General features: G+C 43.6%; 48 protein-coding genes (2 of these 48 only partly in view). 46 read left to right on the top strand and 2 right to left on the bottom strand.

Features of this window, described 5'->3' with window-relative positions:
• From NQ541_RS06805 to NQ541_RS06770, 9 genes are all read left to right on the top strand, one after another.
• Positions 1-425: the end of a bifunctional riboflavin kinase/FAD synthetase gene (locus NQ541_RS06805; RefSeq protein WP_005611852.1), read on the top strand. 484 nt of this gene lie to the left of the window's left edge; the window shows 425 of its 909 coding nt (coding positions 485-909); its start codon lies beyond the left edge, outside the window; it ends in the stop codon at positions 423-425.
• A gap of 214 nt (positions 426-639) precedes the next feature.
• Positions 640-906, top strand: a complete 267-nt coding sequence (rpsO, locus tag NQ541_RS06800; protein ID WP_023923306.1) for a 30S ribosomal protein S15 — start codon at positions 640-642, stop codon at positions 904-906.
• Positions 907-1,151: 245 nt separating this feature from the next.
• Entirely contained in the window at positions 1,152-5,627 is a 4,476-nt protein-coding gene (locus NQ541_RS06795) for a family 20 glycosylhydrolase (RefSeq protein ID WP_005611855.1), read from the top strand.
• Between the two features lie 128 nt (positions 5,628-5,755).
• Positions 5,756-6,433 carry a helix-turn-helix domain-containing protein gene (locus NQ541_RS06790; protein ID WP_005611856.1) on the top strand — a complete coding sequence of 226 codons (678 nt, stop codon included), beginning with the start codon at positions 5,756-5,758 and terminating at the stop codon, positions 6,431-6,433.
• Positions 6,388-6,915: an IS3 family transposase gene (locus NQ541_RS13335; protein WP_181973211.1), complete on the top strand. Its 528-nt coding sequence runs from the start codon at positions 6,388-6,390 to the stop codon at positions 6,913-6,915. The genes NQ541_RS06790 and NQ541_RS13335 overlap by 46 nt, the downstream gene beginning before the upstream one ends.
• A 161-nt stretch (positions 6,916-7,076) precedes the next feature.
• Positions 7,077-8,489 (top strand): IS3 family transposase, encoded by a 1,413-nt coding sequence (locus tag NQ541_RS06785; protein ID WP_005611858.1) that lies wholly within the window; start codon positions 7,077-7,079, stop codon positions 8,487-8,489.
• Between the two features lie 100 nt (positions 8,490-8,589).
• Entirely contained in the window at positions 8,590-9,405 is an 816-nt protein-coding gene (locus NQ541_RS06780; RefSeq protein ID WP_005611859.1) for an IS3 family transposase, read from the top strand.
• A gap of 260 nt (positions 9,406-9,665) precedes the next feature.
• Entirely contained in the window at positions 9,666-10,322 is a 657-nt protein-coding gene (locus NQ541_RS06775; protein WP_023923310.1) for a GntR family transcriptional regulator, read from the top strand.
• A 101-nt stretch (positions 10,323-10,423) separates the two neighbouring features.
• Positions 10,424-11,620 (top strand): NADP-dependent isocitrate dehydrogenase, encoded by a 1,197-nt coding sequence (locus NQ541_RS06770; protein ID WP_023923312.1) that lies wholly within the window; start codon positions 10,424-10,426, stop codon positions 11,618-11,620.
• A 760-nt stretch (positions 11,621-12,380) separates the two neighbouring features.
• Here the strand turns inward: NQ541_RS06770 and NQ541_RS06765 are convergent.
• Complete coding sequence (locus NQ541_RS06765) at positions 12,381-13,667, bottom strand: tRNA(Met) cytidine acetate ligase (protein WP_005611863.1); 1,287 nt, start codon at positions 13,665-13,667, stop codon at positions 12,381-12,383.
• A gap of 116 nt (positions 13,668-13,783) precedes the next feature.
• Between NQ541_RS06765 and mgtE the strand changes: the two genes are divergently transcribed.
• From mgtE to NQ541_RS06705, 12 genes are all read left to right on the top strand, one after another.
• Positions 13,784-15,136 (top strand): magnesium transporter, encoded by a 1,353-nt coding sequence (mgtE, locus tag NQ541_RS06760; RefSeq protein WP_005611864.1) that lies wholly within the window; start codon positions 13,784-13,786, stop codon positions 15,134-15,136.
• Between the two features lie 199 nt (positions 15,137-15,335).
• The gene (gene pta, locus NQ541_RS06755; RefSeq protein ID WP_005611867.1) at positions 15,336-16,331 is read left to right on the top strand and encodes a phosphate acetyltransferase; all 996 of its coding nucleotides are present in this window, start codon (positions 15,336-15,338) and stop codon (positions 16,329-16,331) included.
• A 41-nt stretch (positions 16,332-16,372) separates the two neighbouring features.
• On the top strand, positions 16,373-17,569 hold the full coding sequence (locus NQ541_RS06750; protein ID WP_005611869.1) for an acetate kinase: 1,197 nt from the start codon (positions 16,373-16,375) through the stop codon (positions 17,567-17,569).
• 389 nt (positions 17,570-17,958) lie between these two features.
• Positions 17,959-18,486, top strand: coding sequence for a YceD family protein (locus NQ541_RS06745; protein WP_005611872.1), 528 nt, complete (start codon positions 17,959-17,961; stop codon positions 18,484-18,486).
• A gap of 3 nt (positions 18,487-18,489) precedes the next feature.
• Positions 18,490-18,669 carry a 50S ribosomal protein L32 gene (gene rpmF, locus NQ541_RS06740; protein ID WP_005611874.1) on the top strand — a complete coding sequence of 60 codons (180 nt, stop codon included), beginning with the start codon at positions 18,490-18,492 and terminating at the stop codon, positions 18,667-18,669.
• Between the two features lie 149 nt (positions 18,670-18,818).
• Positions 18,819-19,850: a phosphate acyltransferase PlsX gene (gene plsX / locus NQ541_RS06735; RefSeq protein WP_023923321.1), complete on the top strand. Its 1,032-nt coding sequence runs from the start codon at positions 18,819-18,821 to the stop codon at positions 19,848-19,850.
• A gap of 17 nt (positions 19,851-19,867) precedes the next feature.
• Entirely contained in the window at positions 19,868-20,098 is a 231-nt protein-coding gene (gene acpP, locus NQ541_RS06730) for an acyl carrier protein (protein WP_005611878.1), read from the top strand.
• Positions 20,099-20,176: 78 nt separating this feature from the next.
• On the top strand, positions 20,177-20,866 hold the full coding sequence (rnc, locus tag NQ541_RS06725; RefSeq protein ID WP_005611880.1) for a ribonuclease III: 690 nt from the start codon (positions 20,177-20,179) through the stop codon (positions 20,864-20,866).
• An 11-nt stretch (positions 20,867-20,877) separates the two neighbouring features.
• Positions 20,878-24,438: a chromosome segregation protein SMC gene (gene smc, locus NQ541_RS06720; RefSeq protein ID WP_005611882.1), complete on the top strand. Its 3,561-nt coding sequence runs from the start codon at positions 20,878-20,880 to the stop codon at positions 24,436-24,438.
• Between the two features lie 9 nt (positions 24,439-24,447).
• Positions 24,448-25,407: a signal recognition particle-docking protein FtsY gene (gene ftsY, locus NQ541_RS06715; RefSeq protein WP_005611883.1), complete on the top strand. Its 960-nt coding sequence runs from the start codon at positions 24,448-24,450 to the stop codon at positions 25,405-25,407.
• A complete protein-coding gene (gene ilvA, locus NQ541_RS06710; RefSeq protein WP_005611885.1) occupies positions 25,385-26,599 on the top strand; it encodes a threonine ammonia-lyase in 1,215 nt (404 codons plus the stop codon). Before ftsY ends, ilvA begins: the two co-directional genes overlap by 23 nt.
• A 106-nt stretch (positions 26,600-26,705) precedes the next feature.
• Positions 26,706-27,197, top strand: a complete 492-nt coding sequence (locus NQ541_RS06705) for a DUF1653 domain-containing protein (RefSeq protein WP_005611888.1) — start codon at positions 26,706-26,708, stop codon at positions 27,195-27,197.
• 952 nt (positions 27,198-28,149) lie between these two features.
• Here NQ541_RS06705 and abc-f read toward each other — a convergent pair.
• On the bottom strand, positions 28,150-30,087 hold the full coding sequence (gene abc-f / locus NQ541_RS06700; RefSeq protein WP_005612208.1) for a ribosomal protection-like ABC-F family protein: 1,938 nt from the start codon (positions 30,085-30,087) through the stop codon (positions 28,150-28,152).
• 180 nt (positions 30,088-30,267) lie between these two features.
• Here abc-f and NQ541_RS06695 point away from each other — a divergent pair, with 180 nt between their 5' ends.
• The 25 genes from NQ541_RS06695 to NQ541_RS06575 all read left to right on the top strand — a co-directional run.
• Positions 30,268-30,909, top strand: a complete 642-nt coding sequence (locus NQ541_RS06695; protein WP_023923327.1) for a redox-sensing transcriptional repressor Rex — start codon at positions 30,268-30,270, stop codon at positions 30,907-30,909.
• A gap of 75 nt (positions 30,910-30,984) precedes the next feature.
• A complete protein-coding gene (locus NQ541_RS06690) occupies positions 30,985-32,484 on the top strand; it encodes a bifunctional ADP-dependent NAD(P)H-hydrate dehydratase/NAD(P)H-hydrate epimerase (RefSeq protein ID WP_044905741.1) in 1,500 nt (499 codons plus the stop codon).
• Positions 32,485-33,648, top strand: a complete 1,164-nt coding sequence (gene alr / locus NQ541_RS06685) for an alanine racemase (RefSeq protein ID WP_005612214.1) — start codon at positions 32,485-32,487, stop codon at positions 33,646-33,648.
• A gap of 94 nt (positions 33,649-33,742) precedes the next feature.
• Entirely contained in the window at positions 33,743-34,087 is a 345-nt protein-coding gene (locus tag NQ541_RS06680) for a type II toxin-antitoxin system PemK/MazF family toxin (protein ID WP_005612216.1), read from the top strand.
• Between the two features lie 130 nt (positions 34,088-34,217).
• Positions 34,218-34,949: a YebC/PmpR family DNA-binding transcriptional regulator gene (locus NQ541_RS06675; protein ID WP_005612218.1), complete on the top strand. Its 732-nt coding sequence runs from the start codon at positions 34,218-34,220 to the stop codon at positions 34,947-34,949.
• A gap of 82 nt (positions 34,950-35,031) precedes the next feature.
• Positions 35,032-36,309 carry an O-acetylhomoserine aminocarboxypropyltransferase/cysteine synthase family protein gene (locus tag NQ541_RS06670; protein ID WP_005612220.1) on the top strand — a complete coding sequence of 426 codons (1,278 nt, stop codon included), beginning with the start codon at positions 35,032-35,034 and terminating at the stop codon, positions 36,307-36,309.
• Positions 36,310-36,504: 195 nt separating this feature from the next.
• Positions 36,505-37,254, top strand: a complete 750-nt coding sequence (locus tag NQ541_RS06665) for a ClpP family protease (protein ID WP_187115601.1) — start codon at positions 36,505-36,507, stop codon at positions 37,252-37,254.
• A gap of 41 nt (positions 37,255-37,295) precedes the next feature.
• Complete coding sequence (locus tag NQ541_RS06660; RefSeq protein ID WP_005612224.1) at positions 37,296-39,878, top strand: FtsK/SpoIIIE family DNA translocase; 2,583 nt, start codon at positions 37,296-37,298, stop codon at positions 39,876-39,878.
• A 79-nt stretch (positions 39,879-39,957) separates the two neighbouring features.
• Entirely contained in the window at positions 39,958-41,628 is a 1,671-nt protein-coding gene (locus tag NQ541_RS06655) for a formate--tetrahydrofolate ligase (protein ID WP_023923337.1), read from the top strand.
• A 147-nt stretch (positions 41,629-41,775) separates the two neighbouring features.
• Positions 41,776-42,615, top strand: a complete 840-nt coding sequence (gene folD, locus NQ541_RS06650) for a bifunctional methylenetetrahydrofolate dehydrogenase/methenyltetrahydrofolate cyclohydrolase FolD (RefSeq protein WP_005612227.1) — start codon at positions 41,776-41,778, stop codon at positions 42,613-42,615.
• A gap of 13 nt (positions 42,616-42,628) precedes the next feature.
• A complete protein-coding gene (locus NQ541_RS06645) occupies positions 42,629-43,942 on the top strand; it encodes a chitobiase/beta-hexosaminidase C-terminal domain-containing protein (RefSeq protein ID WP_005612229.1) in 1,314 nt (437 codons plus the stop codon).
• 164 nt (positions 43,943-44,106) lie between these two features.
• A complete protein-coding gene (locus NQ541_RS06640; protein WP_044940986.1) occupies positions 44,107-45,288 on the top strand; it encodes an iron-containing alcohol dehydrogenase in 1,182 nt (393 codons plus the stop codon).
• A gap of 141 nt (positions 45,289-45,429) precedes the next feature.
• Positions 45,430-46,317: a sulfide/dihydroorotate dehydrogenase-like FAD/NAD-binding protein gene (locus NQ541_RS06635; RefSeq protein ID WP_005612231.1), complete on the top strand. Its 888-nt coding sequence runs from the start codon at positions 45,430-45,432 to the stop codon at positions 46,315-46,317.
• Positions 46,317-47,705, top strand: coding sequence for an NADPH-dependent glutamate synthase (gene gltA / locus NQ541_RS06630; protein ID WP_005612232.1), 1,389 nt, complete (start codon positions 46,317-46,319; stop codon positions 47,703-47,705). The genes NQ541_RS06635 and gltA overlap by 1 nt, the downstream gene beginning before the upstream one ends.
• A gap of 228 nt (positions 47,706-47,933) precedes the next feature.
• Positions 47,934-49,982 carry a HelD family protein gene (locus tag NQ541_RS06625; protein ID WP_005612234.1) on the top strand — a complete coding sequence of 683 codons (2,049 nt, stop codon included), beginning with the start codon at positions 47,934-47,936 and terminating at the stop codon, positions 49,980-49,982.
• 27 nt (positions 49,983-50,009) lie between these two features.
• Positions 50,010-50,972, top strand: a complete 963-nt coding sequence (locus NQ541_RS06620; protein WP_005612235.1) for a TAXI family TRAP transporter solute-binding subunit — start codon at positions 50,010-50,012, stop codon at positions 50,970-50,972.
• A gap of 21 nt (positions 50,973-50,993) precedes the next feature.
• Positions 50,994-52,181, top strand: coding sequence for a sodium/glutamate symporter (gene gltS, locus NQ541_RS06615; protein WP_005612236.1), 1,188 nt, complete (start codon positions 50,994-50,996; stop codon positions 52,179-52,181).
• Between the two features lie 22 nt (positions 52,182-52,203).
• Positions 52,204-52,383: a hypothetical protein gene (locus NQ541_RS06610; RefSeq protein WP_005612237.1), complete on the top strand. Its 180-nt coding sequence runs from the start codon at positions 52,204-52,206 to the stop codon at positions 52,381-52,383.
• A gap of 12 nt (positions 52,384-52,395) precedes the next feature.
• Positions 52,396-52,875, top strand: coding sequence for a 23S rRNA (pseudouridine(1915)-N(3))-methyltransferase RlmH (gene rlmH, locus NQ541_RS06605; RefSeq protein WP_005612238.1), 480 nt, complete (start codon positions 52,396-52,398; stop codon positions 52,873-52,875).
• Positions 52,876-52,890: 15 nt separating this feature from the next.
• Positions 52,891-53,379: a VanZ family protein gene (locus tag NQ541_RS06600; RefSeq protein WP_005612240.1), complete on the top strand. Its 489-nt coding sequence runs from the start codon at positions 52,891-52,893 to the stop codon at positions 53,377-53,379.
• Positions 53,376-53,873 carry a pyridoxamine 5'-phosphate oxidase family protein gene (locus NQ541_RS06595; protein ID WP_005612242.1) on the top strand — a complete coding sequence of 166 codons (498 nt, stop codon included), beginning with the start codon at positions 53,376-53,378 and terminating at the stop codon, positions 53,871-53,873. Before NQ541_RS06600 ends, NQ541_RS06595 begins: the two co-directional genes overlap by 4 nt.
• Before the next feature lie 74 nt (positions 53,874-53,947).
• Entirely contained in the window at positions 53,948-55,267 is a 1,320-nt protein-coding gene (locus tag NQ541_RS06590; protein ID WP_005612245.1) for a pyrimidine-nucleoside phosphorylase, read from the top strand.
• Positions 55,268-55,304: 37 nt separating this feature from the next.
• Complete coding sequence (locus NQ541_RS06585) at positions 55,305-55,607, top strand: YabP/YqfC family sporulation protein (RefSeq protein WP_005612247.1); 303 nt, start codon at positions 55,305-55,307, stop codon at positions 55,605-55,607.
• Positions 55,604-56,863: a sporulation protein YqfD gene (locus NQ541_RS06580; protein ID WP_005612249.1), complete on the top strand. Its 1,260-nt coding sequence runs from the start codon at positions 55,604-55,606 to the stop codon at positions 56,861-56,863. The genes NQ541_RS06585 and NQ541_RS06580 overlap by 4 nt, the downstream gene beginning before the upstream one ends.
• A protein-coding gene (locus NQ541_RS06575; protein WP_023923360.1) for a PhoH family protein crosses the window boundary here: on the top strand, positions 56,838-57,671 show its 5' portion. 156 nt of this gene lie beyond the right edge of the window; 834 of the gene's 990 nt are visible here — the first part of the coding sequence; the start codon lies at positions 56,838-56,840; its stop codon lies beyond the right edge, outside the window. Before NQ541_RS06580 ends, NQ541_RS06575 begins: the two co-directional genes overlap by 26 nt.

Raw genomic sequence — 57,671 nt, 5'->3', positions numbered from 1 at the left:
GAAATATCCGGCTGGCACAGGAACTTTTGGGCTATCCTTATGAAATGACGGGAATTGTAGAACATGGACGGGAACTGGGGCGTACTTTAGGATTTCCGACGATGAATGTCGCACCACAGGATGGGAAGATTCTTCCGCGGTACGGAGTTTATGCCTGCCGGGTCCTGATTGACGGAAAATGGTATGGTGGTGTGGGAAATGCAGGAGTGAAGCCGACAGTAACGCAGGAACAGAGAGAATTATTTGAAGTTTATGTTTATGATTATGAAGGGGATGCATATGGGAAGTACATTACGATCCGGTTCCTGGAATTTGAGCGTCCAGAGACAAGATTTGATTCTGTGAAAGAACTGAGGGCGTGTGTGATGCAGGATATGCGATATGGTGAGGAATATTTCCGGGAACATCCACTGAAAAAAAGCTGATGGATCAGGATAGAGCTGTGGGGACAGGGTTCAGAGATCATTCATCAGGGAAGGTTACATTCAGAAATGATTCGGGAAAATAGTTCTTTACAAGAATGTTCCACTGTGCTATACTAGCAAAGGTTATGAATCAGCCGGTGTTCGGTAATCGGATCACTCCGACCATTGCTTAATGCCAGGCGGTTATATCAAGAATTTTAAGGAGGAAAAGAACATGATCGCAAAAGAAAAGAAGCAGGCTATCATCAAAGAATTTGGAAGAACAGAGGGAGATACAGGATCACCGGAAGTACAGGTTGCTATCCTGACAGCAAGAATTAACGAGCTGACAGATCACTTCAAGGCTAATCCGAAGGATCACCACTCAAGAAGAGGACTTCTGAAGATGGTAGGACAGAGAAGAGGACTTCTTGCATACCTTAAAAAGATTGATATCGAAAGATATCGTGCTTTGATCGAGAAACTTGGTCTTAGAAAATAATTGCAGAGCGGATGTTATTAAAAGCATCATCCTGTGTGGAGATTACACAGGATGATGCTTTTTTATATACGGATTCAGTCTCTTTAAAATATTTACGCAGCGTATAAGTATTTTGAATAGAGTATCTGACCTGCTTTATGGAAAAAATGTATAAATTAATTGGATTTTTACAAAAAAATATAGTATAATTTTGCACAAATGAGTTATATGAGAGTTATATAAATAGAAGGAAGAGAGGAATTTATATGAAAGAGAAGAGACTGCTTTCTCTTATTGCAGCATTTTCACTTGTATTTACAGGTGCAGCCACATATGTTCCGACAGGAGTTTATGCGGAAGAAAATGTGCAGATGGAGAATCTTGTCCAGGGCAAGACGACGATCGCCTCGTCTACAGCGAACGGTTATGGACCGGAATACGCTGTGGATGGAGTTACTTCAGAGGCAGTTCAGTGGAATTCGGCAGATATGAAGAACTGGGGAGCAGCATCAGGAAGCAGCAAGGATTCTGAAGAACAGACTGCTCAGTGGATTCAGATCGACCGCGGAGAAGATGCGGAGGAAGAGGATATTTCATCGATCAGGCTTTGGTACAACATGAAAGTATGGCCGATGGAATATGAGCTTTATACAGCAGATGAGTCAACACTGACAGCGGGAAGCACGGATGTTGACCTGAACAACTGGACAAGTCTTGTCAGTGTCAGCAGACCTTCAGCAAATGGTCTGGTTGCCAATGGTGAAGGACAGAATATCGCTGATACAAGTGCAAATACGGATACAATTACTACAACGAGCAGTCCGGCACTGGCAGTGGATGCAAAGCTGAAGAGATATGTCTTAATGTATATCAGGAAAGTAAATGCACAGGCAGTCGGAAATAATGTCAATCTTCGGGAAATTCAGGTCTTTTCCCAGAATGAAAGTGCAGATGTGAATGGAACGCTGTCTGGCATCACGGCAGATTCATTACAGATTGAGGATGGTCAGATCACTGTAAATACAGGAACTGCCAGAGGTGTGAATGCGTATGTAAGAGGCAGCAGCCTGGAGAATGTAGTCAGCAATGATGGTCAGATCAGTGATTATAATATCGGTGACCGTAATGTGACACTGCTTGTCAGAGTAGAGAATAAAAAGAATCCGGAAGAGTATGCGGAGAAGAATATAGAAGTAACGATCCAGGATCACAGCGGCAATTATCCGGATGGAAACTTCCCGGAAGTATCAGCTCCGAATGAAAAGCCAGAAGTGATACCAAGTCTCCAGGAGTGGTATGGATATGAGGGGGATTTTGAACTGACAGAAAGTTCAAAGATTATTTATAACGATACTGCAGATGTAGGAATCCGCGAAGCAGCCTGGAATATGCAGGAAGATTTAAAGGAAATTTCAGGACTGGATCTTACTGTAGAAGAGGGAAATGCACCATCTTCCTCCAATGATATTTATATTGAGTCACAGACGGATGATACATATGGAGTCGGGGATGAGGGATATCTGTTAAAGACCGATGATGAGGGTGTCCATATTTGTGCTTCAACCTATACAGGATGCCTGTACGGAACGATCACGGTGGAGCAGATTCTGGATCAGGCAGAGGATAACAGAACAGTTCCAAAAGGTATTACGAGAGATTATCCGGCTTACGAGGTGCGGGGAATCATGCTGGATGTGGCACGTACATCATACAGACTGTCACAGCTTCAGGATTATGCCAGGGTCATGCTGTGGTATAAGATGAACGAATATCATCTCCACATTAATGATAATGATAACTGTAATACAGCGTTTGCAAGCAATGAGACACATGCCGGATTCCATCGGCTGGAGAGTGATGAATTTCCGTCACTGACATCTGAAGTGAAGCACGCGGGAATCCCGTCCAATTTTGTGAATGAGGATTATTATCTGAATAATGCAGATTATCAGGGCAATCCGACCTACACGAAGGAAGAGTGGAAGGAATTGCAGCAGACATGTTCAGGTCTCGGGATTCATATGATGACTGAGATCGATCTTCCGGGACATTCACTTTTATATAATAAGTATGCAGATGAAAATCCGGATGGCATTGACTGGCTGCAGGGAGGAATCCGCAGCACAAGTACCAATGTAACTACAAAGGGAGGTCTGGAGCTTCTGGATCTGCAGGGGGCAAATGCTGAAAGAGCACTCCGCTTTGCAAAGACTTTATGGAATGAGTATACAGAGGGCAATTCTCCGACAATTTCAGGAGATGTAGTACATATTGGAGCGGATGAATACTGGGATCATACCCCGAAAGACCAGTTCGCACAGTTTGCGGATCAGCTCAGACAGACGATTCAGGGCAATTTGGGATCTGATACAAAGATCAGAATGTGGGGTGCGGGAACAGGAATGTTCTCAACAGCATCTACCGTACTTTCTGATGTGGATCTTACGTCCAACTATCAGTTGGATATCTGGGCAACAAATTATGAGAATGCAAAGGCACGTGCAGCAGAGGGATATGGAATTGTAAACTGCCGTGATGCATATTTATATGGAAATCCGGGCAGAACAAACCGTGATGTACCAAATGCAGAATATTTGTTCAATGACTGGAATCCAACGATTTTTGGAGCAAATAATGTACTTTTAGGTGAGCCAAATCTTCTTGGAGCAAAGGCTGCTATCTGGGGAGATCAGAGCCAGGAAGGTATGACAGAAAAGGATGTTCACCAGAGAGTCCTCAGAGCAACAGCGATTGTAAGCGAAAAGACCTGGGGAGGAACGGATGATTCAGATACATTTGAGCAGTATGAGATGAGAGCTGCAAAACTTGCAGAAGGACCGGGGACAGACATTGCAATGCAGGCGGATTCAGACTCCTCCCTGGTACTGGATTATGATTTCAAGAATGTATCTTCTGATGGAAAGACAGTTTATGATACAAGCGGTAACGGCTATAACGGAACACTTGGAAATGGAGCAGAGATCAGTGAAGACGGATATTTGTCTTTTGACGGTACAGCACTGACAACTCCGCTTAAGACACTTTCTTATCCATATACAGTAGCATTTGACCTGAAAGTAGATTCGGAAGAAGCTGCAAAAAATACAACCGCATCTTCCCTGTTTTCAGGTTATGATGGACAGATTCAGATTGCAGGAACAGAGAGCGGTCATTTATCAGCCAATGTAAATTACTTTACACGAGATTTCAACTATACAGTACCGACCGATGATTCTACAGTAAAGATCATGCTCGTAGGAACATTCCAGGGAACGAAACTTTATGTAAATGGACAGTTGCAGACCTTCCTTTCACAGAAGTCAGATGCAGACGGACTGGCAAGCGGTGCAATAACAACACTTAATTCTTCGGTTCTTCTTCCGCTGGAAAAGATTGGAGAAAACCTGCATGGAAAGATGGCAAATCTTCAGGTTTACAATCAGGCTCTGTCAGCAGAAGAGGCGGCAGAATACTATACAGATGACTGGAGTGAAACTACAGTTAAGACGAATGTTGCACAGAATAAAGCAGCAGGCGGTACTTCTTACAAATCAGGAGATGCAGTTGACAATGCAGAACGAAGAATCAACGTCGCTTTTAAGGCATTTGACGGAGATGCATTTACTGAAAAAGAAGATACAACAGCGAAGCCGGATACAAGTACTTCAGAGATGAATTCATTCTGGAAAGGCTATCATGCAGACAGCTCTTTATGTGTGGATCTTGGAGAGACCAGAACAGTCAGCGAAGTTGAGATTCAGTGGAGATACGGTGGAAAAGGAAAAGATTTTAATATTCTTGTATCGGATGACGGAGAGAACTGGACAACTGCAAAAGAAGTACGCGGAAATGGTGATTTCTTCAATACAGTAAGCCTTGATGAACCAACTGAGGCAAGATATGTAAAAATGCAGGGAATTGCATCTAATGCATCTGCAGGAATATACATGATCCAGGAATTTAAAGTATATGAGACAGTTGATAAAACTCAGTTAAATACACTGCTGAAGCAGGCAGAAGAGTTAATAAAAAAAGATGGACTCAATTTTGAGTCAACGGATTCATCCGAATCCAGTCTTGTAAAAGCAGCCGTATATGCTTCTTCATTGAAAAATAATAAACTTGCAACACTTGAGGAGACAGAGAATGCAAGAACAGAGCTGGCTGCAGCGTTGCAGAATTACAGTACAAAACCGGAGCCGGAAAAGACTTACTCTGTTACAGTGGTTCAGCCGGAAAACGGAAGTCTGACGGTTTCTGAAGATAAGGCAAAAGAGGGGGACAAGATCACCATTATAGTATCCGCAGATGACGGATATAAACTTAAGGGTGTAAAGGCAGTAATGGAAGATGATTCCGTGGTAGAGCTTACGGAGGAAGCAGATCACAGCTATTCATTCGTAATGCCGGCAGGAGCAGTAAGTGTTTCAGCAGAATTTGAGAAAAATGATGCAGGTACAGATAATCCTGACCAGCCGTCCAAACCGGATCAGCCATCAAATCCCGACCAGCCATCGAAACCTGACCAGCCATCGAAACCGGATCAGCCATCAACATCTGATAAATCATCAAATGGAGATCAGGGATTAGGAAATAAGGATGCTTCAGTTTCAGGAAAAGATGATACAGCGGTTAAGACAGGCGATCCTCTGAATGCAGAAAGACCAGTTTTATTATTTGTTATTTCAGCGATGTTATTGCTTGCTGCATGGGAGTTAAAAAAGCACAAAGATAATATTTAAGAGGGGTTCACAGAGGAGAATCATCATTGAAAATAAAGGGGCTGTCGCTTTAACACGATTTAATATGCTCCCTTCTAGGTAGACAAGTGAAATAATAAAAACTTGTCACTTAGGAGGGAGCCTATTTTATGTCTAAAAGAAAAGTATCTGTTGAGGATAAAATATATGCTGTAAATCTATATCTGGATGGAAAAGAAAGCCAACAGCGAATTGCCCATATGTTTGATGTAAGTCTCGCTTCTGTCCAACAATGGATTAGAAACTATGAATCTATGGGCTCAAATGCATTCACATTGAAAGGGAATAAAAAATATTCCAAAGAATTGAAACAACAAGCAGTTTTAGATTATTTAGCAGGCTATGGTTCTCAAGATGATATCTGCAAAAAATATGGAATCCGTTCAAAAGGTAAGTTACAAACTTGGATAAAGAAGTATAATGGTCATGAAGAATTAAAATCTTCTGGAACAGGAGGAAACATTATCATGACCAAAGGAAGAAAAACCACTTTTGAAGAGCGGGTTGAAATAGTACAGTATTGTATCGCACATGATCATAATTATACCCAAACAGCAGAACTATACCAGGTGTCCTATCAACAGGCTCGCAATTATATAGTCAAATATGAAGCTGGTGGAGTGGAAGCTTTAAGAGATAACCGTGGCAAACGAAAACATCCCGATGAGATGAGTGAATTAGAAAAGCTGCGAGCTGAAGTTAAAATTTTAAAAGCAGAGAAAGAACGTGCTGAAATGGAGGCATCTTTTTTAAAAAAACTCGAAGAAATAGAGAGGAGGCGGGACTAAGCCTGATTCGTCATGAACATATATATCAGGCAATCAAAGAAGAACACAAAGAACATAATTATCCAATTGCTGCACTTTGTAAACTTGGTAATGTTTCTAGGGCAGCTTATTATAAATGGTTACACAGAGAAATTCCTAAAAGTGAACGAAAGAATAGGTTTATTGCCGACGAGATAGAAAAGATTCATACAGACTCACCGGATAAAGGCTATCGAAGGATCAGAGATGATCTGGAACGATATCATGGTATTGATGTAAACGATAAACGTGTGCTACGCATTTGTCGTAAACTTAATATAAAATCAACTATCAAGTATTCTAACAACGGGTGCACAAGACAGTCTGCAAACCCTCAGTATATAGCTGAAAACATACTTAATCGGGAGTTCACTGCCAAAGCACCAAATGAAAAATGGCTCACTGATGTGACAGAATTCCATTATTATATTGGGATGGAAAAGCATAAAGTTCCTCAATTGTAATCCAAGATTCCATCCCCGCTATCTTGGATAAGTGTAAAAGTTAATAGTTATCAGTGTAAAAGAAAGGTATGGATTTTCTTTTACAAATGAATTGAGACTGACTGGATAGTTGGTCTCTTTTCTGTTATGCTTTGATTTCTGGCGGCTGGAAAGGAGTCACCATGTCAAAGCTTTTATCTTATGAAGATCGAATGATTATTGCTCAACGCCTTCAGGAGAATGCCTCTTTTGGGGCAATTGGCACAGAGTTAGGAAAGGACCGTACAACCATTGCCAAGGAGATTAAAAAGTATTCCTATGACAAGAAAAGCGGTCGTCCTGGATATCCGTATAATCCTTGTAAATTCCGTGCTACGTGCAAAGCAAAAAGGATTTGCGGAACAAGCTGTACACACCAATCTGCTTACAAATGTAGCCTATGTTCTGAATGCACCTTACATTGTTCTGATTTTGTAGAAGATGTCTGTTCTGTTAAAAGTAAGCCACCTTATGTTTGTAATGGCTGCAGTCAGCTGCCGAAATGTACGTTACTAAAGCGTATTTATGATCCAGCAGATGCACATGAGAGAGCACATCATGCTGTTTCGGAAGCCAGAACCGGTATCATGTCCAACGAAGATGATATTGCAAGAATTAACGGGATCATCAGTCCTTTGGTTAAAAACGGGCAGTCGCTTCATCAGATCTATCTTGATCATGTAGATGAACTGATGTGCAGTGAGAAGACATTGTATAACTATGTGGATGCCCAGCTCTTTGATATCAGGAACATTGATCTACCCCGTAAAGTGAAATACCGTCCTCGTTATAAGAAGCCTGAATTTAAAGTTGACCGAGGCTGCCGTATTGACCGAAGTTACGCTGACTTTCAAAAATATCTGGGAGCACATCCAGAAACGACCATTGTACAAATGGATAGCGTTATTGGTCGTGTGGGAGGAAAATGTCTTCTTACCATACACTTTGTAGAAAGCAGTCTCATGCTGGCTTTTTTGCGGGATGCAAATACATCAGCTTCTGTAATAGAGATCATAAACTTATTGGATGAAGTTCTTGGGGCAAAAACATTTAACAGCTTGTTTCCGGTTATTCTGACAGATAACGGAAGTGAGTTTTCAAATCCAAAGGAAATAGAAAAACGTAGCACCATTCCATGCAATAGAACAAAGATATTTTATTGCGATCCAAGTGCTCCTTATCAAAAAGGAGCCTGTGAAGTCAACCATGAATTGATACGTCGTATCCTGCCCAAAGGAAGCCCTGGTGCGCAGCCGCTGTTTCACAGTGACAGGGGATTCCAATATACGAACAGGACATTTCATACAAAACTTGTAAATGCTGGAATAACACAAAGCATGTCGCGAGTTGCTAAATGTATCGACAATGGGCCAATGGAAGGCTTTTGGGGAATTCTGAAGAGAGAGCGATATTATGGAAAACGATTCACTGATAGATGTACTCTCGTAAAAATGATCGAAGATTATATAGATTACTACAACAATAAACGCTTGCAAAGGAATCTCGGAATTTTAACGCCAATGGAAAAATACGAAATTTACTTGCAAGCTGCATAAAAACTGCCAGTAGAAATTTATCTGCTGGCAGGAAAAATTTATATTTTTTCAATTGTCTACTTGACGGGGAGCGGTTCATCCAATTAGTGCTCTTTGTAAATTGGGAAATGTAAGTAGAGCAGCCTATTACAAGTGGTTAAATAGGGAAATTCCGACTAATGAGATAGAAAATGAGCGTATTGCAGAAACGATTGAACAAATACATACAGACTCTCCAGACAAAGGTTACCGAAGAATACGAGACGACCTAGAACGCTATCATGATATAAAAGTGAATGATAAACGAGTACTTCGCATTTGCAGAAAAAAGAATATCAAATCAACAATTAAGTACTCAAACAATGGATGCACGCGTCAGGCTGCAAATCCACAATTTATAGCTGAAAATGTATTGAATCGAGAATTTTATGCTGATGCTCCAAACGAAAAATGGCTTACTGATGTTACAGAGTTTAAATATTATACCGGACAAGAAAAACACAAAGTATATCTAAGTGCCATTCTGGATCTTTATGATAGACGGATTGTATCCTACGTAATTAGAGACAGCAATAATAATGCGTTAGTATTTGATACTTTTGACAAAGCTATTGAAAGTAATCCGAATGCTCATCCATTGTGTCATTCTGATAGAGGTTACCAATACACAAGTCGTACTTTTCACGCAAAATTAGAAGCTGCAGGAATAACTCAAAGTATGTCCAGAGTTGCAAAATGTATTGACAATGGTCCAATGGAAGGGTTTTGGGGAATCCTAAAGAGAGAACGCTATTACGGCAAAAAATTTACTGATCGAGAATCTCTTATTACTATGATCGAAGATTACATTGAGTATTACAACACGAAACGGTTACAAAGAAATCTTGGAGTATTAACTCCGTTTGAAAAACACGAACAGTATATGTTGGCGGCATAAAACTGCCACCAGTTTTTCGCATCTGGTGGCAGAAATAGTTTTTGTTTTTTTGATTGTCTACTTGACGGGAAGCAGTTCACTTGGGGTTTCTTAAGACAATGAATGTTTTTGAAAAATCTGGATAAATGAATTTCTCGAATCGAAACTTGACAAAAGATGTATAATTGTATACAATTATACAAGAATGCAAAAAGAGATACTGGAATGTATCGTTGGTCAGTGCATTGCCCGCTGTGGGAAAAAGGATGAGAGGAGACAAAATGGAAGAGCATCAGGAACATTCGCTCGGAGGAAGAGTTTTCCAGAGAATCCGTGAAGATATTCTGAAAGGGAAATATAAGCAGAATGATGAATTGAAAGAAGCAACGCTGGGGAAAGAGCTTGGAGTCAGCAGAACTCCGGTCAGAGAAGCACTTCGTCAGTTGGAACTGGAGGGACTGGTTTCAATCGTGCCGAACAGAGGAGCTTATGTTAATGGCATCTCGAAAAAAGATATCTGGGATATTTATTATATGAGGTCTACATTAGAGGGGCTTTGTGCAAGATGGGCTGTGGAGAATATCACAGAGGAACAGATTGACAGACTGGAAGAGACGATTCTGTTATCAGAATTTCAAATGAAGAAAGGAAATGCTTTTAATACAGAGCAGGTGACAGGGCTGGACGGACGGTTTCACACAATTTTGTATGAGGCATCAGGCAGTCGTATGCTTGCGAGAGTTTTATCAGATTTCCATGAATATGTCCAGTCGGCAAGAAAAGATTCAATCGTGTCGGAAGAACGGGCGAGAAAATCAATTCGGGAGCATAAGCAGATCCTTCAGGCAATTAAAGAAAGAGATGCCGATCAGGCAGAACAATTAGCTGATGAACATATTTTACATGTAATACAAAATTTGAAAAGGCAGGGCTATTAGAAAACTGAGTTATAGCCTGGCAGAAAATCGGATCCGTGAATTACTCATTCATAACTACGAATGAATAGTCAATATAAATGATAAGCAGGAGGAAACAGACAATGGAAAAAATTAAAATGACAACCCCACTGGTCGAGATGGATGGAGATGAGATGACAAGGATTCTCTGGAAGATGATCAAAGAAAATCTTTTAGAGCCATACATTGATCTTAAGACGGAATATTATGATCTCGGTCTTGAGCATAGAAATGAGACGGATGATCAGGTAACGATTGACTCAGCACTTGCGACTAAGAAATACAAAGTAGCCGTAAAATGTGCAACGATCACTCCGAATGCAGCACGTATGGATGAATATGACCTGAAAGAAATGTGGAAAAGTCCGAATGGAACAATTCGTGCAATTCTTGATGGAACAGTGTTCCGTGCACCGATTGTTGTAAAGGGAATTGAGCCGTGTGTTAAGAACTGGAAAAAGCCGATCACGATCGCAAGACATGCGTATGGTGATGTATATAAAGGATCTGAAATGAAAATTCCTGGAGCAGGGAAAGTAGAGCTGGTTTATACAGCAGAAGATGGAAGTCAGACAAAAGAACTGGTACATGAATTTGACGGACCGGGAATCGTACAGGGAATGCATAATATCAATAAGTCTATTGAAAGTTTTGCAAGAAGCTGCTTTTCCTATGCACTGGATACAAAGCAGGATCTGTGGTTTGCAACAAAAGATACGATCTCTAAAAAGTACGATCATACATTTAAGGATATCTTCCAGGAAATTTATGATGCAGAATATGATGAGAAGTTCAAAGAAGCAGGAATCACCTATTTCTATACATTGATTGATGATGCAGTTGCCCGTGTCATGAAATCAGAAGGTGGATATATCTGGGCATGTAAGAACTATGATGGAGATGTAATGAGTGATATGGTATCCTCCGCTTTTGGATCTCTTGCCATGATGACTTCTGTACTTGTATCTCCGGATGGATATTATGAATACGAGGCTGCCCATGGAACAGTACAGCGTCACTATTATAAGCATCTGAAAGGTGAGGAAACATCTACAAACTCTGTTGCAACGATCTTTGCATGGACAGGTGCTCTCAGAAAAAGAGGAGAGCTTGATGGCAATAAAGAACTGATGGAGTTCGCTGATAAGCTTGAAAAGGCAACGATTGATACAATCGAGGCAGGAGAAATGACGAAAGATCTCGCACTGATCACAACACTTGAAAATCCAACCGTACTGAACAGTGAAGGATTTATTAAGGCGATTGCGAAGAGATTATAAATTTGTATTTGTTGGGGGGGATACGCTTGGAAAGCAGAAAACTTCTATGTGGCAGAGCGGACGCGGAAAGCAGAGATATTCCTTCGCGGTGCAGGCCCGCTTTACCTCAGCCCGTTGACCGTTTGTAACTCGAAAGTGGAAATCTTCGTGCAAAGGCACTCGATTTACGTTCTCTAACAAACGCTGCAAAGTGTCTTCGGAACGCTCTACGCTAATGCACCTGCTCAGGAACACCCTGCTTTCCGCTGGTAGTCACAGTAAGAAGTTTTTTTCTGACTCCACAGCGTAGTCACTCAACAATACAAATTTAAAAAGAATAGAAAAAAGCCGGATGGCTATAGACTAAGATACTCGATCGTAAATATCAGATAATAGATATTGTATTTACTATTTGATGGAGCATTTATCTTCGTCGATAGCCATCCGGCTCTTTATTTCTTATTGGAATTTCGTGTTTGTTGGGAGAAACTGTTCTGGCATGAGGGAAAATTTTCTGATTTGAAAAGCCTAATATCCGCCCTTGCTGTTGCGTGAGCAGTGCATTGACAAGGAGCGTTCCGAAGACACTTTGCCCAACTTGTTAAGGAACATAAACAGGAGTGCCTCTGCACGAGTGTTTGCACGTTCCTGTTACAAGTTGTCAACGGGCTGAGGTAAAGCGGGTCCTGCACTGCGATGCAACAGCAAGGGCGGATATGGATGCTCTTCTATTAAAATCTTTCTGGCTGCCGAAACATTTTCACCCCAACAACTACAAATTTCATATCTTGATTATCCTCTGTTTATATTCATTGAGAAATGCTGTCTTAAATTTGTCTGTCACAACGGAAGTATATAAATTTGATGCGAGGATATCATCCCGCAGCATTCGCTGTCCAAGCTCACAGAGTTCCCGGCTTTCAGCAAGCTTTGTCAGAAGCGGCAGGGAGCTTTTTTTTGATATTTCGGTAAGAATCTGGGAACAGTCCTTTCTGAATCCGAGCAGTCGTGCATAGAAGTTATATCCGCTGTTCATATATTCAGATACAGAATCTTTTTTGATTCCGAGCATAATATGAAGCAATGCCCGGTTAATACGGGTTTGGGTCAGTTCCTTTGTCTTCAGAAGTCCGGCAAACTGCTTATAATTAAAGAAATCATTTAAACTGGTACAGATCCTTGCGGCGAGTTCGGGCGAGACATCCATATAACGGACGAGGCTTTCAGGATGCTTGTTCAAAAGTTTGTATTTTAAGATTAATGAAAAATCATTCTGATAAACCGGGTACTGGATCTTATGAAAATCAGACAGAAGTTCCAGACACTTTTTTGGAACCTGATTTCCCAGTTCATTGAGAATATCGGAAAAAGAAAGCTCTGTGGAATCATCTCCTGCAAATTCTGTATGAATGGACGAGCTGGAATATGCCAGGAGGGAACGGATCGCAGAAGCAGAGCTATACAGTTCGTCAAGTTGGCTGCTATGATATCCTGCTCCCTTTCGCCGGATTGTATAAGGACGGATAGAACTTCCGCATTTTTTTAAGGCTTTCAGATATTCAATGCCGAGGATGTTATTCGGATCTTTTAAAATGTCGGCACATCGAGGATCGCCGGTGCAGAAAACGACTGCTGTCTGTCGTGCTGCAGGAAATGATTTGCCAAGCTTTAATTCATGCCGGAGAATTTCACGGTATTGTTCAGGCTCATCGACTAAAAGGCCGGCAATCTTCTGCAGCAGAGGAAGATCACTGCATTCACTTCCAAAGCAGACAGAATCGACGATCCCGAGACTGTCTAAAAGAGAAATTGCTCCGAGAGCAAAAAATTCAGCACTTCCGGTAGCATAGCAGACGGGAAGTTCAAGAACAGCTCCAGCTCCACAATAAAGAGCCATTTCAGTACGGAGACGTTTCGGCATGATGGCGGGAGTACCACGCTGAACATAATCGCCGCTCATAACAACAAGAGCAGCATCGGCACCGGTAATGCGGAGCGATTCGCGGATATGGTATAAATGACCGTTATGGAATGGGTTGTATTCTGTGATCAGACCAACAATTTTCATAGAAATCTCCTATTGCAATACTATATCTATCAGTTAATACTTGTATATCATTTTTGTACCTATTATACTATAAAAAGATAGCAGGGTCAAAATTTAAGTGAAGAAGGTGCAGAGACATGGAGCAGGAACAGAAACTGACTGCAGATCAGATTATAAAATTTTTAGAAGAACGTAATTTTAAAGAACTGAAAGAGGAATTGGAAAATCTGCATCCTGTGGATCTTGTCGATGCCATGGAAGAACTGGATAAGAAGCAGAGAATGCTGGTATTCCGTCTCCTTTCAAAGGAAGAAGCAGCGGAAGTTTTTACTGATATGAACAGTGATATGAGGGAAGAACTGCTTGAAGCATTGACGGATTCTGAGTTAAAAGAGATCATGGATGAGATGTATGTGGATGATACAGTAGATGTACTGGAGGAAATGCCGGCCAATGTTGTGGATCGTCTGCTGATGGCAACGGATGAGGAGACAAGAAAGCAGATCAATACTCTGTTACAATATCCGGAAGACAGTGCAGGCAGTATTATGAATATAGAATACATCAGCCTGCGGAAAGAGATGACGGTTGCAGATGCGATCCTTAAAATCCGGCAGGTGGGGATCAACCGTGAGACGATTTATACGTGTTATGTGACAGAAAAGAGAAAGCTGATCGGAGTGGTGGATGTGAAAGATCTGCTGACAGCGGGGGAGTCCAGGCTGATCGAGGAGATCATGGATGAGAATGTTATTTATGCAAGAACGCTGGATGATCAGGAACAGGTGGCCAATCAGATCAACAAATACGGACTTGTTGCAATTCCGATCCTGGATCATGAAGACTGCATGGTGGGAATTGTTACAGTTGATGATGCCATGCTTGTTTTGCAGGATGAGACAACAGAGGACATCAGTATTATGGCGGGTGTCAGTCCGAATGAAGATTCTTATTTTGGAACTTCAGTATTTCAGCATGCAAAGAACCGTTCTTTATGGTTGATGCTCCTGATGCTGTCAGCAACGGTAACAGGAGAGATACTCGGGCATTATGAGGATGCCATGGCAGTAATGCCGGTATTGATCACATTTATTCCGATGCTGATGGGAACAGGAGGAAACTGTGGCTCTCAGAGTTCGACATTGGTGATCCGTGGACTTGCAGTGGGAGAGATTGAGTTTAAAGATATTTTCCGGGTGCTTTTCAAAGAAATCCGGGTAGCTGTGGTTGTAGGTCTGATGCTTGCGGTTGTAAATGGACTTCGCATCTATATTATGTATGATCAGAATGTGATGCTCGCAGGTGCACTTGGACTGACGATGATCGCTGTTGTATCGATGGCAAAATGTATCGGATGTGTCCTTCCTCTGTTGGCTAAAAAGTTAGGGCTTGATCCGGCAATTATGGCGGCACCGTTGATCACGACCATACTGGATACGTGTACAATTCTGGTTTATTTTAATATTGTGACAGCATTTTTTCATCTATGAAAATGTGTGAAAGAGACAGAGATTGTTCTTTTTGAAGAACAATTTGTCTGACATTGATAAATATGTAACAAAGCTATAAAAAAAGATCTGAAAAAAGAAAGATTGTATTTGAAAATGCACATGAAACCCACTTGTATACAAAAAACCTTTGTATTATAATAAATTGCAGTGAAATTAAAAGAAAGGTGGCACAAAAGTCATGGGATTTATTGATGAAATCAAGGCAAGAGCGAAAGCTTGCAAAAAGACAATCGTTCTCCCTGAGACAGAGGACGAAAGAACTTATAAGGCAGCAGAGGCAGTATTAAAAGAAGGAATTGCTGATCTGGTGCTTGTTGGAAGCAAAGAGGAGATTGAGAAAAATAAAGGTACATATGATATCTCCGGTGCTGCGATCGTAGATCCTGCTACAGATGCAAGAACAGAAGGTTATATTGCAAAACTGGTTGAACTGAGACAGAAGAAAGGTATGACACCGGAGCAGGCAAAAGAGCTGCTTCTGAATAATTACCTTTATTATGGGGTAATGATGGTGAAGATGGGGGATGCTGACGGTATGGTATCAGGAGCATGCCATTCTACAGCAGATACACTTCGTCCGTGCCTTCAGATCCTGAAGACGAAACCGGGTACAAAGCTGGTATCCGCATTCTTCCTGATGGTAGTTCCGGATTGCGATATGGGTGCAGACGGAACATTTGTATTTGCAGATGCAGGTCTGGAGCAGAATCCAGATCCGGAAAAGCTTGCAAATATTGCAATTTCTTCAGCAGATTCTTTCACGCTTCTTGTAGGAAAAGAGCCGGTTGTTGCTATGCTTTCTCATTCTACAAAAGGAAGTGCAAAGCATGCAGATGTTGATAAGGTAGTAGAAGCTACAAAAATTGCTCAGGGACTTGCACCGGAGCTTGCACTTGACGGAGAACTTCAGCTTGATGCAGCGATCGTTCCGGAAGTCGGAGCATCCAAAGCACCGGGAAGCAAAGTTGCAGGACATGCAAATGTACTTGTATTCCCTGACCTCGATGCAGGTAATATCGGATATAAGCTGGTTCAGAGACTTGGAAAAGCAGAAGCTTACGGTCCTCTGACTCAGGGAATTGCAGCACCGGTCAATGACCTTTCCCGTGGATGCAGTGCGGAAGATATTGTAGGTGTTGTTGCAATCACAGCAGTACAGGCACAGGCTGAATAAGTAAGAATGGTAAGATTTGTTTCGGGAGGAAATAAAAGAAAATGAATATTTTAGTTATTAACTGCGGAAGCTCATCTCTGAAATTCCAGTTGATCAACGCTGAATCAGAAGAGGTACTCGCAAAAGGACTTTGTGAAAGAATCGGAATTGACGGACGTCTGACTTATCAGCCGGCTGGCGGAGAAAAAGAAATTTCTGAAAAGGCCATGCCGACCCATACAGAAGCAATCCAGTTTGTCATTGATGCACTGACGAATGAAAAGACTGGTGTTGTCAAGAGCTTAAGCGAGATCGGGGCAGTAGGACACCGCATTGTCCATGGCGGTGAAAAGTTTGCGTCTTCTGTTGTGATTACGGAGGAAGTGAAAAAGGCTGTAGAAGAGTGTAATGATCTTGCACCACTTCATAATCCTGCAAACCTGATCGGAGTTGAAGCATGCGAAAAGCTGATGCCGGGAACTCCTATGGTTGCAGTATTTGATACAGCATTCCATCAGACAATGCCTGAAAAAGCTTATATGTATGGTCTTCCATATGAATATTATGAAAAATATAAAGTAAGACGTTATGGTTTCCATGGTACAAGCCACAGCTATGTTTCTAAAAAGGCGGCTGAGGTGATGGAAAAAGCATATGATGAAGTAAAGACCATCGTATGCCACCTTGGAAATGGTGCAAGCGTATCTGCTGTACTCAATGGAAAATCCGTTGATACATCCATGGGACTTACACCTCTTGAGGGACTGGTTATGGGTACCCGTTCAGGAGATATTGATCCGGCGATCATGGAGTTTATTGCACAGAAGGAAAATCTTGATATCGAAGGCATCATGAATGTACTGAATAAGAAATCCGGTGTATTCGGACTCTCAGGCGGAATCTCCAGTGACTTCCGTGACCTGACAGGAGCAATGGCTGAAGGAGACAAGAAAGCAAAGATCGCACTGGAAGTATTTGCTTATCGAGTAGCAAAATATATCGGAGCTTATGCAGCAGCGATGAATGGTGTGGATGATATTGTATTTACAGCAGGAATCGGTGAGAATGTAAGCTATGTACGAGAGCAGGTATGCAGCTATCTGGGATATCTTGGTGTTGAACTTGATCCTGATGCGAATGAGAAGTTCAGAGGCGAGCAGGGTGAGATCACAAAGCCTGGATGCAAGGTAAGAGTCTTTGTAATTCCTACAAATGAAGAGCTTGCTATTGCACGTGAGACACTTGCACTTGTAAAATAAACTTCATAATAACAAGATATAAAATTATGATGATGTCGGGGTCAAAAGCCCCCGACTTTGATGCCTACGGATTGCTCCGTGCTACGCACTCCCACAATCCTACCCAATATTCGCATATCGTGGGATTATCATCCCACTTTTATGCTCATATCGGGGCGGGCCCTAAGGTCTTTCACCCACCTATGAGCAAGCTCATATGGGCTTAGACCTTTTGACCCTGGCATCTTATGATCTGAAAAGATTAAAAAATCTGATTATTAACAGGGCAGGAAAGTTTGAGAGAACATAACTGCCCTTTTTCATGCAGCAGAAAAAGATTTTTAAAAATTAGGTTGACAAAAAAGTTTTCCATGATATAATAATTTAGGTATGAATAGGAGAAATACATTATGTTAATTAACCTATCAGACGTTTTGTCAGACCAGCATAAGACGGTTGAAGAAACTGTGCGGCTGGAGATGGAAGAGATCCGGATGAAATCCGGAACCTACCCCATTATCAGTAAAGAGCCGGTTCATGTTAGAGTGGAGCATATAAGGGGAAAAGAACTGCTCGTGAACGCTGAGACCAGGATTGTAGTCGCGATACCATGTGACAGATGCCTGGATGATGTGAAAAGGGAGTTTGTACTTGATTGTGCAAAGCATGTGGACGTAGGCCTCTCCGACGCAGAACTGACAGAGGAGCTGGATGAATCAAACTTTATTGACGGATATCATCTTGACGTGGACAAACTCCTGTATGGAGAGATTTTGTCAGACTGGCCGGTTAAAGTCCTGTGCAGGGAAGACTGTAAAGGGTTATGTAAAGTGTGCGGTCAGAATTTGAATACGGGGTCCTGCAACTGTGAAGAACCGGGACTTGATCCGAGAATGTCAGTTGTCCGTGACTTATTTAAGAATTTTAAGGAGGTGTAACCTATGTCTATCTGTCCAAAGAATAAATCTTCAAAAGCAAGAAGAGATAAGAGAAGAGCTAACTGGAAGATGAGTGCTCCGAACCTTGTAAAGTGCAGCAAATGTGGCGAGCTTATGATGCCTCATCGTGTATGCAAGGCATGCGGATCATACAACAAGCGTGAGATCGTAACAGTTGACTAATTTATGATTTGAAACTGAGAATAGAGTGTAAGCCTGAAAGGTTTACACTCTATTTTTTGCTTAAGAGGAAACTCCCTTTTTATACATATTTATTGATTTTTATCAGGTTTTTTAGTAGAATGATTTCAGTAGTGCAAGGAGGAAAGAATATGTCTGAGATAACGAGAGTTGCCCTTGATGCCATGGGTGGAGATAATGCTCCTGGAGAGATTGTAAAAGGAGCAGTAGAAGCAGTTCAGAGAAGAGATGATATCAAGATACTGCTGACCGGAAAAGAAGAGGTTCTTAAAAAAGAACTGTCTGCTTATACTTATCCAAAGGAACAGATCGAAATTGTAAATGCTACAGAGGTGATAGAGACAGCAGAGCCGCCGGTGAAAGCTATCCGTGGGAAAAAAGATTCTTCTATTGTAGTAGCAATGAAGATGGTGAAAAAGGGCGAGGCAGATGCATTTGTATCTGCAGGAAGTTCAGGTGCAGTCCTCGTTGGAGGTCAGGTGCTTGTAGGACGTATTAAAGGGGTTGAGAGACCACCGCTTGCACCGCTTATCCCGACTTTGAAAGGAGTTTCACTTCTGATCGACTGCGGAGCCAATGTAGATGCCCGGCCGTCCCATCTTGTTCAGTTTGCAAGGATGGGATCCATATATATGGAGAGCGTTATGGGAAAGAAGAATCCGACAGTTGGTATTGTGAATATCGGTGCAGAAGAAGAGAAGGGAAATGCACTTGTAAAAGAGACATTTCCACTGTTGAAAGAATGCAGCGATATCAATTTTATCGGAAGTGTAGAAGCAAGAGATATTCCGTATGGTGTGGCAGATGTGATCGTCTGTGAGGCATTTGCGGGAAATATCATTCTGAAGCTTTATGAAGGTGTTGCGGGAGGTCTTATGAAAAAGGTGAAGGAAGGCATGATGTCTTCTCTTCGGAGTAAGATCGGTGCATTGCTTGTAAAGCCGGCACTGAAAAAGGTATTAAAGGATTTTGATACAAGTAATCATGGTGGAGCACCCCTGCTTGGACTGAATGGACTGGTAGTGAAGACGCATGGAAGTTCAAAGTCAACAGAGATATGCAACTCGATCATTCAGTGTGTGACATTTAAAGAACAGAAGATCAATGAAAAGATCAGGGAAGCAATCCAACAGGAAGTTGTGGAAGAAAAAGAAGAGAAGTAATTCAGGAGGTTTTAATTATGGAATTTGAAAAGCTGCAGGCAATTATCGCGGACGTATTAAATGTTCCGAAAGATGACATTACACCGGAGACTACATTTGTGGATGATTTAGGTGCTGATTCACTGGATATTTTTCAGATCATTATGGGAATTGAGGAAGAGTTCGATATTGAGATCGACAATGAAGAAGCAGAAAAGATCACAACTGTGCAGGATGCAGTTGAGCAGATAAAAAAGGCTGTTGAATAATCGGAAGTGAGATGAAAAAGCCCGAATGGGCTTTTTCATTTTCAATACAGGAGCGTATAAAAGAAAGAGAAGTGAATTATGGATAAAAGACTGAAAGAACTGGAAAAAAAGATCGGATACACTTTTGAAAATCACAAGCTTCTTGAAAGAGCTATGATGCATAGTTCTTATACGAATGAAAAGCATCTGGAAAAATACAGATGCAATGAGCGTCTTGAATTTTTGGGAGATGCAGTACTGGAACTGATCTCCAGCGAATATCTTTTTGGGGAACTTCCAAGAGTATCCGAGGGAGAATTGACCAAGACACGTGCGAGTATGGTGTGCGAACCATCTTTGGCAATGTGTGCGAGAGACATTGATCTGGGAAGTTATCTTCTCCTTGGAAAAGGAGAGGAAGCAACGGGTGGAAGAATGAGAGATTCGATCACATCAGATGCGATGGAAGCACTGATCGGGGCGATTTACCTTGACGGTGGTTTTACTAGTGCAAAAGAGTTTATCCATCGGTTTATCCTGACGGATCTGGAGGATAAGAAACTCTTTTATGATAGTAAAACTATCTTGCAGGAGATCGTACAGGCAAATAAAGCAGGAAATATTACATATGAGCTGGTTGGTGAGGAAGGACCGGATCATAATAAGACATTTGAAGTGAGAGTCAGGATTGGCGGACAGCCTTATGGCAGTGGAAAAGGCCGTTCAAAAAAAGCTGCAGAGCAGAAAGCTGCTTATCAGGCGATCATCATGTATAGAAGTATGAAATAAGCGGGGGCTTTATGTATTTAAAAAGCATTGAAGTGCAGGGGTTTAAGTCCTTTGCGAATAAAATAAAGTTTGAATTTCATAATGGGATCACCGGGATTGTCGGACCAAACGGAAGTGGAAAGAGTAATGTTGCGGATGCGGTCCGCTGGGTACTTGGAGAGCAGAGAGTGAAGCAACTGCGTGGTGGAAGTATGCAGGATGTTATATTTTCAGGGACGGAGAACAGGAAACCGTTAAGTTATGCATCTGTTGCGATCACACTGGACAATTCAGATCATAAGCTTCCGGTTGAGTACGGAGAAGTTACAGTTACAAGAAAGCTGTATCGTTCGGGTGAAAGTGAATATCTGATTAACGGTACAGCGTGCAGACTGAAAGATATTAATGAAATGTTCTACGATACTGGTATCGGAAAGGAAGGATATTCGATTATCGGTCAGGGACAGATTGATAAGATCCTGAGCGGAAAGCCGGAGGAGAGAAGAGAACTTTTTGATGAGGCTGCCGGAATTGTTAAATATAAGCGGAGAAAGAATCTTTCTTTAAAGAAACTGGAAGAAGAACGGCAGAATCTGACCAGGGTAAATGATATCCTTCAGGAGCTGGAGAAGCAGTTGGGACCTTTGGAACGTCAGTCCGAGACAGCCAGGGAATATCTGAAAAAGAAAGAGGAACTGAAGACCTATGATATTAATATGTTCCTTCTGGAGGAAGAACGGCTGAGAGAACGTATCAGGGATGTTGCCGGGAAATACGAGCTTGCTGCAGCAGAGATGGATGAAGCAAATGTCCGTTATGAGAAGATGAAAGAGGAGTATAACCTGATAGAGGGGCAGGTTGAAGAAATTGATCTGGCTATCGAGACAGCAAGAACTCAGATGAATGAGACCGGTCTTTTAAAGCAGCAGTTGGAGGGACAGATCAACGTCTTAAAAGAACAGATCAATACAGCTCGGATGAACGATGAGCATTATGGACATCGTGCAGGAGTGATCCATACAGAAATTGAGTCCAGGACGGCAAAGAAAAAAGAACTGGAAAAAGAAAAGCAGAATGTTCTGGAAAAGCTGGAAAAGGCACGTGGGACTGATGCACAGGCCAGGCAGAAGTTGATTGATACGCAGTCTTTGATCGCTGAATATACAGATGAGATCGAGCAGTGCAAAAAAGAGATCATGGAGCTGCTTGGAAGTCGTGCATCAACGACTGCAAAGATGCAGCATTTCGATACGACAAGAGAACAGATTCAGACAAGAAAAGCAGTTATTGCCAGAGGATTGCTGGAAGTTGCAACCGAGGCAGAAGAACAGAATCTGATCCTGAAAAAGCATGAAGAAGAACTGCAGGCAGTTCAGAAAGAAATAGCAGAGTGTAATGCAAAGATTTCAGAGAATGAACGGGAACTTGAACGGTTACAGAAAGAGCTGCGTGAAAAGCAGGAAAAACTGAAAATCGGCCAGACCGCTTATCACAGAGAGTCGTCCAGGCTGGAATCCCTGAAAAATATTACAGAACGCTACGATGGCTACGGCAACAGTATCCGGAAGGTGATGGCAAAGAAAGAGCAGGAACCGGGGCTGATCGGAGTTGTTGCAGATATCATCAAGGTAGAGCAAGAATATGAGATTGCGATTGAAACTGCACTTGGCGGCAGTATTCAGAATATTGTAACCGACAATGAGAATACTGCAAAGAGGATGATCGAATTTCTGAAAAGGAATAAGTTCGGGCGGGCAACGTTTCTCCCACTTACCAGTATGCGGGGAAGTGGAGGAATCCGCAATGCAGAGGCCTTAAGAGAACCGGGAGTGATCGGACTTGCGAATACACTGGTTCATGTAGAAAGCAGATTTAGCGGACTTGCGGAACAGCTTCTTGGAAAAACTATCGTGGTCGATCAGATTGACCATGGAATCGCAATCGCAAGAAAGTATCGTCAGACACTCAGACTGGTGACTCTTGAAGGGGAACTGATCAATCCGGGCGGCTCCATGACCGGAGGTGCATTTAAAAATTCCAGCAATCTGCTGAGCCGACGCCGGGAGATAGAAGAATTTGAAAAGACGGTAGTGATGCTGAAGACAGAGATGGATACTTTGGAAGAAGAAGTACGCAAGGTGAAAGATCTGAGAGCCGGAATCTACAGCTCTACGGATGAGATCCAGCAGACGCTCCGGAAGGCTTCTGTTGTGGAGACGACTGCGAGGATGAATGTTGAGCAGACGCAGTTAAAGCAGTTAGAGGCCAAGCAGAAATATGACGGTTATCAGAAAGAACAGGAAAGTCTGCTGCAGGAACTTCAGGAGATTACGGATAATGAGGATTCGATCCAGATGGAATTAGAGACCTCTGAAAATATGGAGAAGGAGTTGAATGAAAAGATCAGTCAGCTTCAGATCCGGTTAGAACAGACAAAAAAAGAAGAGGGATCACAACTGAAGCAGACAGAGGAAGTACATCTTTCACTTGCAAGTCTGGAGCAGCAGGATAACTTTATTTTGGAAAATATGATCCGTATTGAGGAAGAAATCCAGAAGTTCTGCAATGAACTGGAAGAACTTGGTGAAAGCCGGGGAAATGCATCTGAGGAGATCCGGGAAAAAGAAGAAAAGATCCGGGAATTACAGCAGACCATTGAAGAGTCGAAAGAGCTGTTTGAGGAGATCAGGCAGGAGATTCACGGTCAGACTTCAAAGAGAGAAGAACTGAATCAGAAGAATAAAGATTTTCTGAGGCTCCGTGAAGATTTGTCAAAGCATATTGCAGATCTTGATAAAGAGACGTTCCGTCTGAACAGTCAGAAAGAGGGATATGAAGAAGCATCTGAAAAGCAGATGAATTATATGTGGGAAGAATACGAACTCACCTATAATCATGCGATGGAGCTTCGGAATGAAAAGCTGACCGATCTGGCAGAGATGAAGCGGCAGATCCAGGTTTTGAAAAATGAGATCCGTAAACTTGGTACAGTTAATGTAAATGCGATCGAAGACTATAAAAATGTGTCGGAGAGATATACTTTCCTCAAAGGGCAGCATGATGATCTGGTAGAGGCTGAAGCATCACTTGTGCAGATTATCGAGGAACTGGATACTGCAATGCGGAAGCAGTTTACCGAGCAGTTTGCAAGAATCGCAAAAGAATTTAATGAGGTATTCCGTCAGTTATTCGGAGGAGGAAAAGGTACACTGGAGCTGATGGAGGACGAGGATATTCTGGAGGCGGGGATCAGGATCATTGCCCAGCCACCGGGAAAGAAGCTGCAGAATATGATGCAGCTTTCAGGAGGCGAAAAAGCACTGACGGCGATTTCGCTGTTATTTGCAATCCAGAATCTGAAACCGTCACCGTTCTGTCTGCTGGATGAGATTGAGGCGGCACTGGATGATAATAATGTAGACCGGTATGCACAGTATCTTCATAAACTTACGAAGCATACGCAGTTTATTGTTATCACGCACAGAAGAGGAACCATGGCGGCAGCAGACCGTCTGTATGGTATTACGATGCAGGAAAAGGGAGTATCTACGCTGGTATCGGTAGATCTTCTGGAAGACCAACTGGAGAAGTAGGAGGCAGAAATGGGAGAAGAAAAGAAAGGATTTTTCAGGCGACTGGTATCCGGGCTTACAAAGACCAGGGATAATATCGTATCAGGAATGGACAGTATTTTTCATGGATTTTCCAGGATTGATGACGATTTTTATGAAGAACTGGAAGAAACCCTGATCATGGGGGATCTTGGCGTACGGGCGACTATGGATATCATAGAAGATCTGAAAGAAAAAGTAAAAGAACAGCATATAAAAGAGCCGTTGGAATGCAGGCAGCTTCTGATCGACAGTATCCGGGAGCAGATGGATGTAGGTGAGACAGCGTATGAGTTTGAAAACCGGACATCTGTAGTATTTGTGATCGGAGTGAATGGTGTAGGAAAGACAACCACGATCGGAAAGCTTGCAGGAAAGCTGAAAGATCAGAATAAAAAAGTAATTCTTGCAGCAGCAGATACATTCCGTGCAGCAGCAGGAGAACAGCTCAGGGAATGGGCGAACCGTGCCGGTGTTGAAATGATCGGCGGGCAGGAAGGTGCAGATCCTGCGTCAGTTGTCTATGATGCGGTAGCAGCCGCAAAAGCAAGAAAAGCGGATGTACTTTTGTGTGATACAGCAGGCAGACTGCATAATAAGAAAAATCTTATGGAAGAGTTAAAGAAGATCAACCGGGTAATCGACAGAGAATATCCGGATGCTTTTCGTGAGACACTAGTCGTATTAGATGCCACGACGGGACAGAATGCTCTGGCACAGGCAAAAGAATTTAATGAAGTGACAGACATTACAGGAATCGTTCTTACGAAAATGGATGGAACTGCAAAGGGTGGAATTGCTGTAGCGATTCAGGCAGAACTGGGTATCCCGGTAAAATATATCGGAGTTGGTGAGACAATCGATGATCTGCAGAAGTTTGATTCGGAAGAGTTTGTAAAGGCACTGTTCTACAGGGAGGAAGAAAAAAATGATGACATTGGAGAAATTTGAAGAAGCAAGTGAACTTGTCAAGAAAGTGACAAATCCTACAAAGCTGGTTTTCAGTGAGTATCTCAGCACGCAGACGGGAGCAAAAGTATATCTGAAACCGGAAAATATGCAGCATACAGGAGCATACAAGATCAGGGGAGCTTACTATAAGATCAGTACGCTGACAGAGGAAGAACGGAACAGAGGACTGATTACAGCTTCTGCCGGCAACCATGCACAGGGAGTTGCATTTGCAGCAAGAGAATTTGGATGCAAGGCAACGATTGTTATGCCGACAGTTACACCTTTAATCAAGGTAAACAGAACCAAGAGCTATGGGGCAGAAGTTGTACTTCATGGGGATGTATACGATGATGCATATCAGTATGCCTGCAAGCTTGCAGAAGAAAATGGCTACACATTTGTGCATCCGTTTAATGATCTGGATGTCGCTACCGGTCAGGGATCGATTGCAATGGAGATCGTACAGGAACTTCCGACAGTTGATTATATTCTTGTCCCGATCGGTGGCGGTGGTCTGATCACCGGAGTTTCAACACTTGCAAAGATGCTGAATCCGAAGATCAAAGTGATCGGAGTTGAACCTGCAGGGGCAGCCAGCATGACAGCAGCACTGAAAGCAGGGGAAGTTGTAGAACTTGATTCTGCCAATACGATTGCAGACGGAACGGCTGTAAAGGAAGTCGGAGATCAGAATCTGCCGTATGTTCAGGAAAATGTAGATGATATTCTTCTGGTAGAAGATGATGAGCTGATCGGAGCATTTCTGGATATGGTTGAGAATCATAAAATGATCGTAGAAAATTCGGGCCTTCTTTCTGTGGCAGCACTGAAGCAGCTTGACTGTAAAGGAAAGAAAGTTGTCTGTGTACTGAGTGGAGGAAATATGGATGTGATTACCATGTCCTCCATCGTTCAGCATGGACTGATCCAGAGAGACCGTATTTTCTCCGTATCCGTGCTTCTTCCGGATAAGCCGGGTGAGCTTGCACGCGTGGCAGAGACGATCGCAAATGTCCAGGGTAATATTATCAAACTTGAGCATAATCAGTTTGTAAGTACGAATCGAAACGCAGCGGTAGAACTTCGTATCACCATGGAAGCATTTGGAACAGACCATAAGAAGAAGATTCTTGAAGCACTGGATGAAAATGGATTCAGACCAAAGACAATCAGTGCGAAATTATATTAAAAGTCAGGAAGGACAGATTCCTGATCCTTAAACTCTTCAGTTAAAGAGCAACAGAAAGTACAATCTGACAGTTAGATGCAGACAGCAGAAAGAGGGAAACAGAAAAATGGAAAGAAAAAAGCCAGAAGCAGGAGAAAAATATCGTCATTTTAAAGGTGGTATTTATGAGATACTGCATTGTGCCATATCGACAGAGACGAGAGAAGAAATGGTTGTCTATGTAGCGGTGAACAGAACAAAGGGAAAAGTTTTTGTGAGCAGACTGGTGAATTTTATGAGTCCATTAATCCGGGAACAGGCAGATGAGTGGGGACAGAAATATCGTTTTGAAAAGATAGAAGAAGTTGCTCCGATTTGTGAATCCGAGGCACTGCAGGATGATATGACGATGATTCTGGAATTTCTGGATCTTGAAAAAAATGAAGAAAAACTGGAATATCTGAAAAAGCACAGGCTTGTACTGAGCGAACGATTTCTGACGGCGGCTGCAGAAAGTCTGGAATATGCAGAACGTGAAGAATCTTTGGAAGAACGGTATGCAGGGCTGGTTCGGTTTCTGCAGATGAAGAGCAGATATGAGAGCGGGAGATTAAGGTAGAAAATTTGTAGTTGTTGGGGTGATACGCTTGTAAATCAGAAAGCTTCTTTGTGGCGAAGCGGACGCGGAAAGCAGGGACATTCCTTCGCGGTGCAGGCCCGCTTTACCTCAGCCCGTTGACCGTTTGTAACTCGAAAGTGGAAATCTTCGTGCAATGGCACTCGATTTACTTTCTCTAACAAACGCTGCAAAGTGTCTTCGGAACGCTCCCTGCTAATGCACCTGCTCAGGAATACCCTGCTTTCCGCTGGTAGTCACAGTAAGAAGTTTTTTTCTGACTCCACAGCGTAGTCACTCAACAATGCAAATTTAAAAAGAATAGAAAAAAGCCGGATGGCTATTGACTAAGATACTCGATCGTAAAGATGTCGGGGGCAAAAGCCCCCGACTTTGATGCCTACGGATTGCTCCGTGCTACGCACTTCCACAATCCTACCCAATATTCGCATATCGTGGGATTATCATCCCACTTTTATGCTCATATCGGGGCGGAGCCTAAGGTCTTTCACCCACCTATGAGCAAGCTCATGTGGGCTTAGACCTTTTGACCCTGGCATCTCGTAAATATTGTATTTACTATTTGATGGAGCATTTATCTTCGTCGATAGCCATCCGGCTCTTTATTTCTTATTGGAATTTCGTCTTTGTTGGGAGAAAATGTTCTGGTATGAGGGAAAATTTTCTGATTTGAAAAGCCTAATATCCACCCTTGCTGTTGCGTGAGCAGTGCATTGACAAGGAGCGTTCCGAAGACACTTTGCCCAACTTGTTAAGGAACGTAAACAGGAGTGCCTCTGCACGAGTGTTTCCACATTCCTGTTACAAGTTGTCAACGGGCTGAGGTAAAGCGGGTCCTGCACTGCGATGCAACAGCAAGGGCGGATATGGACGCTCTTCTGTCAAAAAGCCTTCCTGATACCGAATCATTTTCACCCCAACAAATACAAATTTATTACACGTCCTCCGCCAACTCTTCCCACCGCTCGTACAAGGCTTCCAGCTTTTCCTCATTTTCAGCCCGCTCGGTAGAAAGTTTCTGACATTCGATGGAGTTGGAGTAAATTTCTTCTTTTGTCAGTTCTTCATCGATTACGGTATTTCGTTCTTCCAGCTTTGCAATTTCTTCTTCTGTCTTTTTCAGATCGTTTTTGCGTTTCCGCTCTTTTGCCTGCTGCTCTTTCTGCTCCTGCCAGCTCAATTTGGATTCTGTCTGATTGTCGGAAGAAGATTCCGAGGGAGCAATACCGGCAGATACGGCAGGGGCAGATGCGTATGCCCGGGTCAGTTCTTCTTTCTTTTCAAGATAGTAGTCATAGTTTCCGATATAATTTACAAAAGTCTGATTGACAAGCTCCAAAATGCGGGAACAGGTCTGATTAATAAAATACCGGTCATGGGAGACATAAAGAACCGTTCCGCTGTAGTTGTTCAGGGCTTCTTCCAGGATTTCCTTGGAGGTAATATCCAGATGGTTGGTAGGTTCATCGAGAATCAGGAAATTTGCCTCGGACAGCATCAGCTTTGCGAGGGATACACGTCCTTTTTCGCCACCGCTGAGTGTACGGATTTGTTTAAAGACTTCCTCCCCGGTAAACTGAAATGCAGCAAGTGTATTGCGGATCTGCGTATGAGTCAGGGATGGGTAGTCATCGGAAATTTCATCGAAAATCGTCTTTTCATCATGAAGGACGTGATGTTCCTGATCGTAATATCCGATTTTGACTTTTGATCCAAGCGTGAAAGATCCCTCGTCTGCAGAGACTACTTGGTTGATAATTTTTAACAGGGTAGTTTTTCCTGTACCATTATCACCAATGATGGCAACGTGTTCCCCGCGATGGATCTCAAAGCTGATATCCTGAAAAAGTTGCTGGCTGTCAAAGCGTTTGGACAGATGTTCAACTGTCAGGACGTCCGATCCGCTGATACAGGACGGCTCAAGAGAAAAGTGCATTTCGCGGACGCTTTCAACGGGCTTTTCAACAGGAGTGATACGGTCCAACATTTTTTCCCGGCTTTCAGCCCGCTTGATGGATTTCTCCCGGTTGAAAGAACGAAGTTTCTCGATGACTGCCTGCTGATGCTTTATTTCACGCTGCTGGTTCATGTATTCTTTCAGGCGGGCATCACGGATCTGTTGCTTTTTCGCTGCATAGGCTTTGTAGTTTCCCATATACATACGAATATGAGCCTGATCGACCTCAATGACTTTTGTTACGACACGGTTCAGAAAATACCGGTCATGGGAAACAATCAATACGGCTCCTGAATAATTTAAAAGATACGTTTCCAACCATGCAATGGAACTAAGATCCAGATGGTTGGTCGGCTCGTCCAGTAAGAGGATATCAGGGCTTGTCAGAAGCAGTTTTCCAAGAGAGACTCGTGTCTTCTGACCTCCTGAGAGGGTATCGGTCTGCTTGGAAAAATCATCCTCTGTAAATCCAAGCCCCTTCAGGACACCAGTGATTTCACTTTCACAGGCATAGCCATTTTTGGCCTCATATTCAGACTGAAGCCGGTTGTATGTATCCAGCCGGTTTTTCAGATCTTCCCCGGTTAAGGATTTCAGTTCCTGCTCGATGGAACGAAGCTGGGCTTCCATTGCAAAGATATCGGCTTTTGCACTTTTTACTTCCTCATAGATTGTATTGCCGGATGTCAGATCCTGACGCTGTGCAAGATAACCGAGAGTCTTCCCTTTGGCAAGAATAACATCGCCACCGTCCAGGGGTTCCTCCCCGATGATCATTTTCAGAATCGTAGATTTCCCGGCACCATTGATCCCGACAAGAGCTGCCTTCTCCCGGTCTTCAATATGAAAAGAACCGTCGCAGACAATGGTATGTTCGCCGAATGCTTTATTCAGATTGTGACAGGCTAAAATCATAATCAATAAACTCCTTATATCATAGTTCTTATTTTAAAATGGCTCTTCATTATTATAAAACTCCAAGTATCTATTATATCGAAAATAGCCGAAAATACAAGAAGTAGGAAAGTAAAGTTTGACAGAAGTTTAACTATTCTATATAATGTTGGGTAGATTATGATGTGGAGGGCAATGGAAGTGGAACAAAGAAAAATATCACGTGCCGTAATTTCCAGGCTTCCAAGATATTATAGATATTTGGGAGACCTGCTTGAAGCGGGTGTAGAGAGGATCTCATCCAATGACCTGAGTAAAAAGATGCAGGTAACAGCATCCCAGATCCGGCAGGATCTGAACAATTTCGGTGGATTTGGACAGCAGGGATATGGATATAATGTAAAGTACCTTTATACGGAGATTGGAAAGATACTGGGACTGGATAAGGATCATAACTTTATTATTATCGGTGCCGGTAATCTTGGACAGGCACTGGCAAATTATGCATCATTTGAACGGAATGGATTTATTTTAAAAAGTTTATTTGATGTGAATCCGCGTCTTGAGGGAGTGACGATCCGGGGAATCCCTGTCAGAATGCTGGATGAACTGGAAGGATACCTGCAGGAAAATGATATTGAGATTGCAGCTCTTACACTTCCCAAGTCAAAAGCGGAGGAAGTAGCGGATGTCCTGGTAGCGAATGGGATCAAGGCCATTTGGAATTTTGCACATACGGATCTTACACTTCCCAAGGATGTCATTGTGGAGAGTGTACATCTTGCTGACAGTCTGATGAAATTGTCTTATAATATCAGCCAGCACAATGAAATTCAAAAATAGCAGAGGACTGCTGCGGGTATGGTCATAGCTGGACCGGTCCGCAGCAGTTTGTCTTTAAAAGAAAGGGGACTGCTCATGAGATATTTACCGGACGGAGAACAGATGAAGAAAGCAGATCAGTATACGATCCAGCAGATCGGTGTACCTTCTGTGGTTCTTATGGAGAGGGCAGCATTAAAAATTGTTGAAGTACTGGAAGAAAAGAAAAAGGATTTAAGGCGACCACTGATCGTATGCGGCAGTGGAAATAATGGCGGAGATGGATTTGCTGTGGCAAGACTTCTGGCTGAAAAGGGCTGCCATGTGGATGTGCTTTTTACGGGAAGAGAAAGCTCTATGACGGAAGAATGCAGATTGCAGGCTCAGATCGACAAAAATCTCGGGATTAATTTGTTTACAGAAATCCCCGAGAAAGAGTATACTGTGATCATTGATGCAATTTTTGGCGTTGGTCTGTGCAGAGAAGTTGCAGGACACTACAGAGATGTGATCGGATGGATGAACCGGCAGACGGCACAGAAGGTTGCAGTGGATATTCCATCAGGAATCTGTTCTGCTACAGGAAAGGTGCTTGGTATTGCATTTCAGGCGGAACTGACAGTATCTATGGCATGTCAGAAGCGTGGCTGTGCTTTGTATCCGGGACAGATCTGTGCGGGAGAGGTTGTTCCGGTAACGATCGGGATTGATCCCGAGTACTTTTTTGAACAGAAAAGTGTCTGCATGACCTATGATAAAAAGGAGCTGGGAAATCTGCTGCCGGAAAGAAAAGAGGATTCGCATAAGGGCAGTTTTGGCAGAGTCCTTATGATCACCGGCAGTCCGGGAATGGCAGGAGCAGCTTATCTTTCAGCTACAGCAGCGTATACGGTTGGTGCCGGACTTGTCCAGATCTATACAGCAGAAGAGAACAGGCAGGTACTTCAGGGACTTCTTCCAGAGGCGATCATTTCCTGCTATAGAGAGTATGATGAAGAGAAACTGGATCAACTGATCGGGTGGGCAGATGTCATCTGTATCGGCTGTGGATTAGGACAAAGCAGTAGATCAGAAAAGATTTTGCTGCATACAATAGAGAAAGCAAAGTGTTCCTGCGTGATTGATGCAGATGGACTGAACCTTCTTGCAGGAAGGAAAGATCTGTATAAAAAACTTGGGAAAAATATGATCCTCACCCCTCATATGAAAGAAATGTCCCGGCTGACAGGAATCTCTGTATCAGAAATTGTAGAACGGCGGTTTGAAGTACTTCACCGGTTTACCGAGGAATCCCCGTGTATCTGTGTCTTAAAAGACAGCAGGACGATAGTTGCCCAGAAAGACAGGCAGAACTTCCTTAATCTGGCAGGCAATGCAGCCATGGCAAAAGGCGGTTCGGGAGATGTGCTTGCGGGTGTGATCACCGGACTTCTCGCACAGGGAATGGATGGATTTCAAAGTGCAGTGACAGGCGTTTTTCTGCATGCCTGTGGTGGAGATGAGGCAAGGGATAAAAAAGGTGGTTACAGTGTTCTCGCAAGGGATCTGATCCATGGAATACAGGTAGCGATGAAGAAAGCAAAGGAGTGTAACTAAATGAAGAAATACAGCAGAGTTTGTGCATATATCGATTTGGATGCCATTGCATATAATATGGAGCAGATGAAAAAGCGGATTGGCGAAGACGGAAAACTGATCGCAGTCATCAAGACCGACGGATATGGTCATGGGGCAGTTCCGCTGGCGAAAATGTTTGAAGAGATGCCATATATCTGGGGCTATGCTGTTGCATGTATGGGAGAGGCGGGTGTCCTGCGTGAACAGGGGATCAAAAAGCCGATTCTGGTACTGGGATGTGTCTTCCCGGACGAATACGAGGAGATGGTAGAAAAAGAGATTCGTGCTGCGGTTTATACTGAAGAAATGGCACGGGGAATGTCAGAGGCTGCACAAAGACTTGGAAAGACTGCGTATTTTCATATTAAGATTGATACCGGAATGGGAAGGATCGGATTCCCGGTAACGGAAGAAAGTGCATCTTCCATTGAACGGATCAGCAGGCTTCCGAATGTGCAGACAGAGGCAATGTTTACGCATTTTGCAAAAGCCGACGAGCTGGATAAATCTTATACGTTAAAGCAGCATGAGAAATTTTTATGGATGAAAGAACTGATGGAGGAACGAAATGTTCCGATCCGGTATTTTGACTGTGACAACAGTGCCGGAATCATTGATTTTCCAGATCTCAAGCATGATATTGCGAGAGCGGGAATTTCCATTTACGGAATGTATCCATCAGACGACGTGGATCAGAATGCAGTGAGTCTGCGTCCGGCTCTGCGTCTGGTCAGTCATGTCAGTTTCGTAAAGGAAGTAGGAAAAGGTACATCGATCAGTTATGGTGGCACATATATTACAGAGAAAAAGATGAAGATTGCAACCATTCCGGTGGGATATGGAGATGGGTATCCCAGATCACTGTCAAATAAAGGGTATGTGCTGATCCATGGGAAAAAGGCAAGGATTCTTGGAAGAGTCTGTATGGATCAGTTTATGGTTGATGTAACGGAAATCCCCGATGTGGCATTTATGGATGAGGTGATTCTGATCGGACGGGATCAGGAGGAACAGATCCAGGTGGAGGATCTTGCAGAATTAAGTGGAAGATTCAATTATGAATTTGTATGCTGCCTGAGTAAGAGAATCCCACGTGTTTACCTGAAGAATGGAAAAATCATTTCGCAGACAGATTATTTTTAAAGGACGAATCTGAAGAATTTGTGAATACATCCGATGAATCCGGAGATACTTAAGTATAGCTTAACATAACGGAGATATCGGAGAGTGAAAACAAATGGTCAGACGAGGAGATATTTATTACGCAGATCTAAGCCCCGTGGTCGGATCAGAGCAGGGAGGGATACGACCTGTCCTGGTTATCCAGAATAATATCGGAAACCGGCACAGCCCTACGATCATCTGTGCGGCGATCACTTCAAAAATGAATAAAGCGAAACTTCCGACGCATATCGAGATCAGTACGAGGGATTATAATATAGTAAAAAATTCTGTGATCCTGTTAGAGCAGATCCGTACAATCGACAAGCAGCGACTGAAAGAATATGTATGTCATATAGATTCTGCAATGATGAAAAAAGTAGACGAGGCGATCTGTGTCAGCCTGAATCTGCCTACATAAGACAGGAACGTGGACTTTACAGATGAGAAAAAGCGTGGTAAACTTATTAAGATAATGCTCTGGTTGCGGAGAGCAGGATGAAGTACAAGTCTTAATTGATTTAAGTCAGATAGAAAAGGAGAATGAAAGTATGTCAGGACATTCTAAATTTGCGAATATTAAGCACAAAAAAGAGAAGAATGACGCAGCAAAGGGAAAGATCTTTACAAAGATCGGCCGTGAGCTTGCGATTGCAGTAAAAGAAGGTGGAAGTGCTGATCCGGTGAATAATAGCAGACTTCGTGATGTGATCGCAAAGGCAAAAGCGAACAATATGCCGAATGATACGATCGAAAGAAATATCAAGAAAGCAGCCGGGGAAGGTTCCGCAGATAATTATGAGCGTATTACATATGAGGGATATGGTCCGAACGGAACCGCCATCATCGTAAAGACTCTGACGGATAATAAGAACCGTACAGCATCAAATGTAAGAAATGCGTTTACAAAGGGAGCTGGAAATGTCGGGACTCCGGGATGTGTATCTTTTATGTTTGATGAAAAGGGACAGATTATTATCGATAAAGAAGAGTGTGATATGGACTCAGATGATCTGATGATGCTTGCACTGGATGCGGGTGCTGAAGATTTTAATGAAGAAGAGGACAGCTACGAAGTGCTTACTTCACCGGAGGATTTCAGTGATGTACGTCTGAAGCTGGAAGAGGAAGGAATTGCGATGGCTTCTGCGGAAGTTACGATGATTCCTCAGACTTATGTTGACCTTACAAAAGAAGAGGATATCAAGAACATCCAGAAGACACTGGATCTGCTTGATGAAGATGATGATGTGCAGGATGTATATCATAACTGGAATGAATAAATAACCTACTAAAAAGATATGGAGCAAGCTGAAATTGACAGCCTGCTCCATTTTTTAAGAAAATTTCAAGGAGGAAGAGGAAATGAGCAATTACAGAATTGAGACAAAGTGTGTGCAGTCAGGATATGAACCGGGAAATGGAGAGCCAAGAGTTCTTCCAATCTATCAGAGTACTACATTCCGCTATACCAGCAGTGAGCAGATGGGACGTTTATTTGACCTGGAAGAATCCGGTTATTTTTACACAAGACTGCAGAATCCGACGAATGATGCAGTAGCAGCAAAGATCTGTGATCTGGAAGGCGGAGCAGCGGCAATGCTGACTTCATCCGGTCAGGCAGCTAATTTTTATGCCATTATGAATATTGCAGAAGAGGGAGATCATATTGTATGTGCATCTGCCCTGTATGGCGGAACATATAACCTTTTTGCTCATACAATCCGTAAAATGGGTGTGACGGCTACTTTTGTTGATCCTGACTGCACGGAAGAAGAACTGGAAGCAGCATTTCAGGATAATACAAAGGCAGTATTTGGAGAGACGATTGCAAATCCGGCACTGGTCGTTCTGGATTTTGAAAAATTTGCAAAGGCGGCACATAAGCATGGGGTTCCGTTTATCGTAGATAATACATTTGCTACACCGATCAACTGCCGCCCGTTTGAGTGGGGGGCTGATATTGTGACGCATTCCACAACAAAGTATATGGATGGTCATGCAACATGTGTAGGCGGTGCGATTGTTGACGGCGGTAATTTTGACTGGGCTGCTTACGGAGATAAATTTGCCGGACTGACAACACCGGATGAGACTTACCATGGAATCATCTATACAGAAAAATTTGGAAAAGGTGCTTATATCACAAAAGCAACTTCCCAGTTGATGAGAGATTTAGGATCGATCCAGTCACCGCAGAATGCATTTCTCCTGAATCTTGGACTGGAGAGTCTGCATCTGCGTGTGCCAAGACATTGTGAAAATGCAATTAAGATGGCGGAATATCTGCAGGGACATGAAAAAGTAGCATGGGTAAACTGCCCGTCGTTACCTGGCAATAAGTATTATGATCTGACGCAGAAATATATGCCGAATGGAAGCTGTGGTGTCATCACTTTTGGATTAAAGGGTGGAAGAGAAGCTGCCGTGAAAATGATGGATAAGCTGAAACTGGTTGCTATTGTGACGCATGTGGCTGATGCAAGAAGCTGTGTCCTGCATCCGGCAAGTCATACACACAGACAGATGAATGAGCAGGAACTTCTGGAGGCAGGAGTACAGCCGGATCTGATCCGCTTCAGTCTTGGAATTGAAAATATTGAAGACCTGATCGCTGATGTAAAGCAGGCTTTGGAAGATTAATAACGATGAGAAGGTACAAGTGTAAATTGGATACATTTGTATCTTCTTTTTTATACCGGGGTATGAAGGAAAAACTGACAGTGGCAGAGTGTCTATACAGATCGTATGTTCCGCCCCGGACTGTTGTATGTATTCCTACATATTTATTATAAATCTGTTCATACTATGGTTCAGAACTTGCAGGAGGTAGAATCTATGGGAACAGATAAAATGGATACAAAACAGGAGCAGAGAAATAAGGAAAATGAAGAGATCCGCGAAATGGGGACGATGGAACTGGGAAAAAAGGGAAACCCGTATGGGATTCAGCTTCTGACGATCATCGGTGAGATTGAAGGACATGAGAATGTATCCGGAAATACAAAGGCTACAAAGTATGAACATTTGCTCCCGCGGCTTGCGGAGGCAGAAGAAAATGATGAGATCGAAGGAGTACTGATCCTTTTAAACACAATGGGCGGGGATGTAGAAGCCGGACTTGGAATTGCAGAAATGATCGCATCCCTTGGAAAACCGACCGTATCACTGGTCCTTGGAGGAAGTCATTCTATCGGAGGACCGTTGGCTGTATCTGCAGACTATTCTTTTATTGTCCCGTCAGGCACGATGATTATTCATCCGGTGCGTTCTTCTGGAATGTTCATCGGAGTGATCCAGAGTTATCGAAATATGGAGCGTACCCAGGACCGCATTACCCGCTTCATTGCGTCCCATTCTCATATCTCCCAGGAACGGATCGTGGAGCTGATGCTGGATTCAACACAGCTCGTGAAAGATGTGGGGACAATGCTGGAGGGAGAGGAAGCTGTCAGAGAGGGAATGATCGATGAAGTGGGAGGGATTCATGAAGCGTTTCAGAAACTTCATGAACTGATCGATGAGGAGAGAAGAAAAAAGAAGCAGGAAAAACCGGATCATTTTTTTGATGACACTAAAAAAAATTGATGGTATACTAAAATAAGTATGTGAAAATAAGGGGGAATTATATGGCTGCGAAGTCAACAAAAGGAAAGAAGAATACAAAAAGTACGGCAAAGAAGACGCAGCAGAAATCCGGACAAAGTCAGAACCGGGATGAGATCAGAGGGGAGATCATCATTCTGGGACTGCTTGCAGTGTGTATCCTTCTTGTCCTCAGTAATTTTGGACTGGGTGGAATTGTAGGCAAGACGGTGTCATCGGTAGTTTTTGGCATTTTCGGATTTATGGCATATTTTCTGCCGTTTATCTTATTTGGAGCAGTTGCATTTGGAATTTCCAATAAGGGAAATTCCCATGCTTACATAAAATTAGGAGCAGTTGCTGCATTATTTCTGATCCTGTGCGGAATGATTGAGCTTTTGTTCCATCCATACGATAAAAATGCAACATTATTTTCTTATTATGTCGCATCCAGTGAGCATAAGAATGCAGGAGGTTTCGCAGGAGGCTGTCTGATCCGGTTATTTTGTCCGCTTTTTGGAAAGATCGGTGCCGGTGTGATCCTGGTTGTACTGGGAATCATCAGTATTATCCTGATCACAGAGCGTTCTCTTCTGTCTCCCATCGGACGGAAAAGCAAAGTCGCGTATGAAGAGGCAAAAAGAAAGAGACAGGAAACCGCAGTGATCCGTACGAAAGAGCGGGAAAGGAAAAAAAGAGAGCGGCAGACAGCTCAGGAGACAGAAGAGAGCGGAGCAGGAGTTCCTGGTGAAAAAGGGAAAAAGGCAAGAGGAGTTTCCTTTGCAACGACTCTTTTGCATGGGGAAGGAGAAGAGGAAGTACCGCGGGAGAGAAAAAGCAGAAGGCGGAGAAAATCTCCTGAGATCCAGGAACTGACCCCGGAAGGAGCAGTCCCTGACGGAGGAGATAGCGAAGAATCGGATCCGGGGCGGTTTGTTATTAACCGTGCAGAACCGCTTACAGCAGAAGAGACAGAGATGACCAGAACAGAAAGATCTGCTGAGGAAGGAGTACCTGATGCGATGCAGATGCCATCTGATCCGCAGGAGATACCGGCCAGACGGAACAGGAAAAATACGAAAGAAAATGCACAGGCAGTTGCAGCCGAGACAGCCAGTGTAGAGCAGTCTGTCAGAGCAATGGAAGAGCAGCCGCAGAAGATTTACCGCATTCCACCGATGAATCTTCTGGTAAAAGGGAAAAAGGGCGGTGGAGATTCCGATGCACATCTGCGTGCCACAGCATTAAAGCTGGAGCAGACACTTCAGAACTTTGGAGTAGGGGTTCATGTCACCAATGCAAGCTGTGGTCCGTCTGTGACCCGGTATGAGCTGCAGCCGGAACAGGGAGTAAAAGTCAGCAAGATTGTCGGGCTGGCAGATGATATCAAGCTGAATCTTGCTGTTGCTGATCTGAGGATCGAAGCTCCTATACCGGGAAAAGCTGCTGTCGGGATTGAAGTCCCGAACAGTGAAAATACAGCCGTTATGCTGAGAGATCTGTTGGAGTCCGATGAGTTCAAGAACAGCAGATCACCGATCTCCTTTGCAGTTGGAAAAGATATTGCAGGAAAAGTTGTTGTGGCAGATATTGCAAAAATGCCGCATCTCCTTGTCGCAGGAGCGACAGGTTCAGGTAAATCTGTCTGCATCAATACCCTGATCATGAGCATTATCTACAAAGCAGATCCGGAAGATGTGAAGCTGATCCTGGTAGATCCGAAAGTTGTAGAACTGAGTGTATATAACGGAATCCCGCATCTGATGATTCCGGTTGTAACTGATCCGAAAAAGGCTGCCGGGGCTTTGAACTGGGCAGTTGCCGAGATGGAAAAGCGTTATAAGCTTTTCGCTGAGTACAATGTAAGGGACCTGAAAGGATTCAATGAAAAAGTCCTGAGAGGTGAGACCGGAGAAGATGCAGAGAAAAAACTTCCACAGATCATTATCATCATTGATGAGCTTGCAGATCTGATGATGGTAGCTCCCGGAGAAGTGGAGGGGGCGATCTGTCGTCTTGCACAGTTGGCACGTGCGGCGGGGCTTCATCTGATCCTTGCGACCCAGCGTCCGTCAGTGAATGTCATCACGGGACTGATCAAGGCAAATATGCCGTCAAGAATTGCATTTTCAGTTTCATCGGGAGTGGATTCGCGTACGATCATTGATATGAACGGGGCAGAAAAGCTGCTGGGAAAAGGAGATATGCTGTTCTATCCATCCGGTTATCCAAAGCCGGTGAGGGTGCAGGGATCCTTTGTCTCTGATAAAGAAGTTCAGAAAGTTGTAGATTATCTGATTGACAAAAATGGAAGTACGGCTTACAGTAATGAACTGGAAGAACATATGATGACTGCAGATGTTCCGACATCCATTTCAGGAGTATCTGCGGAGGATACAGATGACAGGGATGTCTATTTTACAGAAGCAGGACAACTGATCATTGACAAAGACAGGGCTTCGATCGGAATGCTCCAGAGAATGTTCAAGATTGGGTTCAACCGTGCTGCAAGGATCATGGATCAGCTTGCAGAAGCAGGAGTTGTCGGTCCCGAAGAGGGGACAAAGCCGAGAAAAGTTCTTATGTCAAAAGAAGAATTTGACGCATACATAGCGGAAAATAAGTAGGAATCGTAGTTTACAGAACTTGCATGAAAGTGTGAGGATGTTATTGAAAATAAGAGGGATGAACAAGGAGGAAACAGGAATGAAGACGGATATTCAGATTGCTCAGGAAGCAGAAATGAAGCACATCAGAGAGGTGGCAGAGGGTGCAGGGATCGCAGAGGCTGAACTGGAATTTTATGGAAAGTATAAAGCAAAGCTTTCTGATGAACTCTGGGAACGGATCAAGGACCGCGAGGACGGAAAGCTGGTTCTTGTTACAGCCATTAATCCGACCCCGGCGGGAGAGGGAAAGACGACAATTTCTGTAGGTCTTGGACAGGCATTTGCAAAGCTTGGCAAAAAATCAGTGATCGCATTACGCGAACCATCTCTTGGACCATGCTTTGGAATCAAAGGAGGAGCAGCCGGTGGCGGTTATTCACAGGTGGTTCCGATGGAGGATCTGAATCTTCATTTCACGGGAGATTTTCATGCCATCACTTCTGCCAACAATTTGCTGGCAGCAATGCTTGATAATCATATCCAGCAGGGGAATGCCCTGGGGATCGATCCACGTCAGATCGTGTGGAAACGTTGCGTGGACATGAATGACCGTGTCCTGCGGAATATTGTAGTTGGTCTTGGAAGAAAGACCGACGGAATGGTAAGAGAAGATCATTTTGTTATTACAGTCGCCTCCGAGATTATGGCAATTCTCTGCCTTGCAGATGATCTTGCTGATCTTAAGAAGCGTCTGGGAAGAATTATTGTCGCTTATAATTTTAATGGAGATCCGGTGACAGCAGATGATCTGCAGGCAACCGGTGCCATGACTGCACTTTTGAAAGATGCAATCAAGCCAAATCTGATTCAGACACTGGAACATACACCGGCACTGGTCCATGGTGGACCGTTCGCCAATATCGCACATGGATGCAACAGTGTGCGTGCCACAAAGATGGCCCTGAAGCTTGGCGATATTGCAGTGACGGAGGCAGGGTTCGGTGCAGATCTTGGAGCCGAGAAGTTTTTTGATATCAAGTGCCGGATGGCAGGATTGAAGCCGGATGCAGTTGTCCTGGTCGCAACAGTACGTGCATTAAAATACAATGGCGGTGTTGCAAAGGCAGATCTTGCAGAAGAAAATTTAGATGCACTTGCAAAAGGAATTGTAAATCTTGAAAAGCATATTGAAAATATTCAGAAATATGGTGTGCCGGTTGTTGTTACGCTGAATTCTTTTGTATCAGATACGGATGCAGAGAATGCATTTATTGAAAAATTCTGTCATGACCATAACTGTGAGTTTGCACTTTCAGAAGTATGGGAAAAAGGCGGAGAAGGCGGCATCGCACTGGCTGAGAAAGTACTGGAGACGCTGGAGACAAAGGAAAGCCATTTCCATCCACTTTACAGTGAAGAACTTTCTCTGAAAGATAAAATCCGTACGATCGCACAGGAAATCTATGGTGCAAGAGATGTGGTGTATGAACCGGCTGCGTCAAAGCAGATCGCAAAGATCGAAGAGATGGGATTCTCAGATTTCCCGGTATGTATGGCGAAGAATCAGTATTCCCTGTCAGATGATGCGAAGAAGCTTGGAAGACCGGAGAATTTTGATATCCATATCAGAGAAGTCTATGTCAGTGCCGGTGCAGGATTCGTTGTCGCTCTGACGGGTGCAGTAATGACCATGCCTGGACTGCCGAAAGTACCGGCAGCAAATGGAATTGATGTAACAGACGACGGAAAGATTACAGGTCTGTTCTAAGCACCATGATATGCGAATAGCGGGTAGGATTGTGGGAGTGCGTAGCACGAAACAATCTGTTGGCATCATTGTTGGGGGCTTTTGACCCCAACATCAAATAAAGGGTGTATAAAATAATAGGGTAACCGGAACAAGAAGGAGACAAGAATGGCACAATTAATTGATGGAAAGGCAATTTCACAGCAGATTAAAGATGAATTAAAAGCAGAGGTAGAAGCATTGAAGAATGACGGAACGGACATTTGTCTTGCCGTCATTCAGGTAGGGGATGATCCGGCTTCTTCCGTTTATGTAAGAAATAAAAAAAGAGCCTGTGCATATATCGGAGTAGAATCAAGGGCATATGAACTGCCGGAGGATACGACAGAAGAGCAGCTTGTAGAGCTTGTAAAGGAACTGAATGCGGATGATACGGTAAATGGAATCCTTGTACAGCTCCCACTTCCCGCTCAGATTGATGAAGATAAGATCATCCGGACGATTTCGGCTGATAAGGACGTGGATGGATTCCATCCTGAAAGTGTGGGAAAACTGTGGATCGGGGAAAAGGGATTTTTATCCTGCACTCCGGCCGGTGTGATCCAGTTGCTGAAGCGTTCGGGAATAGAGATTGCCGGAAAGGAATGTGTGATCATCGGAAGAAGCAATATTGTCGGGAAGCCAATGGCAGCACTGCTTCTCCGGGAAAATGGAACAGTTACGATTGCACACTCCAGAACGAAGAATCTTGCAGATGTGACAAGAAGAGCAGATATTCTGATCGTTGCAATCGGAAAAGAGCGTTTCATAACATCAGATTATGTTAAAGAAGGTGCGGTTGTTATTGATGTCGGAATGCATCGGGATGCAGAAAATCATCTGTGTGGAGATGTTGATTTTGCAGATGTTGAACCAGTTGCATCAGCGATCACTCCTGTTCCGGGCGGAGTAGGACCGATGACGATCGCCATGCTGATGAATAACTGTGTAGAGACTGTACGCAGCTAGGAGGTACCGGATCATGAAGTGTGTACATTGCGGAGCAAATATACCGGATGGTCAGTTGATCTGTCCCAGGTGCAATGCTGAAGTACAGATGGTCCCGGATTATAACCCGCTGGATGATGTTCTTGCAAGAGAAGTAAAGGGTTCGGTAGAAGGGGCTACCCGACAGATCCGGACAGATGATGTCCGGAGACAGCGTCAGATGAGTCAGACCCAGAGTGTCCGTTCTACCCGCGTTCTGAATGAAAATGAGATGGAACGGCTCAGGGAGGCAAGAAGAGAAAATCTCCGTCGTTCTAAAGAACAGCAGAACCGGAGACAGGCGGAGAGGCAACAGACCGGAAATCTCAGAAAAGATTCACCGGAATACCGCAGGATTCAGCAAATGAAGCGGAGAGAAGCCGCAAAGAAAAAGAGAAGGAATCTTTTGCTCGTTCTTTTTTTAATCGTATGTCTGATCGGTGTGGGAATTTATGTGATTTATCAGAATTCTTATACCGGAGTCATGAAAAAGGGAATGTCAGCACTGCAGGAGGACAATTACGAAGTTGCACAGAAGTATTTTGACCGTGCTGTGATCAAGGACAAATCCAGGCCTGAAGCGTACAAGGGGCTTGCAGATATTTATGTGGATCAGGGAGATCTGGACAGTGCAGAATCTGTGTATCTGACTGCTTTGGAGACACAGCCATCCAATGAAAAGCTTTATGAGGCAGTCATTGATTTTTATGTGAAAAATGATGAACTGGATAAAATCTCCGTACTGCTGGAAGACTGCGATGACAGTAAAGTACTTAAGGCAGTAAAAAAATATGTTTCCACAGCACCGGAATTCAGTCTGAAAGAGGGCAGTTATACAGAGGTTCAGCAGGTTTCTCTTTCTTCCGAGACAAGAGGAGATATTTATTATACGACAGACGGGTCAGAACCGACGACTGCCAGTCAGAAATATTCTGAGGCAATCCTTCTGCAGGAAGAAGGCGTGACTGAGATTCGGGCGATTGCTGTCAACAAGGCAGGAGTGCCAAGCGTTGTGGCAAGTGCGAAATATACGATTGCATTCCCGGTGGCTGATGCACCGGCGGTTTCTCCATCTACGGGTGCATACAGCGGAACGATCCAGGTGACTGTGACAGTTCCGGATGGGTATACGGCTTATTATACAACCGATGGTTCTGTACCGGATGCAGGTACCACGAAATATACAGCACCGGTTGACCTGCGGCTGGATGCAAAGGTTACTTTTAATGTAGTACTGATCAATAATCAGAATGGAAAAGCGACAGCCATGACAAGCAAGACCTATATTCCAAAGCCTTCGGCAGAATAATTTTTATGCAGAAAGAGGTTCTGTGTAAAGTTACTATAAGGCAACTCTGTTTTACCTGGAATTTATACAAAATTTCCAAAAATAGGGTTGCTTTTTTGCGTGCAGAGAGATATAATATACCTGTTAAAAAAATAACAATACTACATAAAAAGGAGAGATTTGTTATGAGTAGATTTTGTTTACCAAGGGACATTTATCATGGAAAAGGCTGTCTTGAAGAACTGAAGAATCTGAAAGGAAAGAAAGCCTGTCTTGTTGTCGGTGGAGGATCTATGAAGCGTCAGGGATTCCTTGACCGGGCAGTAAACTACCTGAAAGAGGGTGGCATGGAAGTAAAGCTGATCGAGGGTGTTGAGCCGGATCCGTCTGTTGAGACCGTTATGAAGGGTGCAGAGGTGATGCGTGAGTTTGAGCCGGACTGGATCGTTGCCATGGGCGGTGGATCACCGATTGATGCTGCAAAAGCAATGTGGGTATTCTACGAATATCCAGAGGTCTCCTTTGAAGATATCATTACTCCGTTCAGTTTCCCTGAACTGAGACAGAAAGCAAAATTTGCAGCAATTCCTTCTACATCAGGAACAGCTACAGAGGTTACAGCATTCTCCGTTATCACGAATTATCAGACAGGAGTAAAATATCCGCTGGCTGACTTCAATATCACACCGGATGTAGCCATCGTTGATCCTGACCTTGTATCAGGACTTCCGGTAAAGCAGGTTGCATATACAGGTATGGATGCCCTGACTCATGCGATTGAGGCATATGTATCCACGCTGAACGGACCTTTCACGGATCCGCTTGCATTACAGGCAATCGAGATGGTTCTTGATTATCTGCCGGCATCTTATAATTGCGATATGGTTGCAAGAGAGCAGATGCACTATGCACAGTGCCTTGCAGGAATGGCATTCTCCAATGCATTGCTTGGAATCGTCCACTCCATGGCTCATAAGACAGGTGCAGCTTTCTCAACAGGTCATATTCCGCATGGTTGTGCAAATGCAATTTATCTGCCGTATGTTATCCAATATAACGCAAAAGATCCTGTAGCTGCAAAGCGTTATGCTGAGATCGCCCGCAGAATGGGTCTTCCGGGAACATCTGAGAAGGCACTGATCAACAGTCTTATTGAGAAGATTGATGATTTCAATGTAAGACTTAACATTCCTAAGACGTTGAAAGACTTCGGTATTAATGAGGATGAATTCAAGGAGAAGGTAGACAAGATCGCAGAACTGGCAGTTGGCGATGCATGTACGGGATCAAATCCGCGTGCCATTGATCCTGCCGCTATGGCAAAACTTCTTACATGTACATATTACGGAACAGAGGTTGATTTCTAAACCGGACAGAGATCCGGACCTGATTCCGAAGAAAAGAGGGGCAGACACTTTTTCCGGGTGTCTGCCTTTATGTTATGCTTGAATTTCGACAGGGGTTAGCGTATTATAAAAAAAGGGTAATTATTTACAAGGAGGAGAATCATGTATAAGATTGCAAAAGCTAGAAGACTGGCCGACAAGATCTTTCTGATGGATGTTCATGCACCGCGTGTTGCAAGTCACTGTCAGCCGGGTCAGTTTATTATCGTGAAGATGGACGAAAAGGGAGAACGTATTCCTCTGACAATCTGTGATTATGACAGAGAAGCAGGAACGATCACGATCGTTGTCCAGGAAGTAGGAGCTTCCACAACGAAGATGGGAGAACTGAAAGAAGGAGACTATTTCCGTGACTTTACAGGTCCGCTGGGGTGTCCATCAGAATTTGTAGAAGAAGATCTGGAGACACTGAAGAAGAAAAAAATGCTTTTTGTAGCAGGTGGTGTAGGAGCTGCTCCGGTATATCCACAGGTAAAATGGCTCAGAGAGCATGGCATTGAAGCAGATGTTATCGTTGGTTCCAAGACGAAAGATATGCTGATCCTTGAAGATGAGATGAAAGCAGTTGCAGGAAATTATTATCCGTGTACAGATGATGGATCCTATGGTCACGCAGGTATGGTTACGACCATGATCGAAGAGCTGGTCGGTGAGGGCAAAAAGTATGATGTCTGTGTTGCAATCGGACCGATGATCATGATGAAGTTCGTATGTCTGCTTACGAAGAAACTTGAGATCCCGACGATCGTCAGCATGAACCCGATCATGGTAGACGGAACAGGTATGTGCGGTGCCTGTCGTCTTCAGGTTGGCGATGAGATTAAATTTGCCTGCGTAGATGGCCCTGAATTTGACGGACATCTTGTTGATTTTGATCAGGCAATGAAGAGAAGCCAGATGTATAAGTCTGAAGAAGGTCGTGCAATGCTGAAACTTCAGGAAGGCGATACCCATCATGGCGGATGCGGACATTGTGGAGGTGACGAGTAATGGCTGATATGATGAAAAAAGTACCTGTAAGAGAACAGGAACCAAAGGTACGTGCTACCAACTTTGAAGAAGTATGTCTTGGATACAATAAAGAAGAGGCAATGGAAGAGGCAACGAGATGTCTGAACTGTAAGAATGCAAGATGTATCCAGGGATGTCCTGTATCCATCAATATCCCTGCATTTATTCAGGAGGTAAAAGCAGGAAATATCGAAGAAGCTTATAAGGTGATCGGTAAGTCCAGTGCCCTTCCGGCTATCTGTGGACGTGTCTGCCCACAGGAGTCTCAGTGTGAGGGAAAATGTGTCCGTGGTATTAAAGGTGAAGCAGTTTCTATCGGAAAGCTTGAGAGATTTGTTGCGGATTACGCTCTGGAGCATGATATTAAGCCGGAGTGTGCAGAGACAAAGAATGGTCATAAAGTTGCAGTCATCGGTTCCGGTCCGTCCGGACTTACCTGTGCAGGAGATCTGGCAAAGCTAGGTTATGATGTAACTGTATTTGAAGCTCTGCATGAACTCGGAGGAGTACTTGTATATGGTATCCCTGAGTTCCGTCTTCCAAAGCAGAAAGTTGTTGCAAAAGAGATCGAGAAGGTAAAAGAGCTTGGTGTCAAATTTGAGACGAATGTTGTGATCGGTAAATCCACTACGATCGACCAGTTGATGGAAGAAGAAGGATTTGAGGCAGTATTTATCGGTTCAGGAGCCGGTCTTCCGATGTTTATGGGTATTCCGGGAGAGAATGCAAATGAAGTCTTCTCTGCAAATGAGTATCTGACAAGAAGCAACCTGATGAAAGCATTCCGTGAAGATTATGATACACCGATCGCAGCAGGCAAGAAAGTTGCCGTTGTCGGTGGCGGTAATGTTGCAATGGATGCAGCAAGAACAGCACTCAGACTTGGTGCAGAAGTACATATTGTGTACAGAAGAAGCGAGGCAGAACTTCCGGCCAGAGCAGAAGAAGTACATCATGCAAAAGAAGAGGGCATCATTTTTGACCTTCTGACAAACCCGAAGAAGATCAATGTTGATGAAAAGGGAAATATCACAAGCATGACCGTTGTTAAGATGGAGCTTGGTGAGCCAGATGCTTCAGGAAGAAGACGTCCGGTTGAGATCGAAGGATCAGAGTATGATATCGAAGTTGATACAGTGATCATGTCTCTTGGAACTTCTCCGAACCCACTGATCTCTTCTACAACAAAAGGTCTTGAGACAAACCGCAGAAAATGTATCGTTGCAGAGGAAGAGAACGGCCAGACTTCAAAAGAAGGTGTATTTGCCGGAGGAGATGCCGTTACCGGTGCTGCTACAGTTATCCTTGCAATGGGAGCCGGTAAAGCAGGTGCGAAGGGTATTGATGAATATCTGAAAAATAAATAATCTTTAACGAGACTGGTATAAGGTTATAGAACCAGTGCAAAAGAAAATCCCATGATTTTCTTCTTATCCTTTGAAGGAATAAGAAAGATCATGGGATTTCTTTTTTTACGATACAATTCGTCGGATTTATGATAGAATAAAAAGCCAGTGGATATGATATCAGAGAGAAAGGGCATTTATCTTTGATGTCATATCAAAAATACAGTAAATAAATTTCTGGGGGAATACATGACAAATTATAAGAACGACAGAAGATTCAACGGAAGTTATTTTCTTGAAGAAGTAGAATTGAAATTAAAGAAAAGACTGGATGAGATCAGAAAGTCTCTCTCTGACGGACAGAAAGAGATCGATAATATGCAGGAGTATTATTGGGAAAATTATACCGAGATGGATGAGTATGGCTATGAAGATTATGATAATCAGCAGGCACTGCTCCATCAGGTCAATGCAAATCAGGAAAAACTGCAGTTAAAGCACCGGTTTGAAAAAATGCTGGACTCTCCCTTTTTTGGAAGAGTTGATTTCGTGTTTGACGGGGAAGAAGAGGCAGAGCCATTTTATATCGGCATTGGAAATTTCGCTGAGAAAGCCGGGATGCAGCCACTGGTTTATGACTGGAGAGCTCCTGTGAGTGGCTTATTTTATGATTTCGATAAAGGACCGGCGGTTTATCAGGCTCCTGCCGGTGAAATACAGGGTGAGATCCTTTCCAAATGGCAGTATAAGATCAAAAATGGAAAAATGATCTATGAGTTCGAAAGCGATACAAAGATTGACGATGATATTCTGAAAAAGGAGCTTGGCACGAACAGTGATGTAAAATTAAAGAATATCGTCCGTACGATCCAGAAGGAGCAGAATGCAATCATCCGCAATACCAGAGACCGGATTTTGGTGATCCAGGGTGCGGCAGGGAGTGGCAAAACCTCCATTGCACTCCATCGGATCGCATATCTTTTATATCATGAGCGGGAAAATCTGAAATCTTCCAATATTCTGATTCTGTCACCGAACGGAGTTTTTGCAGATTATATTTCGCATATTCTTCCTGAACTGGGTGAAGAAAATATCCGGGAGATGAGTTTTGATTTGTTTGCTTATAAAGAACTGAAAAATACTGCGGCAGACTGTGAAGATAAATACGACCAGTTGGAACGAATTATGAAATTTCCGGATCAGGAAGCACTGCGGCGGGCTGACTGGAAGCAGTCAGCAGAATTTGTCGGAGAAATCGAAGGATTTCTTGCAATGCTGGAGGATTCCCTGATGGATTTCCGTCCGGTTGAGTATCGGGGAATGGTAATGACAGAAGAAGAGATACTGAAGCTGTTCTATTATAAATTTACCGAGACACCACTTCTGAAGAGGATGGATTTAGTAAGAGATTATTTTATCGATGAATGGGAGACATTAAGAGGACGGAATATTTCTGATGATGATAAATTGCTTTTACAGCAAAAATTCGATAAAATGTATGTGACGAAGGATCTTTACAGGATTTATTGCCAGTTGCTGGAAGAGTGTGGACTTGATCCGCTGTCCGGAGCAGAGTATGAGAGACGGAAAATCCCGTATGAGGATGTATTTCCGATGTTGTATCTGAAGTACAGACTGGAAGGTGGAAATCATTCGCATAAAAATATTAAGCATCTGGTGATTGATGAGATGCAGGATTACTCATATTTGCAATATACGATCCTTGCCAATTTATTTTCCTGTAAGATGACGATTCTTGGAGACCGGGCTCAGACAATGGATGTCCGGCAGCAGGATGTCCTGAAATTTCTTCCACGGATTCTTGGACGGGATCTTCATAAGATTGAGATGAATAAAAGTTACCGGAATACGGTTGAGATTGCCGAGTATGCAGCAAAGATCAGTGGCATAGAGGATCTGATCCTTCTGGACAGGCATGGAAAAGAAGTTGCAGAGCAGACGTTTGCATCGGAGGACTTCCTGCTGGATGCAGTTCAGGAAAATCTGAATGAGGAGTTTGAAACGGCGGCACTTCTTACTATGACGGAGGAAGAAGCCCTGGAGCTGAACCGTCTTCTGAAATTGCGGGGAGCGGAAGTCGCCTATATTGACAAGAACAGTTCCTCCTTTAAAAAGGGACTGACAGTAACGACCTTTTATCTTGCAAAAGGTCTCGAATTTGATCAGGTCTTTGCGGTGAGAGGCAAGGAGCAGAATCCTTTGAGACAGCAGGCAGAGTATATCTGTGCGATGAGAGCTTTGCATGAACTGTATATGTATGAGATCGCAGATGTATAAAAGGAAAAAGAGAGAAACAAGGAGGAGATGCATATGAAAAAGAAATTACTTGCTTTCGGAATGGCAGTACTGATGCTGACCGGTTGTGGCAGCAGTTCCGGCACGATCCGGTTCGGAGCAGCCGGACTGGGTGGAACTTACCATATGTTCAGTGATGCTTTTGCAGAAATTATAGAATCAGAGAGTGCTGACTGCTCGATAGAAGTAAAGACAACAGCAGGGTCTGCCGCGAATGTACGGCTTTTGTCAGACGGGTATGTTCAGATGGCCATCGCACAGGCAGATATCATCAATGATGCATATTACGGAGTGGGAATGTTTGAAAATGATAAGAAGTATCAGGGATATTCCGCTGTCGGAGGGTTATATACGGAGGCGTGCCAGATTGTAGTACGTGCTGATTCGGACATCCGGTCAGTAGAAGATCTGCAGGGAAAGACAGTCAGTGTTGGAGAAGAAGAGTCAGGAACAGAGAAAAATGCAGAGCAGATCCTGGCAGCGTACGGTCTGTCAGAACGGTTAGTAACCGAGGTGAATCTGGATTATACAGACGCGGTCGAACAGTTGAAAAAGAAAGAGATTGATGCCATGTTCTGTACAGCCGGTGCTTATACAACGGTGATCGGAGAACTTGCCAAGCAGTGTGAGATCCGATTCATAGATCTGGACGAGAAGGGAATCGACAAGCTGATGAAGTCTTATGACTTCTATACAGAATGTGAAATTCCTGAAAATACATATGTCGGGCAGACTGAAGCTGTCAGAACAGTAGGAGTAAAGGCAGTATTACTCGCAAGCGACAAATTATCAGAAAAGAAAGTAAAAGAGATCACAGAAATTTTATTTGAAAATAAGGCTGAACTTCAGTACATTCTTCCAACAGATATTTCACTTGATGAGAGCCAGGCAACAGAGGGAATCACGATCCCATTTCATGACGGGGCAGCCGTTTACTATGAAGAACATGGGATCAGCATGAACGAAGAATAGCATAAGAACGGGAGAAATAGAATGAAGATTCAGTTAGATATGTATCAGACGATTGCCGTTGCGGTAGTCGTGCTGATGTTAGGAAAATTTTTAAAGAAGCGTTGCAGTGTCCTGGAAAGATTCTGCATACCGGCACCGGTGATCGGCGGAGTACTTTTTGCAATTTTTACGTGCATCTGTTATGCCACCGGGATTGCAGAATTTGAATTTGACGATATTCTGAAAGAAGTCTGCATGGTCTTTTTCTTTACATCTGTAGGATTCCAGGCGAATCTGAAAGTGTTGAAAAGTGGCGGAAAGTCATTGATCGTATTCCTTGGACTGGTAGTCGTGCTGATCGTGACGCAGAATTTCATGGCAATCGGACTTTCAAAGCTTCTGCATATCAGTCCGCTCGTAGGACTTTGTACCGGATCGATCCCAATGGTCGGAGGTCATGGTACAGCCGGTGCTTTTGGACCGGTCCTGGAAGACTTTGGGGTAAAAGGAGCAAGTACGCTCTGTACTGCGGGAGCAACCTTTGGACTGATCGCAGGAAGCATGATCGGTGGTCCCATCGGAAAGCGTCTGATTGAAAAGAAAAATCTTTTATCTACAGCCATCGTAGAGGACGACAGCCTTCTGGTGGAAGAAGAGAAGAAGCACGAAAGACATACCAGTATGTATCCGTCTGCTGTATTCCAACTGATCATTGCGATCGGGATCGGAACGATTGTGTCCTATTTCCTTTCTATGACAGGACTGACCTTTCCAATCTATATCGGAGCGATGATCGCTGCAGCAGTGATCCGGAATGTAGGAGAGTATTCCGGTAAATTTACGATCTACATGGGTGAGATCAATGACATCGGAGGTATCAGTCTTTCCTTATTCCTTGGAATTGCAATGATCACGTTAAAGCTCTGGCAGCTTGCAGAGCTTGCATTACCGTTGATGACCCTGCTTGGAGGACAGGTTGTGCTGATGTTCCTGTATGCTTATTTTGTGATATTCACTGTTATGGGAAGAGACTACGATGCTGCAGTTTTATCAGCAGGAGTCTGTGGCTTCGGAATGGGAGCAACTCCGAATGCCATGGCAAATATGCAGGCAATCTGTGAGAAATATGTACCTTCCGTAAAGGCGTATCTTCTGATCCCGCTGGTAGGAAGTTTATTTGCAGACTTTCTGAACAGTCTGGCAATCACATTCTTTATCAATTTTTTATAAAATGTAATGGGGAGATTTTGAAATGTTTTGGAAAAAAAGAAAAAAGGAAAAAGTCAAATATGATGTTGCAAGTGAAAACCTTGCAGTCCCGGAGGTTCATACAGGGGAAGTAGAACATACCGAGACTGATCCGCAGCCGGATGAACCGATCACCTATGAAAATGTTGCAATCCCGGAAATCCATATCCGCAGGAAAAAGTAACCGGAGTACGCCATGAAGATTACGATCATCACTGTTGGAAAAATAAAAGAAAAATATCTTCGAGATGCAATCGCGGAGTACAGTAAAAGACTGAGCCGGTATTGTAAACTGGAGATCATCGAAGTTGCCGATGAAAAGACTGTGGAGCATGCCAGTGAGGCTGTGGAGGATTCCATCCGCAGCAAAGAAGCGGAACGGATCTTAAAATACGTTAAGGAAGATGCATACGTTATTACCCTTGAAATCAACGGAGAGCAGCTCACATCGGAACAACTGGCTGCAAAAGTGGAACAGCTTGGAATACAGGGGACGAGCCATCTGGTTTTTATCATTGGCGGGTCAATCGGACTTGGAAAAGAAGTCCTTGGAAAATCAGACTATGCCTTAAGTTTTTCAAAGATGACCTTCCCTCATCAACTGATGCGGGTGATCCTGCTGGAACAGATCTATCGCAGTTACCGGATCATAAATGGAGAACCATATCATAAATAATAAGGCAGGAGATCAATGAAAAAAATATGGAAATTATGTGCCTTTCTGCCAGCACTGTTCATGATGGAAGTCATTTTTTCGTTTTCTGCACAGACAGGAACTCAGTCAGGTTCACTCAGCCATGATATCAGTGTCCGGGTGGTCGAGACGAAAGGAAGGTTCTTTCATCAGGAACTTGAAAAAAAGGAAATAGAAAAGCAGGCAGATGAGATTGAGTTTTATATCAGGAAGGCAGCTCATATGACGGAATATGCAGTCCTTACCCTGCTGGTTGCTTTTGGATTTTATGTCAATGGATTCCGCAGAAAACGCTGGCTGATGGTGGGATTTATTTTCTGTGTACTTTATGCGGCAACAGATGAGTTCCATCAGTCTTTCGTCGGGGGACGCGGACCATCGGTGAGAGATGTGGGAATTGACAGTCTTGGTGTACTGATCGCGACGATACTTTTGGATGTAGGACAGAAACTGGTGAAGCTGCTGAAAGGGAGGAGACATACATGAGAGAAATGAGACTGGCAAAAAGAGAGATTACAGATCCTGAAGTTTTAAAAGAGATCGTAGAAGAGTGTGACACGGTAAGACTCGGACTGACCGATGCGGAAGGGATGTTCATTGTTCCGGTGAATTATGGGTATGAGTTCACGGAAGAAAATGGAAAAGCAGAACTTCAATTATATTTTCACGGGGCAGCGGAAGGAAGAAAGGCAGATGCTTTGAAATCCCAGAGTTCTGTTGCCGTTGAAATGGATTGCAGGCACGGGATCATTACCGGAGATTATACCTGTGCTTATTCCTATTCTTACCGGAGTATCATGGGAAAAGGAACCGCTGCCTTTTTGGAAACATTTGAAGAAAAAGAGAAAGGACTTCAGCGGATCATGGAGCATATGGCTCCGGGAGCAAAGATTGAGTTCCGGCCGGAAATGCTGACGAGGACGGCTGTATGGCAGATCAATGTGTATGAATTTACCGGAAAAGAGCGAAAGGCAAAATAGATGCAGAGGAGCAGAGTCTGTACCGGAATGAAAAGAAACCGTTCCATGTCCATGTCTTAAGGAGGTGCATTGATATGAATATGTGTGAACTGATCGTTAAGAAAAAGAGGGGTGGCAGGCTGAATGAAAAGGAAATCGACTGGATCGTACAGGGGTATACAGCCGGTGAGATCCCGGATTATCAGATGTCTGCCATGTTAATGGCGATCTGCTTTACCGGAATGGATGAAGAAGAGACAAAGGATCTGACTCTTTCTATGGCAAAGAGCGGTGATCTGATGGATCTGTCTGCAATTCATGGGAAGAAGATCGACAAGCACAGTACCGGTGGAGTGGGAGATAAGACAACACTGGTCATCGGTCCGCTTGCGGCAGCAGCGGGAGTTCCTGTCGCAAAGATGTCCGGCAGAGGACTGGGACATACGGGAGGTACGATCGACAAACTGGAAAGTTTCCATGGTTTTCATACCAGTCTGACACCGGAACAGTTTATTAAAAATGTAAATTCGATCCATATTGCTCTGGCAGGCCAGACAGCCAATCTCGCTCCGGCTGATAAGAAAATCTATGCTCTGCGGGATGTAACCGGAACCGTGGATCAGATGTCACTGATCGCATCCAGCATCATGAGTAAAAAGTTAGCATCCGGTGCGGACGGGATCGTGCTGGACGTAAAAACCGGAGACGGTGCTTTTATGAAGACACTGGAAGATTCCAAAGCTCTGGCACGTGAAATGGTGCAGATCGGTACGCTGGCAGGGCGGGATATGTCGGCAGTCATTTCTGATATGGATCAGCCTCTCGGATATGCAGTGGGAAATGCACTGGAAGTAAAAGAGGCGATTGCCACGTTAAATGGAAATGGACCAGAAGACCTGAGAGAACTGGTACTTGTCCTGACATCCCTGATGGTGGTAAAAGCAGGAAAAGCAAAAGATATCCGGGAAGCTCGTATCCTTCTGGAGGAGACCCTGGATTCAGGAAAAGCACTTCAGGTGATGAAAGAATGGATCGTGGCACAGGGTGGAACTGCGGAGGAAGTGGAACATCCTGATCTTTTGCCGCAGGCTCTCTGTCAGGAGGCGGTCTGTGCGGAAAAGAGTGGATTTGTTACGAAGATCCATACCGAAGAGATTGGAAGGATCTGTATGCTGCTTGGCGGAGGCAGAGCCAAAAAGGGAGATCCAATCGATCTGTCGGTCGGACTTGTACTTCGGAAAAAAGTAGGAGACCCGGTACACTCCGGTGAATCACTTGCGATCCTTCATGCAAATGACAGAGAAAAGCTGGCAGAGGCAAAGGAAAGACTTTTGAAAGCGTATGAGATCAAAAAAGAACCGGTTGCGGTACGTCCGCTGATCTGGGAAATCCTGGATGGAACAGAGGCAGAATAGGACATTTATGCCACGCATATACTGAAGGTAAAGGTGTATGTGTGGCATTTTTATGGACAGAGAACAATTAGCAGAGCGATTCGCAGAGGCTGCAAGTATGCCAAGGGATGTGGTGATGGGAGCATCTGTTATCACGATCACAGGAAGAAATGAAATATGCATAGAAAATTATCGGGGGATTCTTGAATATACAGACCTTCTGATCCGTGTGCAGACCAAATCCGGTCAGATCCGGCTGAGCGGAAAAAATCTGCAGATTGAATATTATACAAACGATGAAATGAAGATTACAGGAAGGATCGTACAACTGGAATTTACCGACGGGAGAAAGACCGGATGATCCAGTCTTTGTTCCGCTATCTGAAAGGATATGTAAAAATCCGGATTACCGGATATTCTCCGGAACGTTTCCTGAATATGTGCTGCTTTCACGGGATCAGGATATGGGAACTGAAAAGCGTCGGGAATGCTTACGAAATGTATATAAGTCTTGCGGGCTTCAGAAAGCTTCGTCCATTTGCACGTAAGACTCATATGAGGATTTATGTGACACAGCGGAACGGATTTCCGTTTTTTGTCCAGAGTTACCGCCACAGAGGTGCATTATTTGCGGGCATTCTGCTGAGTATCCTGTTGATCTGGGGATATTCACTTTTTATCTGGGATATTCATTTTGAAGGAAATGACAAATGGACGGATGAAGCACTGACAGAATTTTTAAAGACCAAAGAAGTTTCTCCCGGAATGAGAAAAAAGAAAGTCGATTGTCCGGGTATTGTAAAAGCAATCCGAAAGGAATATAATGATATCGTTTGGGTGTCAGCATCCATCGATGGAAGCCGGCTGAAAATTCAGATAAAGGAAAATGAAGATACCTTTCAGGAAGAGGTGCAGGGAACCGAAGAAGTTTCAGAGAAACCAACGGATCTGATCGCAGAAGAAGATGGCGTGATCACAGGGATCATTACCCGTTCGGGTGTTCCGCAGGTGCATATCGGAGATTCTGTAAAAAAGGGAGATCTGCTGGTGCTGGGAAGGATCGATGTGACGGACGACGGTGGAGAAGTGACCGGTTATCAGTACTGTCATTCGGATGCAGATATTTATGCAGATACGAAGCTGCCTTATCAGGATTCCATCCCTCTAAGCTACGAGAAAAAGAGCTACAACGGGAAATCGCGGTATCAGTTCTACATGAAGATCGGGAACTGGGAGATCCAGGCAGGTATTTTGAAGAATCAGTTTCGGCACAGTGAGAAAAGTTCACTGGAGCATCAGTGGAAACTGGGTGAAAATTTTTATCTGCCTGTTGTGACCGGGTGGAGAAAAATTACTGCTTATTCTGTAAAAGAAGAAAAATACAGCAGGAAAGAACTTCAGGAATTTTTAAGCAGGCGGTTTCAGAATTTTTGTAAGGATTTAACTGAAAAAGGTATTCAAATCCGTCAGAATAATGTTAAAATACAACTGGACGAAAAAGAAGCCTGTGCATCCGGGACACTTTATCTGAACCGGAAGATCGCCTGTGAGGCTGATACAGAAATAGTAACGATTGAAAGGAAAGAACCGGATGAGTCTGTCAGAACTGATGATTGAAATCCCGGCTGAATACGAGGCAAATGTATTTGGTCAGTTTGATGTATATGTAAAGAAACTGGAAAGGACATTTCATGTAACGCTGATCTCCCGCGATGGAGCGACCAAGATCGTGGGGGAGCGTGCAGCGGCAGAGAAGGTGCAGAGGATCCTGAACCAGCTTGTAGAACTTGCCAGAAGAGGCAATACGATCACAGAACAGAATGTAGATTATGCAATCTCCCTTGTATTTGAAGATCAGGAGCAGCAGCTTGTAGATATTGATAAAGATCTGATCTGCCATACTCTGCAGGGAAAGCCGATCAAGCCAAAGACACTGGGGCAGAAAAAGTATGTGGATGCCATTCGCAGTGGCATGATCACGTTCGGACTTGGTCCTGCCGGAACAGGAAAGACCTATCTTGCAATGGCGATGGCAATCACAGCCTTTAAAAGAGAGGAAGTCAGCAGGATCATCCTGACGCGTCCTGCAATTGAGGCAGGAGAGAAGCTCGGATTCCTTCCGGGAGATCTGCAGAGCAAGATTGATCCGTATCTGCGGCCATTATACGATGCTTTATATCAGATCATGGGAGCGGACAGTTTTATAAAAAATTCTGAAAAGGGTCTGATCGAGGTCGCTCCGCTTGCCTATATGAGAGGAAGAACTCTGGATAATGCCTTTATTATTCTGGACGAAGCTCAGAATACGACACCGGCTCAGATGAAGATGTTCCTGACCCGTATCGGGTTTGGATCAAAAGTTGTCATCACCGGTGATTCCACACAGAAAGATCTTCCGGCAGGAACTGTATCAGGACTGGATGTG

It is taken from the genome of [Ruminococcus] lactaris ATCC 29176, assembly GCF_025152405.1.
In the GTDB taxonomy this organism is placed as follows: Bacteria; Bacillota; Clostridia; order Lachnospirales; family Lachnospiraceae; genus Mediterraneibacter; species Mediterraneibacter lactaris.
This window is presented reverse-complemented; position numbering and strand designations above follow the sequence as displayed.

Coding starts and splice junctions, on each gene's coding strand:
- rpsO (WP_023923306.1), top strand. CDS start 640: ATGATCGCAAAAGAAAAGAAGCAGGCTATCATCAAAGAATTTGGAAGA.
- NQ541_RS06795 (WP_005611855.1), top strand. CDS start 1,152: ATGAAAGAGAAGAGACTGCTTTCTCTTATTGCAGCATTTTCACTTGTA.
- NQ541_RS06790 (WP_005611856.1), top strand. CDS start 5,756: ATGTCTAAAAGAAAAGTATCTGTTGAGGATAAAATATATGCTGTAAAT.
- NQ541_RS06785 (WP_005611858.1), top strand. CDS start 7,077: ATGTCAAAGCTTTTATCTTATGAAGATCGAATGATTATTGCTCAACGC.
- NQ541_RS06775 (WP_023923310.1), top strand. CDS start 9,666: ATGGAAGAGCATCAGGAACATTCGCTCGGAGGAAGAGTTTTCCAGAGA.
- NQ541_RS06770 (WP_023923312.1), top strand. CDS start 10,424: ATGGAAAAAATTAAAATGACAACCCCACTGGTCGAGATGGATGGAGAT.
- NQ541_RS06765 (WP_005611863.1), bottom strand. CDS start 13,667: ATGAAAATTGTTGGTCTGATCACAGAATACAACCCATTCCATAACGGT.
- mgtE (WP_005611864.1), top strand. CDS start 13,784: ATGGAGCAGGAACAGAAACTGACTGCAGATCAGATTATAAAATTTTTA.
- pta (WP_005611867.1), top strand. CDS start 15,336: ATGGGATTTATTGATGAAATCAAGGCAAGAGCGAAAGCTTGCAAAAAG.
- NQ541_RS06750 (WP_005611869.1), top strand. CDS start 16,373: ATGAATATTTTAGTTATTAACTGCGGAAGCTCATCTCTGAAATTCCAG.
- NQ541_RS06745 (WP_005611872.1), top strand. CDS start 17,959: ATGTTAATTAACCTATCAGACGTTTTGTCAGACCAGCATAAGACGGTT.
- rpmF (WP_005611874.1), top strand. CDS start 18,490: ATGTCTATCTGTCCAAAGAATAAATCTTCAAAAGCAAGAAGAGATAAG.
- plsX (WP_023923321.1), top strand. CDS start 18,819: ATGTCTGAGATAACGAGAGTTGCCCTTGATGCCATGGGTGGAGATAAT.
- acpP (WP_005611878.1), top strand. CDS start 19,868: ATGGAATTTGAAAAGCTGCAGGCAATTATCGCGGACGTATTAAATGTT.
- rnc (WP_005611880.1), top strand. CDS start 20,177: ATGGATAAAAGACTGAAAGAACTGGAAAAAAAGATCGGATACACTTTT.
- smc (WP_005611882.1), top strand. CDS start 20,878: ATGTATTTAAAAAGCATTGAAGTGCAGGGGTTTAAGTCCTTTGCGAAT.
- ftsY (WP_005611883.1), top strand. CDS start 24,448: ATGGGAGAAGAAAAGAAAGGATTTTTCAGGCGACTGGTATCCGGGCTT.
- ilvA (WP_005611885.1), top strand. CDS start 25,385: ATGATGACATTGGAGAAATTTGAAGAAGCAAGTGAACTTGTCAAGAAA.
- NQ541_RS06705 (WP_005611888.1), top strand. CDS start 26,706: ATGGAAAGAAAAAAGCCAGAAGCAGGAGAAAAATATCGTCATTTTAAA.
- abc-f (WP_005612208.1), bottom strand. CDS start 30,087: ATGATTTTAGCCTGTCACAATCTGAATAAAGCATTCGGCGAACATACC.
- NQ541_RS06690 (WP_044905741.1), top strand. CDS start 30,985: ATGAGATATTTACCGGACGGAGAACAGATGAAGAAAGCAGATCAGTAT.
- alr (WP_005612214.1), top strand. CDS start 32,485: ATGAAGAAATACAGCAGAGTTTGTGCATATATCGATTTGGATGCCATT.
- NQ541_RS06680 (WP_005612216.1), top strand. CDS start 33,743: ATGGTCAGACGAGGAGATATTTATTACGCAGATCTAAGCCCCGTGGTC.
- NQ541_RS06675 (WP_005612218.1), top strand. CDS start 34,218: ATGTCAGGACATTCTAAATTTGCGAATATTAAGCACAAAAAAGAGAAG.
- NQ541_RS06670 (WP_005612220.1), top strand. CDS start 35,032: ATGAGCAATTACAGAATTGAGACAAAGTGTGTGCAGTCAGGATATGAA.
- NQ541_RS06665 (WP_187115601.1), top strand. CDS start 36,505: ATGGGAACAGATAAAATGGATACAAAACAGGAGCAGAGAAATAAGGAA.
- NQ541_RS06660 (WP_005612224.1), top strand. CDS start 37,296: ATGGCTGCGAAGTCAACAAAAGGAAAGAAGAATACAAAAAGTACGGCA.
- NQ541_RS06655 (WP_023923337.1), top strand. CDS start 39,958: ATGAAGACGGATATTCAGATTGCTCAGGAAGCAGAAATGAAGCACATC.
- folD (WP_005612227.1), top strand. CDS start 41,776: ATGGCACAATTAATTGATGGAAAGGCAATTTCACAGCAGATTAAAGAT.
- NQ541_RS06645 (WP_005612229.1), top strand. CDS start 42,629: ATGAAGTGTGTACATTGCGGAGCAAATATACCGGATGGTCAGTTGATC.
- NQ541_RS06640 (WP_044940986.1), top strand. CDS start 44,107: ATGAGTAGATTTTGTTTACCAAGGGACATTTATCATGGAAAAGGCTGT.
- NQ541_RS06635 (WP_005612231.1), top strand. CDS start 45,430: ATGTATAAGATTGCAAAAGCTAGAAGACTGGCCGACAAGATCTTTCTG.
- gltA (WP_005612232.1), top strand. CDS start 46,317: ATGGCTGATATGATGAAAAAAGTACCTGTAAGAGAACAGGAACCAAAG.
- NQ541_RS06625 (WP_005612234.1), top strand. CDS start 47,934: ATGACAAATTATAAGAACGACAGAAGATTCAACGGAAGTTATTTTCTT.
- NQ541_RS06620 (WP_005612235.1), top strand. CDS start 50,010: ATGCATATGAAAAAGAAATTACTTGCTTTCGGAATGGCAGTACTGATG.
- gltS (WP_005612236.1), top strand. CDS start 50,994: ATGAAGATTCAGTTAGATATGTATCAGACGATTGCCGTTGCGGTAGTC.
- NQ541_RS06610 (WP_005612237.1), top strand. CDS start 52,204: ATGTTTTGGAAAAAAAGAAAAAAGGAAAAAGTCAAATATGATGTTGCA.
- rlmH (WP_005612238.1), top strand. CDS start 52,396: ATGAAGATTACGATCATCACTGTTGGAAAAATAAAAGAAAAATATCTT.
- NQ541_RS06600 (WP_005612240.1), top strand. CDS start 52,891: ATGAAAAAAATATGGAAATTATGTGCCTTTCTGCCAGCACTGTTCATG.
- NQ541_RS06595 (WP_005612242.1), top strand. CDS start 53,376: ATGAGAGAAATGAGACTGGCAAAAAGAGAGATTACAGATCCTGAAGTT.
- NQ541_RS06590 (WP_005612245.1), top strand. CDS start 53,948: ATGAATATGTGTGAACTGATCGTTAAGAAAAAGAGGGGTGGCAGGCTG.
- NQ541_RS06585 (WP_005612247.1), top strand. CDS start 55,305: ATGTGTGGCATTTTTATGGACAGAGAACAATTAGCAGAGCGATTCGCA.
- NQ541_RS06580 (WP_005612249.1), top strand. CDS start 55,604: ATGATCCAGTCTTTGTTCCGCTATCTGAAAGGATATGTAAAAATCCGG.